Source organism: Ornithinibacillus caprae, assembly GCF_009728145.1.
GTDB lineage: Bacteria > Bacillota > Bacilli > Bacillales > Amphibacillaceae > Ornithinibacillus > Ornithinibacillus caprae.
The window spans coordinates 288,357-346,027 of record NZ_WOCA01000001.1 but is presented as its reverse complement, the minus strand read 5'-3'; the positions used below and the strand labels follow the sequence as shown (position 1 = coordinate 346,027).

55 protein-coding genes, 6 tRNA genes and 1 other annotated feature (2 of these 62 cut by a window edge) are annotated in these 57,671 nt (G+C 34.9%); of the genes, 5 read left to right on the top strand and 56 right to left on the bottom strand.

Annotated elements, in window-relative coordinates:
* Window positions 1-73 carry the end of a hypothetical protein gene (locus GMD78_RS01750; RefSeq protein ID WP_155666523.1) on the top strand. 494 nt of this gene lie to the left of the window's left edge, so 73 of the gene's 567 nt are visible here — the last part of the coding sequence; the start codon falls outside the window, past its left edge; its stop codon occupies window positions 71-73.
* Between the two features lie 52 nt (window positions 74-125).
* On the opposite strand, the gene phoU is transcribed toward GMD78_RS01750, so the two are convergent.
* The 12 genes from phoU to GMD78_RS01690 form a co-directional block, all read right to left on the bottom strand.
* Complete coding sequence (gene phoU, locus GMD78_RS01745) at window positions 126-785, bottom strand: phosphate signaling complex protein PhoU (RefSeq protein WP_155666521.1); 660 nt, start codon at window positions 783-785, stop codon at window positions 126-128.
* Window positions 786-906: 121 nt separating this feature from the next.
* Window positions 907-3,072: a peptidoglycan D,D-transpeptidase FtsI family protein gene (locus GMD78_RS01740; protein WP_155666519.1), complete on the bottom strand. Its 2,166-nt coding sequence runs from the start codon at window positions 3,070-3,072 to the stop codon at window positions 907-909.
* Between the two features lie 73 nt (window positions 3,073-3,145).
* Window positions 3,146-4,414, bottom strand: coding sequence for an MFS transporter (locus GMD78_RS01735; protein ID WP_155666517.1), 1,269 nt, complete (start codon window positions 4,412-4,414; stop codon window positions 3,146-3,148).
* Window positions 4,415-4,524: 110 nt separating this feature from the next.
* The gene (locus tag GMD78_RS01730; RefSeq protein WP_155666515.1) at window positions 4,525-5,136 is read right to left on the bottom strand and encodes a superoxide dismutase; all 612 of its coding nucleotides are present in this window, start codon (window positions 5,134-5,136) and stop codon (window positions 4,525-4,527) included.
* A 180-nt stretch (window positions 5,137-5,316) separates the two neighbouring features.
* Window positions 5,317-5,392 (bottom strand) — tRNA-Phe (locus GMD78_RS01725).
* A 160-nt stretch (window positions 5,393-5,552) separates the two neighbouring features.
* Window positions 5,553-5,645, bottom strand: a tRNA-Ser gene (locus tag GMD78_RS01720).
* A gap of 10 nt (window positions 5,646-5,655) precedes the next feature.
* A tRNA-Ile gene (locus GMD78_RS01715) sits at window positions 5,656-5,732 on the bottom strand.
* Between the two features lie 14 nt (window positions 5,733-5,746).
* Window positions 5,747-5,822 (bottom strand) — tRNA-His (locus GMD78_RS01710).
* Between the two features lie 20 nt (window positions 5,823-5,842).
* Window positions 5,843-5,919: transfer RNA gene (locus GMD78_RS01705), tRNA-Met, on the bottom strand.
* Between the two features lie 3 nt (window positions 5,920-5,922).
* Window positions 5,923-5,997, bottom strand: a tRNA-Asn gene (locus GMD78_RS01700).
* Window positions 5,998-6,799: 802 nt separating this feature from the next.
* Entirely contained in the window at window positions 6,800-8,428 is a 1,629-nt protein-coding gene (locus tag GMD78_RS01695; RefSeq protein ID WP_155666513.1) for a Na/Pi cotransporter family protein, read from the bottom strand.
* A 249-nt stretch (window positions 8,429-8,677) separates the two neighbouring features.
* Window positions 8,678-9,307: an NfeD family protein gene (locus GMD78_RS01690; RefSeq protein ID WP_155666512.1), complete on the bottom strand. Its 630-nt coding sequence runs from the start codon at window positions 9,305-9,307 to the stop codon at window positions 8,678-8,680.
* 128 nt (window positions 9,308-9,435) lie between these two features.
* Here GMD78_RS01690 and GMD78_RS01685 point away from each other — a divergent pair, with 128 nt between their 5' ends.
* Window positions 9,436-9,759 (top strand): hypothetical protein, encoded by a 324-nt coding sequence (locus tag GMD78_RS01685; protein WP_155666510.1) that lies wholly within the window; start codon window positions 9,436-9,438, stop codon window positions 9,757-9,759.
* Window positions 9,760-9,800: 41 nt separating this feature from the next.
* On the opposite strand, the gene GMD78_RS01680 is transcribed toward GMD78_RS01685, so the two are convergent.
* On the bottom strand, window positions 9,801-10,211 hold the full coding sequence (locus GMD78_RS01680) for a hypothetical protein (protein WP_155666508.1): 411 nt from the start codon (window positions 10,209-10,211) through the stop codon (window positions 9,801-9,803).
* A 186-nt stretch (window positions 10,212-10,397) separates the two neighbouring features.
* Between GMD78_RS01680 and GMD78_RS01675 the strand changes: the two genes are divergently transcribed.
* Window positions 10,398-10,682: a DUF2624 domain-containing protein gene (locus GMD78_RS01675; protein WP_155666506.1), complete on the top strand. Its 285-nt coding sequence runs from the start codon at window positions 10,398-10,400 to the stop codon at window positions 10,680-10,682.
* 106 nt (window positions 10,683-10,788) lie between these two features.
* On the opposite strand, the gene GMD78_RS01670 is transcribed toward GMD78_RS01675, so the two are convergent.
* From GMD78_RS01670 to gpr, 38 genes are all read right to left on the bottom strand, one after another.
* A complete protein-coding gene (locus GMD78_RS01670; RefSeq protein ID WP_155666504.1) occupies window positions 10,789-11,682 on the bottom strand; it encodes a deoxyribonuclease IV in 894 nt (297 codons plus the stop codon).
* A 24-nt stretch (window positions 11,683-11,706) separates the two neighbouring features.
* Window positions 11,707-13,017 carry a DEAD/DEAH box helicase gene (locus tag GMD78_RS01665; protein WP_155666488.1) on the bottom strand — a complete coding sequence of 437 codons (1,311 nt, stop codon included), beginning with the start codon at window positions 13,015-13,017 and terminating at the stop codon, window positions 11,707-11,709.
* 72 nt (window positions 13,018-13,089) lie between these two features.
* Complete coding sequence (locus GMD78_RS01660; RefSeq protein ID WP_155666486.1) at window positions 13,090-14,199, bottom strand: Nif3-like dinuclear metal center hexameric protein; 1,110 nt, start codon at window positions 14,197-14,199, stop codon at window positions 13,090-13,092.
* The gene (locus tag GMD78_RS01655; protein WP_155666484.1) at window positions 14,180-14,893 is read right to left on the bottom strand and encodes a tRNA (adenine(22)-N(1))-methyltransferase; all 714 of its coding nucleotides are present in this window, start codon (window positions 14,891-14,893) and stop codon (window positions 14,180-14,182) included. The genes GMD78_RS01660 and GMD78_RS01655 overlap by 20 nt, the downstream gene beginning before the upstream one ends.
* 151 nt (window positions 14,894-15,044) lie before the next feature.
* Window positions 15,045-15,416 carry a cytochrome c550 gene (gene cccA, locus GMD78_RS01650; protein ID WP_155666482.1) on the bottom strand — a complete coding sequence of 124 codons (372 nt, stop codon included), beginning with the start codon at window positions 15,414-15,416 and terminating at the stop codon, window positions 15,045-15,047.
* A 381-nt stretch (window positions 15,417-15,797) separates the two neighbouring features.
* Window positions 15,798-16,919 (bottom strand): RNA polymerase sigma factor RpoD, encoded by a 1,122-nt coding sequence (gene rpoD / locus GMD78_RS01645; RefSeq protein WP_155666480.1) that lies wholly within the window; start codon window positions 16,917-16,919, stop codon window positions 15,798-15,800.
* Window positions 16,920-16,954: 35 nt separating this feature from the next.
* Window positions 16,955-18,766, bottom strand: a complete 1,812-nt coding sequence (gene dnaG, locus GMD78_RS01640) for a DNA primase (RefSeq protein WP_343042058.1) — start codon at window positions 18,764-18,766, stop codon at window positions 16,955-16,957.
* A gap of 621 nt (window positions 18,767-19,387) precedes the next feature.
* Window positions 19,388-20,191 carry a pyruvate, water dikinase regulatory protein gene (locus GMD78_RS01635; protein WP_155666478.1) on the bottom strand — a complete coding sequence of 268 codons (804 nt, stop codon included), beginning with the start codon at window positions 20,189-20,191 and terminating at the stop codon, window positions 19,388-19,390.
* Window positions 20,192-20,229: 38 nt separating this feature from the next.
* The gene (gene ccpN / locus GMD78_RS01630; protein ID WP_155666476.1) at window positions 20,230-20,886 is read right to left on the bottom strand and encodes a transcriptional regulator CcpN; all 657 of its coding nucleotides are present in this window, start codon (window positions 20,884-20,886) and stop codon (window positions 20,230-20,232) included.
* Between the two features lie 109 nt (window positions 20,887-20,995).
* A complete protein-coding gene (glyS, locus tag GMD78_RS01625) occupies window positions 20,996-23,080 on the bottom strand; it encodes a glycine--tRNA ligase subunit beta (protein WP_155666474.1) in 2,085 nt (694 codons plus the stop codon).
* The gene (gene glyQ, locus GMD78_RS01620; RefSeq protein ID WP_155666933.1) at window positions 23,073-23,963 is read right to left on the bottom strand and encodes a glycine--tRNA ligase subunit alpha; all 891 of its coding nucleotides are present in this window, start codon (window positions 23,961-23,963) and stop codon (window positions 23,073-23,075) included. Before glyQ ends, glyS begins: the two co-directional genes overlap by 8 nt.
* A gap of 64 nt (window positions 23,964-24,027) precedes the next feature.
* Window positions 24,028-24,203: a binding site (T-box leader), on the bottom strand.
* A gap of 65 nt (window positions 24,204-24,268) precedes the next feature.
* Window positions 24,269-25,012 (bottom strand): DNA repair protein RecO, encoded by a 744-nt coding sequence (gene recO, locus GMD78_RS01615; RefSeq protein WP_343042057.1) that lies wholly within the window; start codon window positions 25,010-25,012, stop codon window positions 24,269-24,271.
* Between the two features lie 31 nt (window positions 25,013-25,043).
* Window positions 25,044-25,190, bottom strand: coding sequence for a YqzL family protein (locus tag GMD78_RS01610; protein ID WP_343042056.1), 147 nt, complete (start codon window positions 25,188-25,190; stop codon window positions 25,044-25,046).
* Between the two features lie 173 nt (window positions 25,191-25,363).
* On the bottom strand, window positions 25,364-26,266 hold the full coding sequence (gene era, locus GMD78_RS01605) for a GTPase Era (RefSeq protein ID WP_155666472.1): 903 nt from the start codon (window positions 26,264-26,266) through the stop codon (window positions 25,364-25,366).
* A gap of 315 nt (window positions 26,267-26,581) precedes the next feature.
* Entirely contained in the window at window positions 26,582-26,941 is a 360-nt protein-coding gene (locus GMD78_RS01600) for a diacylglycerol kinase family protein (protein ID WP_155666470.1), read from the bottom strand.
* Complete coding sequence (ybeY, locus tag GMD78_RS01595; RefSeq protein WP_155666469.1) at window positions 26,931-27,395, bottom strand: rRNA maturation RNase YbeY; 465 nt, start codon at window positions 27,393-27,395, stop codon at window positions 26,931-26,933. The genes GMD78_RS01600 and ybeY overlap by 11 nt, the downstream gene beginning before the upstream one ends.
* Window positions 27,395-29,536 (bottom strand): HD family phosphohydrolase, encoded by a 2,142-nt coding sequence (locus GMD78_RS01590; protein WP_343042055.1) that lies wholly within the window; start codon window positions 29,534-29,536, stop codon window positions 27,395-27,397. The genes ybeY and GMD78_RS01590 overlap by 1 nt, the downstream gene beginning before the upstream one ends.
* Before the next feature lie 76 nt (window positions 29,537-29,612).
* Window positions 29,613-30,572, bottom strand: a complete 960-nt coding sequence (locus GMD78_RS01585) for a PhoH family protein (protein WP_155666465.1) — start codon at window positions 30,570-30,572, stop codon at window positions 29,613-29,615.
* Window positions 30,573-30,574: 2 nt separating this feature from the next.
* Entirely contained in the window at window positions 30,575-31,801 is a 1,227-nt protein-coding gene (gene yqfD, locus GMD78_RS01580) for a sporulation protein YqfD (protein ID WP_155666463.1), read from the bottom strand.
* 30 nt (window positions 31,802-31,831) lie between these two features.
* Window positions 31,832-32,113, bottom strand: coding sequence for a sporulation protein YqfC (gene yqfC / locus GMD78_RS01575; RefSeq protein WP_343042054.1), 282 nt, complete (start codon window positions 32,111-32,113; stop codon window positions 31,832-31,834).
* Between the two features lie 260 nt (window positions 32,114-32,373).
* Window positions 32,374-32,889, bottom strand: a complete 516-nt coding sequence (locus GMD78_RS01570) for a hypothetical protein (protein WP_155666461.1) — start codon at window positions 32,887-32,889, stop codon at window positions 32,374-32,376.
* Window positions 32,890-32,921: 32 nt separating this feature from the next.
* Window positions 32,922-33,914 (bottom strand): flotillin-like protein FloA, encoded by a 993-nt coding sequence (floA, locus tag GMD78_RS01565; protein ID WP_155666459.1) that lies wholly within the window; start codon window positions 33,912-33,914, stop codon window positions 32,922-32,924.
* 57 nt (window positions 33,915-33,971) lie between these two features.
* Window positions 33,972-35,297: an NfeD family protein gene (locus GMD78_RS01560; protein WP_246187536.1), complete on the bottom strand. Its 1,326-nt coding sequence runs from the start codon at window positions 35,295-35,297 to the stop codon at window positions 33,972-33,974.
* A gap of 339 nt (window positions 35,298-35,636) precedes the next feature.
* Window positions 35,637-36,083: a GatB/YqeY domain-containing protein gene (locus tag GMD78_RS01555; protein WP_155666457.1), complete on the bottom strand. Its 447-nt coding sequence runs from the start codon at window positions 36,081-36,083 to the stop codon at window positions 35,637-35,639.
* A 14-nt stretch (window positions 36,084-36,097) separates the two neighbouring features.
* Complete coding sequence (rpsU, locus tag GMD78_RS01550; RefSeq protein ID WP_072887896.1) at window positions 36,098-36,274, bottom strand: 30S ribosomal protein S21; 177 nt, start codon at window positions 36,272-36,274, stop codon at window positions 36,098-36,100.
* 135 nt (window positions 36,275-36,409) lie between these two features.
* Window positions 36,410-37,081, bottom strand: coding sequence for a deoxyribose-phosphate aldolase (deoC, locus tag GMD78_RS01545; RefSeq protein WP_155666455.1), 672 nt, complete (start codon window positions 37,079-37,081; stop codon window positions 36,410-36,412).
* Window positions 37,082-37,415: 334 nt separating this feature from the next.
* Window positions 37,416-38,771 (bottom strand): tRNA (N(6)-L-threonylcarbamoyladenosine(37)-C(2))-methylthiotransferase MtaB, encoded by a 1,356-nt coding sequence (mtaB, locus tag GMD78_RS01540; protein ID WP_155666453.1) that lies wholly within the window; start codon window positions 38,769-38,771, stop codon window positions 37,416-37,418.
* Between the two features lie 2 nt (window positions 38,772-38,773).
* Window positions 38,774-39,529 carry a 16S rRNA (uracil(1498)-N(3))-methyltransferase gene (locus GMD78_RS01535; protein ID WP_155666451.1) on the bottom strand — a complete coding sequence of 252 codons (756 nt, stop codon included), beginning with the start codon at window positions 39,527-39,529 and terminating at the stop codon, window positions 38,774-38,776.
* An 8-nt stretch (window positions 39,530-39,537) separates the two neighbouring features.
* On the bottom strand, window positions 39,538-40,476 hold the full coding sequence (gene prmA, locus GMD78_RS01530; protein WP_155666449.1) for a 50S ribosomal protein L11 methyltransferase: 939 nt from the start codon (window positions 40,474-40,476) through the stop codon (window positions 39,538-39,540).
* Between the two features lie 228 nt (window positions 40,477-40,704).
* The gene (gene dnaJ, locus GMD78_RS01525; RefSeq protein ID WP_343042053.1) at window positions 40,705-41,832 is read right to left on the bottom strand and encodes a molecular chaperone DnaJ; all 1,128 of its coding nucleotides are present in this window, start codon (window positions 41,830-41,832) and stop codon (window positions 40,705-40,707) included.
* A 185-nt stretch (window positions 41,833-42,017) separates the two neighbouring features.
* Window positions 42,018-43,850 carry a molecular chaperone DnaK gene (dnaK, locus tag GMD78_RS01520; RefSeq protein WP_155666447.1) on the bottom strand — a complete coding sequence of 611 codons (1,833 nt, stop codon included), beginning with the start codon at window positions 43,848-43,850 and terminating at the stop codon, window positions 42,018-42,020.
* A gap of 29 nt (window positions 43,851-43,879) precedes the next feature.
* A complete protein-coding gene (grpE, locus tag GMD78_RS01515) occupies window positions 43,880-44,455 on the bottom strand; it encodes a nucleotide exchange factor GrpE (RefSeq protein WP_155666445.1) in 576 nt (191 codons plus the stop codon).
* A 38-nt stretch (window positions 44,456-44,493) separates the two neighbouring features.
* Window positions 44,494-45,525: a heat-inducible transcriptional repressor HrcA gene (hrcA, locus tag GMD78_RS01510; protein ID WP_155666443.1), complete on the bottom strand. Its 1,032-nt coding sequence runs from the start codon at window positions 45,523-45,525 to the stop codon at window positions 44,494-44,496.
* A gap of 76 nt (window positions 45,526-45,601) precedes the next feature.
* Window positions 45,602-46,759, bottom strand: a complete 1,158-nt coding sequence (gene hemW / locus GMD78_RS01505; protein ID WP_155666441.1) for a radical SAM family heme chaperone HemW — start codon at window positions 46,757-46,759, stop codon at window positions 45,602-45,604.
* A 101-nt stretch (window positions 46,760-46,860) separates the two neighbouring features.
* Window positions 46,861-48,669, bottom strand: coding sequence for a translation elongation factor 4 (lepA, locus tag GMD78_RS01500; RefSeq protein ID WP_155666439.1), 1,809 nt, complete (start codon window positions 48,667-48,669; stop codon window positions 46,861-46,863).
* Between the two features lie 196 nt (window positions 48,670-48,865).
* Window positions 48,866-49,198: a hypothetical protein gene (locus tag GMD78_RS01495; protein WP_155666437.1), complete on the bottom strand. Its 333-nt coding sequence runs from the start codon at window positions 49,196-49,198 to the stop codon at window positions 48,866-48,868.
* Window positions 49,199-49,210: 12 nt separating this feature from the next.
* The gene (gene spoIIP, locus GMD78_RS01490) at window positions 49,211-50,374 is read right to left on the bottom strand and encodes a stage II sporulation protein P (RefSeq protein WP_155666435.1); all 1,164 of its coding nucleotides are present in this window, start codon (window positions 50,372-50,374) and stop codon (window positions 49,211-49,213) included.
* 112 nt (window positions 50,375-50,486) lie between these two features.
* Window positions 50,487-51,599 (bottom strand): GPR endopeptidase, encoded by a 1,113-nt coding sequence (gpr, locus tag GMD78_RS01485; protein ID WP_155666433.1) that lies wholly within the window; start codon window positions 51,597-51,599, stop codon window positions 50,487-50,489.
* Window positions 51,600-51,777: 178 nt separating this feature from the next.
* Here gpr and rpsT point away from each other — a divergent pair, with 178 nt between their 5' ends.
* Complete coding sequence (gene rpsT / locus GMD78_RS01480) at window positions 51,778-52,044, top strand: 30S ribosomal protein S20 (RefSeq protein ID WP_155666432.1); 267 nt, start codon at window positions 51,778-51,780, stop codon at window positions 52,042-52,044.
* An 89-nt stretch (window positions 52,045-52,133) separates the two neighbouring features.
* Here the strand turns inward: rpsT and holA are convergent, their stop codons facing one another.
* Window positions 52,134-53,144 (bottom strand): DNA polymerase III subunit delta, encoded by a 1,011-nt coding sequence (gene holA, locus GMD78_RS01475; RefSeq protein WP_155666430.1) that lies wholly within the window; start codon window positions 53,142-53,144, stop codon window positions 52,134-52,136.
* Between the two features lie 307 nt (window positions 53,145-53,451).
* Here holA and GMD78_RS01470 point away from each other — a divergent pair, with 307 nt between their 5' ends.
* On the top strand, window positions 53,452-53,586 hold the full coding sequence (locus tag GMD78_RS01470; protein WP_155666428.1) for a YqzM family protein: 135 nt from the start codon (window positions 53,452-53,454) through the stop codon (window positions 53,584-53,586).
* Window positions 53,587-53,707: 121 nt separating this feature from the next.
* Here the strand turns inward: GMD78_RS01470 and GMD78_RS01465 are convergent, their stop codons facing one another.
* The 4 genes from GMD78_RS01465 to GMD78_RS01450 all read right to left on the bottom strand — a co-directional run.
* Window positions 53,708-56,002, bottom strand: coding sequence for a DNA internalization-related competence protein ComEC/Rec2 (locus GMD78_RS01465; protein ID WP_155666426.1), 2,295 nt, complete (start codon window positions 56,000-56,002; stop codon window positions 53,708-53,710).
* Between the two features lie 19 nt (window positions 56,003-56,021).
* Window positions 56,022-56,585, bottom strand: a complete 564-nt coding sequence (locus GMD78_RS01460; RefSeq protein WP_155666424.1) for a ComE operon protein 2 — start codon at window positions 56,583-56,585, stop codon at window positions 56,022-56,024.
* A gap of 68 nt (window positions 56,586-56,653) precedes the next feature.
* A complete protein-coding gene (locus GMD78_RS01455; RefSeq protein ID WP_343042052.1) occupies window positions 56,654-57,250 on the bottom strand; it encodes a helix-hairpin-helix domain-containing protein in 597 nt (198 codons plus the stop codon).
* Window positions 57,251-57,358: 108 nt separating this feature from the next.
* On the bottom strand, window positions 57,359-57,671 hold the 3' portion of the coding sequence (locus GMD78_RS01450) for a class I SAM-dependent DNA methyltransferase (protein WP_155666422.1). 443 nt of this gene lie beyond the right edge of the window; only the last 313 of its 756 coding nucleotides appear in the window; its start codon lies off the right edge, out of view; its stop codon occupies window positions 57,359-57,361.

Here is a 57,671-nt window from a genome sequence, read left to right as displayed (position 1 = left end):
AGTTCAATTAGGTGAGTTTACCTTTACTAGTGATATGAGTTTTTATGAAATTGCAGAAAAATTAACAAGGTAGCCAAAAAGGAAGCAAAATTAGTTATTAAACTAACTTTACTTCCTTTTTCATTTTAATAATTTAAATTATAATTTTCACCTTTCACTAAAAACAAGATGCTCTCACCAATATTTGTAATATGATCTGCAAATCTCTCGATATATCTTGCACTAAAAGCAATTTGCATAATGTATTGGATTTGATCTGGGTTGGTTGCCGTATTATTTAGTAAATCCGTGACTACTTTTTTATATATTTTATCAACTTTATCATCCATGTCAGAAAGTTTTTGAGCTACAGAAATATCATCATATTGGAATGCTCGTAATGACGTTTGAAGCATATCCAAGGTAATATCTCGCATTACTTTTATTTCATTAGGTACCGTAGCCTTATAATCTTTTCCTAAATGAATAGTTGCCTTTGCAATATTTTTGGCATTATCTCCCATTCTTTCTATATCTGTGACAACCCGTAAAGCGATAATTAATCTACGTAAATCGGTAGCTACAGGCTGTTGTTTCGCAATCATTATAATAGCTGTATCATTAATTTCCATTTCTGCTCGGTCTATTTTTTTATCATTTTCAAGTACCTGATCTGCCAATTCAACATCCTGATTATACAACGCATCGACCGAACTCTTTAATGCATTTTCCGTTAGCTTAGCCATATTTATAATAGCTTTATTCAAATCTTCTAATTGCTTTTGAAACTGCTCTCTAACCACCATTATAATGCCCCCATTTCATATTATGCCCTAACTTTAACAAAGCACTTTAAAGTAGGTATAAAGTCAATGTAAATTTAATGTAAAAAGCCTAAGATTCCCTGTAGGAAATCTTAGGTCTTATTTATTCATCCGCTTCTTCTGTTTTATCTTGACCCTCTTCAACATCCTTGGCAGAAGTGTCTCCGTTTGCTCGCTCTTCCTGTAGTTCAAAATAGGAATCCATTATTCCTTCTGTGATTAATCTATTGATTGGATGGTTATTATTCAACCCAAGGTTAGGAACCACTACAGCAACAGCTATTTCGGGATTCTCAGAAGGGGCATAGGCAACCATTGTAAGGTTAATTGTTTCATATCTTTTTCCATCTTTATACAGGTCATTCTCTGCTGTACCTGTTTTACCAACAGGGTCATAATCTTTATTTCCAAATGTTGAATAAGCTGTTCCACCCTGTTCTTGAAATACCTGTCTGAAACCTTCTTGAACACGGTCGATATATGCTTCACTCATATCAATTCGATTTAGAACTTCCGTATTAACACTGCGATATACAGGTCCTAATTGCTCATCAGAAGCTTCTGGCATACGAATTTCTTTTAGGAAATGCGGTCGTACACGGTAGCCGTCATTAGCAATAGTTGCTACATATTGAGCTAATTGAATTGTTGTATAGGTGTCATACTGACCAATAGCATAGTCAAGTAATTGACCAGCTCTTGACTCACCCACATAACCTGTCGCTTCGTATGGAAAATCAATACCAGTCTTTACTCCAAGACCGAGTTGATAAAAATAATTTCTCATTCGTTGGAAGTAATCCCCTTGGAACACTAAAGGATCACCATTCTTAAAATTAAATTGTCCACCAATTCGCATAGCGGTATGGAACATGTAGACGTTTGATGAATATTTTAAAGCACCTCTATCATCTACTGTACCAATATTTTTATTTAGAGATGACTTAGGTGAGCTTCCCTTAATAACGACAGGGCTATCATAAATCGTGTACCCTGGTGAGATTGCACCAGATTCAAAACCAGCTAAGATCGTTGCTCCTTTTATGGTAGAACCTGGACGATGAGCATCATATAAAGTTCTAAAGGAAACATCCTGAAACTCTCTTTCATCGCGGTCATAACGTTGACCAGAAATGGCTAGTATTTCACCTGTTTGTGGGTCTAACACTACCGCAAGAGCATCTTCTAAATGCTGATTTTGTGAAGGTTGCTCTGAGATTGCTGTATTCAATTCCTTTCGAAGAATATCATCAACCCGTTGTTGAAATTCCATGTCTACGGTTAGAACCAGATCTTTCCCTCTCTCCCCTTGAACAACTGTTTCAACTCCTAAAACACTACCATTTTTACTAGTGGTATATTTAATTTGTTCTTTTCTACCTCTTAAGACCTCTTCATATTGTTCTTCTAGGCCACTTTGACCAACACGGTCATTTCTGCTATATCCTCTAGTTAGATAATATTGCTCTTTATCAGCTAGAATCCCTGTGTCTTGTGTTGTGATACTTCCGAGAATATTTTTAAACGTAACATCATATGGATATTCTCTATTCCAATCTGTTGAAGCATTGATTCCCGGTAGTTCATCTAGATGTTCTGCTACTTGAGCATATTCCTCAGGTGTTACATTTTCATTTTTTACAATTTGAGGTGTTAGAGAATAAGCTTTATCTAATTCCTTTTTAATTAAAATTACCTCTAGTTCCTCTTCTGTAAAATTACTAATTTCATCCTCTGTAATACGTTTTAATGTTTCATTATACGCATCTGAATTACTCATTTCTGCAGCTTCTTCCAGGGATAATCGACTATCTGCTTCTTCCTGATTTTTCAAATACCAATACTCTTTTTTATTTCGCTCGGTAATTGATTTTAGTTGTTTATCTCGGTTATATTCACAAGCCTCTAATTCAGAACTATCCTCTATCCCTTCACAATTATCTAACATAGAAATATATTGAGATAACTTTTCGGCAACATCAAGCTTATCTTTTGCTTGAACACCCTTTGGAGGGGTATAAGTAATTGCATAGAGCGGTTTATTATCAACGATAACATTTCCAAAACGATCATACATTTTCCCGCGAGGAACCGGTATCTTTGTTGTATCCTGTATCGTGCGATCGATCTCTTCTTGAAAGCTTTCCCCATTCAAAATTTGAACAACACCTAGCTGAAGGATCAATACGGAGAACAATAAAAATACAATAAAAAATAATATATTTAAACGAAAAGGTAACTGCGCTCGCTTCTTTTTAGTTTTCTTCATCCTTCTCCCCCATTAAAAACCATTCTAAACCTAACCTTTATTATAACATCATTTCCATGATATTCTAAGCTAATTAACGATTTTTTTCATCCGATATTTGATCCTTTATTAATACCTCTTTTTGGGGACTAGTTAAATAAATTTTTCTAAGCGAAATGTAGATGAACAAGTGTAGAGCACCAAATACAACTAACAGGATTGGAATAACTGTTTCAGGATCTACAAGTGAGACTGCTATTAAAAAGGTAATAATTGATGCAACCCGCCCAATATTTAAAAAGAACTCACGAACAACAATATATTCAATTCTTAATTCTTTAGCTTCCCTCGCTTTACCAATTACATCATAGGTTAATGATGCATATGGCACATTTATAATCGGATATGCAATACCAATCAAAATACCATAAATAATAAGCGTAACAAAGCTAGCATGAATTAAAATTATAAATAAGGAGGAATAAAGTAACAAACTACCAAAAAGAATTGCTTGCTTTCGCTTTGACTGCTTTATAAATTTAGTTGTTAAAAAGTAAAAAACAAAAGAAAAACCCGAGAAAAATAAATTAAACATTCCAAGTGACAATTCACTTTCAGTTACAATATAAATCCAAATAGAAATTACGAACATGAAAATGCCTTCGCGTAAGCCTTGAAATACATGTGCATTCAAGATACGTTTCCAATTCTTATTATGCTTCCGTTCTTGGATAATCTTTCTAAAATAAAAATTCCCCTCAGCAGATCGTCGCTTCAGAAACAAACTACTTACAACCGCTAGAATAAATAATATGAATGAGATTGTAAAAATTACAGTATATCCTACATTCTCTGTCATTCTAGAAATGATAAAACCTGCAGAAATTGGCGCAACCATTCCTCCAAAGGACTGAAGAACACCTAAAAATCCATTGAAAAAATCTCTTGTCTCTGGTTCGGTTATTTCAAATGTTAATACATTAAATGCCAACCAATAAAATCCATATCCGACGCCTAATAGACTCCCTAATAAGAAATTAAATGTCGCAGCATTTTCACCAATAAATAAAACACATAAAAAAAATAGGGATAAAAATATTACACCTAATCTTAATACAATAATTCGATCAACTTTTTTTGCAATCTTACCTGCAATTATAAATGTTACAGGTTGAAAAATAAAGATAGCTAAATTATAGACAGCAATCGTAATATAGTCTCCAGCCTGTTTCCATAAGTATATATTCACAAATGTATTCGAAAGGTAAATACCTAAAGAATATAGTCCACCTATTACTAGTAGTAAAATTAAGTCTCTATTAATTTCTGTTTTTCCGATAAGATGTTGGTATGTTCTATGCATAATAAATTGCCCCTTTTCCTTTCATCTATAGTTTGAGCAATTCATTATTGGATATTCACTTGCTTTTAAAAGCATAAAAAAACACGAGGGTTACCTCGTGTTTTTTAAAATTATTTTGCCTCGTTATAGTTTTTAGCAACTTCGTCCCAATTAACTACATTCCAGAATGCTTTAGCATAGTCTGGACGTTTGTTTTGATATTTTAAGTAATATGCATGTTCCCAAACATCAAGTCCTAATAATGGAGTTTTACCCTCCATTAATGGAGAATCTTGGTTAGGAGTGCTTGTTACTTCAAGTTCACCATTATTAAGTACTAACCAAGCCCAACCAGAACCGAAGCGAGTGGCAGCTGCATTTTCAAATTCCTCTTTAAATTTATCTAAGCTACCAAATTTTGCATTGATTTTTTCAGCAAGTTCTCCAGTAGGCTCTCCTCCACCGTTTGGTGACAGAACTTTCCAGAAAAGACTATGGTTTGCATGTCCACCACCATTGTTACGTACTGCAGTACGAATACTTTCAGGAACTGCATCTAGGTTACTTACAAGATCTTCAATAGATTTTTCTTGAAGTTCAGCGTGTCCCTCAAGTGCACCATTTAACTTAGTAACATACGTGTTATGATGCTTTGTATGATGGATGTTCATTGTTTCTTTGTCAATTGTTGGCTCTAATGCATCATATGCATAAGGCAATTCTGGTAATTCGAATTTTGCCATTGTAAAACTCCTCCTTTTAATTTAATCAAATGAAAGGAATGATTATCCTTTACTTGAAAGATTATCAGAGGTAACCATTTGTTGCAAATTATATGCACAGTTAACACTATACAGATAGTATAAATATTTCAAATATATAAAAAAACAAGCATCAAAGCTTGTTGGAGTAGTTTTATGAAATGGTGGCTCGGGACGGAATCGAACCGCCGACACAAGGATTTTCAGTCCTTTGCTCTACCGACTGAGCTACCGAGCCATGTATTGAACTTTTACTGAGTCTATTGCCCCTAATTATTGTTTGGCTAATGTGTCCCTGCATCTGCTAGCTATATTCAGAGAAGCTTTGTGCTTCGGGACAGTGCATATAGTTGATTATTCGAGATGTGTGCGGTCAGCTACCGAGCTAACAATATGTATGGAGGAGGTAGAGGGATTCGAACCCCCGCGCGGTTTGACCCGCCTGTCGGTTTTCAAGACCGATCCCTTCAGCCAGACTTGGGTATACCTCCGAATAATTAATGGTGGACCCTGCAGGACTCGAACCTGCGACCGATCGGTTATGAGCCGATAGCTCTAACCAACTGAGCTAAGGGTCCTTGATTAAAATATATGGGGCGACCGGTGGGAATCGAACCCACGAATGCCGGAGCCACAATCCGGTGCGTTAACCACTTCGCCACGACCGCCATAGATAAATATATTTATTTGGTGGCGGCGGAGGGGATCGAACCCCCGACCTCACGGGTATGAACCGTACGCTCTCGCCAGCTGAGCTACGCCGCCAAATGGCTCCACAGGTAGGATTCGAACCTACGACCGATCGGTTAACAGCCGATAGCTCTACCACTGAGCTACTGTGGAATAATTTTAAAAAGTTGCCTTCATTATGTTTTTGTTAGCTTAACCAATGAAGCTGGACCCCTACATCTTCTCGTTTATTCACCGATGTATGGTGCTTCGGGGTTATTCGTAGCTTTTTCGGTAGATGCTTTGCTCATCTCTACCACTGAGCTACTGTGGAATAATTTTAAAAAGTTGCCTTCATTATATTTTTGTTAGCTTAACCAATGAAGCTGGACCCCTACATCTTCTCGTTTATTCACGGGTGTATGGTGCTTCGGGGTTATTCGTAGCTTTTTCGGTAGATGCTTTGCTCATCTCTACCACTGAGCTACTGTGGAATAATTTTAAAAAGTTGTCTTCATTATAATTTTGTTAGCATAACCAATGAAGCTGGACCCCTACATCTTCTCGTTTATTCACCGATGTATGGTGCTTGCAGCACAACAGCTTGTTTCAATTTTTTTAAGGAACGAAATATAATTTATCATGATAATGCAAATATGTCAATATATATTTCTAATTCTTATAATGTCGATTAATATGTATGGTTGAGACGACAAGAATTAATATACCATCTTCTTGGTTAGATTTCAATAAAAGTTATACATATATTTAAAAAAATGTAGTATTTAGTCGTTCTTATTAGTTAACCAGCTATTCCTTAATAACGTATACATTAAAGGAATGAAAATCCGATACGAATAAAATGAATCCTCATTCCGTTATTCCCAAAACTTGAATTTATGTAACCTACAACAACAAAAATCACACAGTAAATTCAATAAATCGAATTACTGTGTGATTCAGTCTGTGATAAAAACTACTTTTCACCTAAAACAGCTTCAGCAATATTTACTGCGTGATCTCCAATACGTTCTAGGTTACTGATGATATCAACAAATACAATTCCTGCAGATGCACTACATAGCCCTTCATTCATTCGAATGATATGCTTTTTACGGAAAGCACGCTCCATCTTATCTATTTGATCTTCTTTCTGTACTACTGCAAGAGCTTCCTCTCGATTCGATTCGTCAAGAGATTTAATAGCTTGTTTTACTGTTAATATCGTTAAATCAAACATATTGTTAAGATCTTCAATAGCTTGATCTGTTAATTGAACTTTATTTGATATTTTATAGTCAATTAATTCGATAATATTTTCAAAATGGTCTCCCATTCGTTCAATATCACGTACAGAATCCATTAATGCAGTGTGTTTTGCACTTTCTAATTCGGACATCGATTCTCCAGACAATTCTATTAGATAATCAGTGATTTTCCTGTCTAGATTATTTAAAGCACCTTCAATCTGCATTGCCATTTCAGAGTGCTTTTGATGGTGGTTTGTTAAATACAAGTTTGTCTCTTCTAATCCCTTAGAAGCATACTCACCCATGCGAACAACTTCGGCCTTTGCTTGATCTAATGCTAATGTTGATGACTGTTGGATGAATATAGGATCCAGATGCTGTGGTTTGTATTCCACGATAACATCTTTACCTGGGACAATTCTTGTTACAATCCATGCAAGTGCACCGATAAATGGTAATTGAATGAGTGTGTTAACTACGTTAAAACTACCATGTGCAAATGCAATTGTCATTTCTTCATTTAAATTAAATTGTTCCTGTAATAACAATACATAATTAGTAAACGGAACTAATAATATAAGAACAATAGTAGTACCAATCAAGTTAAAAATAACATGTGTTAATGCCGCTCTTCTAGCTGCTACACTTGCTCCAATAGAAGCTAAGATTGCAGTAATTGTTGTTCCAATATTATCTCCAAATAATACAGGAAGTGCTGCCTGTAAGTGTATCGCACCTTCAGAAAATAATGATTGTAATATCCCAATTGTTGCACTGGAACTTTGAACAATTACTGTAAACACTGTACCAATTACTACACCCAATACTGGATGTGTACTCATCTCTACTGTCAGTTCTTGGAAGACATCTAATGTACGAAGGGGTTTTAAACCTCCACTCATCAATTCTAGACCAAAAAACAGTGCACCAAAGCCGAAAATAGTCTGTCCAATATTGTTGACTTTTGTATTTTTAAAGAAAAATAGTAGGAAACAGCCAATTGCAATTATCGGAAGTGCATATTCTCCAATATCTAGTCCAATAACAAACGCTGTGACTGTAGTACCGATGTTAGCACCCATAATAACACCGATAGCTTGTCTTAGAGTCATGAATCCTGCATTTACTAAACCAATAGTTAATACGGTTGTTCCTGAACTACTTTGAATAAGAATAGTAACGATAATTCCGGCTAAAACACCTAGTAATGGGTTGCTTGTAAAACGATCCAAAATATCACGTAATCGGTCACCCGCGGACTTTTGAAGCCCTTCCCCCATATACTTAATACCTAGTAGGAAAATCCCTAATCCTCCTATAAATTCAAACAGGAGTGTCTGTATATCGATATCCAATGAAATTCCTTCCCTTCAAAAAATCTTGTTGTTAGTAGACATGCCTTAATCATTATTGAAGATGACAAGCGTTTTGTAAAGTATGTTAAGTAAAAATTAACATTAAATTTACAAAACTAATTTCAATCTTTTACTTGTACCCCTATTATTTTCGTATAAAGGTTAATTATTCGGTTCTAAAATTAAGTTATCAAAAGATAAAAAAGCTCTCATCGAAATGCGTCTACATTATTCGATAAGAGCTTTTTATTAATTTGTTTTTTCAACTAGAATTTTCGTACCATCAACATTTACTACACAAACAGTACTATTTTTTGGGATCCATTGACCATTTGAAACCGCACTATAATCCTTATTATCAATTCGAATTGTCCCTACTGGTCGAAGATCATTTAGTGTAATTCCTTCTTGATTTACTAGTGCTTCATAGTCTTTATTCATTGAACTATAACCAGCCTCTTTTGTTAACCGATCTTTTAGAGCAATTTTTGTCCACATTTCTCTACGTTTAAATACCTTTAAGAAGAAAAATGAAGACCCTACACCAATTAGTACTCCAAGAACTGCATACAATCCAGCACCAAATGAGGGAGCAGGTAAAGCAACTGCCGTTAACATACTTGCAACACCTATTGTTGCTAATGTGCCATCATTTAATAATTTTCCATCTATTACGATTAGTAATAAACCAACAAAATAAATAATAAGCATAATGATAAGGGAGCTTGTTTCTAAGTAAACAGAAAAATATACTGTTATAAATCCAATTCCTAATAATGCAAAAAAACCACGCATATTAACAAGAATTTCTCCAATTAAAAATAAAGTAGCGAACCCAGTAATCACCATACCTATCCAATCATATGTGAATATTTCCAATACTTCCCCCTCCTTTTCTTTTAATTCATTATACGAATATACGTAGTGGAAAGTTTCATTAGAAAGTTTGGCTATAGTCATACTTTCATACAAAAACCCTTACCTGCTAAAAAAGGAGCTATTCGAAAATGAAAAAATTTCTGCTCTACTTACTCATTATACTATTTTTAATAAGTGTTTATAAAGACATTACCATCGGTACCGAGGTAAAAAGTAATGAGCAAGAAAAAAAGGTAGTGGTTGATACTGAACACAATATGTACCAAGCAGTAAAAGTAAAAGTATCACACGGAGAGACAGTTTTATCAGTGGTTGAGAGGTTAAACAATTTTGAATCAGCACAATTAGATGTTAATCGAATCTTAAGTGATTTTAAACAATTAAACCCCCACGTCGACCCATATAATATAAAATCAAATTCATTTTATTACTTTCCGATGTATAACGAGTGAGACTATACGAAAAGAGGCTGACCAAAAGTCAGCCTCTTCATTTAAAGAAATGGTCCTATAAAGAGCGCGAATACAATGGAAATTGCCCCTGCAACAATAGCAATATTACCTAACGTATCAGCGTTACGAGCTCTTGCCATAAAACCAACAATTACACCAGCGGCACCCAAGATAATTGGTAACCAGAAGAAGGATACAATAGATAATGCGATAGCTATCCACCCCATCGCAGTGTTAGCCTCTACACCTTCTTCTTCATCAACTCTAACAGGTTGGCGTTCATAATCATCTGCAGTCAACTCTGCAGCGGTTTCTTCATCACGATCACTATACGTAGCGATTGTTTCTGGTTTTTCAAAATTCCCAGGAGCTATTGGTCCTTCGTTAGTCGGGCCACCGTGATTTGGAGCATCTTCAATATTGTCATTGTCTCGACGATTGAATTCATCCATTAGTTAGACCTCCTTTTTAAGTTGAGGTGCATCTATAGTTTATGATTTGTTCGTCATAATATAATGTTACTTTATGGGAAAAGAAACAATTGCTTCTATAAAAAGCAAAATACTCGGAGACAAGTTGAGTTCACTCGCTCTTGTGCATATAGTAAAATAACAGTTAAATTTTAAAGGAGATTACGTATGTCCACATTTATTAAAGAACTAATCATTAATAAAATGAAACAACTTACACCTAATGAAATTCGTAATTATGCAAAAGAATACGGCTTTCATATTTCAAAAAATGAAGCAGAAGAAATAGCGAAATATATCAAAACGAAAAAAATAGACCCTTTCAATAAAAAGGATCATAAAAAAATGCTTCAAGAGCTTGCACGAATAACAGATACGGAAACAGCTAAAAAAGCTAATAAATTGTTCAATGAGATGGTTAAAGCTTATGGTCTTGAATCTTTATTTAAATAACTAAAGGTTGGACTAAAGAAATTCCCATTAGTTAGGGGTTTTACTGACCATTATATGCGAAATAAAAAAGGAATCTTGATCATACAACAAGATTCCTTTTTACTCATTACTGATTCATTATCATTTCTTTTAAATCAGGTACAAAATTTCCGTCCTTAATCATATTGATTTCAAATTTGTAAGGAGGTTTTTTATTCTTTTTATCTTCACCAACATATGGTGTTTCCAAGATTTTCGGTAAATCCTCTAGTTGAGGATGATGAATGACATAGTTTAATGCTTCAAAGCCAATATGACCAAAACCGATATTTTCATGTCTATCCTTATGCGCACCACGTTCATTTTTGCTATCGTTGACATGAACTACTTTTATACGATCAATACCGATAATCTTATCGAAGTCATTTAGTACTCCATCAAAGTCATTGACAATATCATAACCAGCATCATGAATATGACAGGTATCTAAGCATACAGATAGCTTCTCATTGTGTGTTACACCATCAATAATTTTAGCTATTTCATCAAACGTTCGACCTACCTCTGAGCCCTTACCAGCCATTGTTTCAAGTGCTATTTGTACATCCTTTTCCTTTTCTAAAACTTCATTTAGACCTTCTATAATTTTTTCTATACCCTTTTCGGCACCTGCACCTACATGCGCTCCAGGATGTAAAACAATTTGTTTAGCACCAAGCGCTTGAGTTCTCTCGATTTCACTTCGTAAAAAATTTACCCCTAATTCGAATGTTTCTGGTTTAGTTGTATTTCCAATATTAATAATATATGGTGCATGAACAACAATATTTGAAATGCCATTTGCTTCCATATGTTCTAGACCTTTTTCAATATTTAATTCTTCAATTGCTTTTCTTCTCGTATTTTGTGGTGCTCCTGTATAAATCATAAATGTATTTGCACCATAAGAAACTGCTTCTTCACTCGAAGCTAGAAGCATTTTTTTACCACTCATTGATACATGTGAACCTATTTTCAACAATGTGTACACCTCTCCCTATTACACTTACTTTTTATATTTTGTTCTTTTGGTTATCTGCTTTTTAATCGATTCTTGTTGCTTTTTCATTTTCTTTTTATAGCCTGGTTTAACTTTCTTTGGTTTACGTACCTTTTTCCAAGCTTCTTTTTCTACATTTGTTGTTACTTTCGTCCGAAGATTTCGCTCATTCCATGGCTTTGCTTCCATCCACTGGCCATTTTTAACATCAGTAAAAACAAAGTCCAATCCTTTTTGTTCTAATTTCTGGATAAGTTGTAAATCTTCCTCATGGTATAAACTTATTGCAGTTCCTTCCATCCCTGCTCTTGCTGTACGTCCTACTCGATGAATATAAAATTCTTCTTCTTTTGGTATTTGGGCATTGATCACATGGCTGACACCCTTTATATCGATTCCCCTAGCTGCTAAGTCTGTCGCTACGATATATTGATAACGTAAGTTTTGGATATCCTTTAGTACGCGTTTTCTTTCACGTGGTGTTAAACCACCGTGAATTAACCCAACATCTAATCCTCTGTCTAACAATTCATCAGCCAACTCATTAGCCTTATCCTTACCATTGGTAAAAATAATAGCTAAATAAGGGTGAATAGCTTTAGATATCTCATAAATAACATCTGCTTCCTTACGATGCTTGAGAGCAACTAAACGATGCTCCATCGTTTCAGGAGATAATTCGTTAGCAATTTTAACATGTAATGGATTCTCCAAATATTTTTTTAAGAAGTGCTCTAAACGTTGCGGTATAGTCGCAGAGTAAACTAGAAGTTGAATATCTGGATTGCTCCGAACGAGTAATTGATCAACTTCATTAATAAAGCCTAAATCCAACATTAAATCTGCTTCATCAATAACAAATGATTTTGCAGAATAAAGAGAGATTGCCTCTTCTTTAACCAAGTCTAAAATTCTACCCGGTGTACCTACAACAATATGTGGGGGTTCTTTTAGTTTTTCAACCATTTTCTGTTTATCCGTACCACCAACCAGTAATTTTGCAATCCATTTCTGTTCTTTATCGGCATACTTAATCATTTTTTTAACTTCATCAAATATTTGCATTGCTAACTCTCTAGTTGGTGCTGTAATTACAAACTGAATCTCTCTTTTGGTTGTATCCATTTGATTAAACAAAGGGATGAGGTAGGCATGTGTTTTACCAGATCCAGTGTGGGATTGCCCTATCACACTTTTCCCATTAAGGATAGCCGGTATCACCTTTTCTTGAATCTCTGTTGGTTGCTTAAAGCCTAATTGGTTTATTACATCCAACATAATTGGTTGTAATGAAAAATCATTAAATTTTTTTTCCATAATAATACTCCTTTTGATGATCACTATCATCTTAACACCATATCATTAATATGGTATACATATTCTTCACTATTAAACAAATTTAAAAGGATCGGTATCTACTGTAGAGGTAATAATCTCTATTTCCTTCAGTTTGTTTTCCAGATGTTTTTTTGTTCCAGTTTTCATGATGGATTCAATATAGTGACCAGCATCAACAACAGCAAGTCCCATTTGCCATGCTTCCTGAGCCATATGAAAGGTCATATCTCCAGTAACATAAACATCTGCACCTTTTCTTTTAGCCATATGAATATACTTTTCACCACTACCACCAAGAACAGCAACTTTTTTTACCTTTTTAGATAGATCTCCAGTCGCTCTTACATGAGAAACACCCATAGATCTCTTAAGACGTCCACAAAAAGCCTCTAGGTTCATGTGCTCTTTTAGCTCACCAATACGACCTATACCAAATGATTTGCCTTCGTTTTGTAATGGATAAATATCATAGGCAGGTTCTTCGTATGGGTGACTAGTAATCATTGCACGGACTACATCATGTAATTTACTTTCTTCAACTATCGTCTCAATTTTAACTTCATGTACATTTTCTATTTCATCTTCGCTACCAATATAAGGGGTAGAACCTTCAAGTGGTTTAAAAGTACCAGTGCCTTCTGTTTGAAATGAACAATGACTATAATTACCTATATGTCCTGCCCCTTGATTACTTAGTGCTTCAAGCACATCAGCTTTATGGGAAACAGGAACATAAATCGCAATTTTATAAAGGGATTCGTGATACGTATCAGCTAATACTTCCCTTTGTGTCAAATTCAATTGGTCACTTAACATGTCGTTTACACCGCCAACTGCAGCATCTAAGTTAGTATGTGAAGCATAAACGGTAATTTCATTCTCAATTAATTTTTTAACGATCCTGCCATGCGGACTATCCGTATTAACTTGATGTAACGGTTTAAATAGTAATGGGTGATGAGCAATAATAAGATCTACGTTTTGTTGGATTGCCTCATCAACTACTTCTTCCATAACATCAAGCGTGATCATTATTTTTTTAACGGTTTTATTATGAGAACCAACTTGAAGTCCAACATTATCCCAATCATAGGCTAACGATTTTGGTGCCCATTCTTCCATGACCTTAAAGACATCCGAATTAGTCAATGGTTTTTTCATCCATTAAAACCTCCTCGATCATTTTTAACTCATGTTCAAATTGATAAATCTTCTCTTTTGGCGGAATTTTTGCCTGATTTAATTGCTCAATTACCCGTAACCGTTTCTCTCGCTCCAACTTCCATTTCTGATAAAATTCACTAGGTTTACTTTTTAATAGTTCTGGTCCAAAAAGAATTTCCATTTCCGTTAATTGCTTCCCATTTTTGTAACGATCAGCAACAATAATCTCATAAATATGACCATTTTCTTCTGTTATTGCCTCATGTGAAATAACATAGTCATTCGTTGTGAGCCATGTACGAACATTTTTTTCGTCTACATTTGGTTGGGCAATGATTCTTTTGGCATTCTTTAAGTTATCAACACCTTCCTCTAAAATACTTTTTATTAATGCGCCTCCCATACCAGCAATTACCACTTGTTCTACTTCTCCTGGTGTTACAACTTCTAACCCATTACCTAAGCGAACATCTACTACATCATTTAATTGATAGTAATTAACTGTTTCTTTTGCACTCTCATATGGTCCTACATTAACTTCGCCAGCAATTGCACGCGCTTCATTATCATTCGAACATACAAAGCACGGGAGATAGGCGTGATCTGAGCCTATATCAGCAAATACTGCTCCTGACGGTAGATAAGATGCAACAATGGATAACCTCTTGGAAAGCTTGATTGATTCTTCCATAAGTACCTCCAATATGTAAATTAAATCTTCTTCTAGTAATGGATAATGTGAATCCTTCAATCAACAGGGATCTTACCGCCTGTTATATCGGGGATAAAAGAAAAGCTTTCTGTTTTTTCGCAGAAAGCTTCTTTCGTCAAGATTCAATTTGCTATTGCTTTTCACTTAACCATTCAACAAGAGATGATACTTCACCTTCTGAAAGATGTCCCTGAGCAGGCATATCACCTTGACCATTTACAATAATGTTAGAGATTTCATCAGCAGACAATTCCGCACCAACTTGAGTTAAGTCCGGACCCATTCCTCCAGTTAAATCTCCTCCGTGACACATCGCACAATTTGTTTCATATATTGCTTCTGGATCTGTAGTGGTTTCGCCCTCTTCATTTTGAGTAGCTTCTCCGTGTTCACCTTCAGCTAACTGATCACGTTGATTTACACCAATAAATGATAAAACAATTACAGTAAGTATTCCGATTACAGCTATCATTGCATATGGAATCACTGGGTTTTTTCTCATTGTATTTCCTCCTTATGTATCCCCATTATCTACTTTATTGTACAAAGCTATATTTATTTTACTCGAAAACTAGAATAGTTTAAAGAAAAAAGATGTGAAAAATTAAAGAACAATTTAAAATTAACCTTGAACAAAGTTTTCTCAAAGGACTTTAATGAAAAAAGAATCAAAAATACCTAGTTGCAAAAAGAGTTTAAATTGAGTAAAATAAATAACAAGAAATGAAAACGGTATCATGTTGTAAGAAGAAATACTTGGTCCAAGTATTTCTTCAACACTAAGAAAGAGGGAAACCTTTCTTTTTAATTCGAGTAATATTACAATAAAAAATAGCGTAGTCATTGTTCATAAGTAAAATGCACATGACCAATGACTAACTACTTAATCCATAAAATCTTTTAATCGTTTACTACGACTAGGATGTCTTAACTTACGGAGAGCCTTTGCTTCTATTTGGCGAATTCTTTCACGTGTTACTCCGAACACCTTCCCTACTTCTTCAAGTGTTCTAGTACGTCCATCATCCAGTCCGAAGCGTAAACGAAGAACATTTTCTTCTCGGTCAGTTAACGTATCCAACACATCTTCTAATTGCTCTTTTAACAGTTCGTATGCAGCATGGTCAGACGGTGACACAGCTTCGTGGTCTTCAATAAAATCTCCCAAGTGAGAATCATCTTCCTCACCTATTGGTGTCTCTAAAGATACAGGCTCCTGGGCAATTTTTAAGATATCACGTACTTTGTCTGGTGAAAGTTCCATTTCTTCTCCAATTTCTTCTGGAGTAGGTTCACGACCAAGATCTTGTAACAATTGTCTTTGTACACGAATTAATTTATTTATTGTTTCTACCATATGAACCGGTATCCTGATAGTACGAGCTTGGTCTGCAATTGCACGTGTAATTGCCTGGCGAATCCACCAAGTGGCATAGGTGCTAAACTTAAATCCTTTTCGATAATCAAACTTTTCAACTGCTTTAATTAACCCCATATTTCCTTCTTGGATCAAATCTAAGAATAGCATTCCTCGCCCAACATAACGCTTTGCGATACTTACTACCAAGCGCAGGTTCGCTTCCGCTAAGCGTCTTTTTGCCTCTTCTTCACCTTGCTCAATTCGAGTTGCAAGTTCAATCTCTTCTTCAGCAGATAATAAATCAACTCTGCCAATTTCTTTGAGGTACATCCTAACTGGGTCGTTAATTTTAATCCCAAGAGGTACGCTTAGATCGTTTAAATCAAATTCTTCTTCCTTTTCAATTTCTTTCATATTAGGATCATCTTCAGAATCACCTATAATCTCAACACCTTGTTCTCCTAAGAACTCATAAAATTCGTCCATTTGATCAGGTTCGATTACGAAATTAGATAAGCGATCTGCTATTTCTTCATATGCAAGTACTCCTCGCTTCTTACCAATTTCCAATAACTGATCTTTGGCTTGTTCAAGTGTTAACTCTGGCTCGTTTTCTTTTGTTTGTGAAGGTTTATTGTCGGCCATGAGTCCCCCTCCTTCTTAGACTACTTCAATCTTTTTTATTCATGCTTTACTTGCTTCTTTATGTTAAGGATTTGCATAGCGATCTGAGCTGCTTTAACTGGATCTTGTTGTTGTTCAGCTAAGCGTTGCTCATCCTTTAGTTGTTTTATATTAGCCATATCATTCGATTGTGTACGAATGATCCTAATATAATCATTAATTTCAGCTTCACTAATTTCTTCATATAATGGAAGCATTGCTAATTCAATTGTTAGTTGCTTCAATCGATCTTCTTGCAATCGTTCAACGAACAAACTGACATCTACTGGATTGTCTTCCTCATAGTAGGCATATAAATGGGTTGCTATAATTTTATGCTCATCTATATTAAAGGAAGCACCAATTTCCTCCTGTACTTTTTCAGTTATCGTTCTGTCTTGCAGCATATAAGCGATTAACTTTCGCTCTGCATTATGAAATGCAGGAAGTAACTTTCTTTTTTGATACGGTTTTTGTACCTTATTAGTATATCTGTCTTTTTCGCTCTTATCCTTAGGAGTATCTGATTTTTGCCGATATACTTGAATTTCTTCTAATAATGTATCCATCATTAAATCATATTCACTACTTAGCTCTTTTACATAAAATTCTCGTTCAATCGGACTATCAATTTTAGCAAGTTCTTTCAATACATTTTCTATATATTGAAGTCGATCTCCTTCTAGACTCAAGTTATAATCTTTTTTCAGATAGTTCATGTAAAAAGTCATGAACGTATCGCTTGCTTCAATTACCTCTGTCTTAAACGCTTCAGCACCAATCTCCTGAATAAAATTATCAGGATCCATACCATCCTTCATTTTAGCGATCTTAACTTGACAACCAACACTTTGAAGTAATGTTGCTGCTTTATAGCTAGCTTCTATACCAGCATTATCAGCATCGTAGCAAATTATAACATTATCCACATAGCGTCGTAATAATTTTGCTTGCATTTCTGTTAACGCAGTTCCCATCGTAGCTACAACATTTTTCACTCCAGCTTGATATGCAGAAATAACATCCATTTGCCCTTCAAATAATATTACTTCACTTTTCTTACGAATATGTTTTTTGGCTAGGTCAAAATTATAAAGAATTTTCCCTTTATGAAAAAGATCACTCTCTGAACTGTTTAAATACTTTGGTCCTTGGTCGGTTATTGTTCGCCCACCAAATGCTACCGTTTTGCCCAGATGATTTCGGATTGGATAAATAACTCTTCCTCTAAAGCGATCTGTAACTGTATCATCACTTTGTAAAGTTAGAATCCCCGCTTTTACAAGAAGTTGCTTATGAAATCCTTTTTTCTCTAGAAAAGTAGCTGTAAAGTCTTTAATGTTCGGTGCAAAACCAAGTTGGAATTCGTCAATGGTTTCATCGCTAATTCCTCTATCTCTGAAATACCGATATCCATCTTTTCCATCTTTTGTATACCTTAAAAGGTGGTGATATAATTTTGTTAACCATTCATACGCAGAAATAATATTTTGATTTTCTACGGAAAGAGAGTTTTCTCGATCAATAGCAGTTTCAGGTAATTTCACGCCACTTCTATTGGCCAAATGTTTAACTGCTTCAAAAAAAGAATAACTTTCTATTTCCATTATGAATGTAACTACGTTTCCGCCTTTTCCACAGCCAAAGCAATGAAAAATTTGTTTTTCCTGTGTAACAGAAAAGGAAGGAGTCTTTTCACCATGAAATGGACAAAGGCCAAAATAATTTCTTCCCTGTTTCTTTAGTTGTACATATTCACCAATAACATCAACAATATCATTGGACTTACGAATGTCTTCAATGACTTCTTCAGGTATTTGATTAGACACTTATACCACCATGCTTTACTTACTTATTCAAAAAGATCTTACTATCTTCTGAATCACCTCGTATAATAAAATTCGATACTGATTCATAAAACCCTTCATTTTTCGACATTTTTTTCATTATGTCGAAAAAAAGTTCCTTCTAGTTTTCGCAATTTCTCTTAGAAGGACTTGATTAATTTATTCTTGCTGTTACCATTTCACATTTTGCATAAAGAACAACCATTTGGTTTATCCTAATACTATAATTCTACATAAGGACTTAAGAATCCTTCTTAATTTCGAATGTTTTATTTTTCAGAAAATGTGAGTATACGTAGCAAATTGATTGTATATGTATACTATTTTTACACAAATATTAATTATAATACATTTTTAACGAAATTACTATACTAAATTTGAATTTTTTTATAAAAATTTGAGTAGCTGGAAGAATAATGAATTAGAAACAATCGGAACATTTCAAGCTACTTGAAATTCTATATCAAATATGTAACAAGATATTAAAAAATCCAAAAGAAAAATCCGAACTAATTGGAATTCTGTGGAAGAATTTTGATCATTGTTCGAATTTTTCTTAAGTGAATCATTTAGTTCATAGCTTCACATCTGTATATGATTCAATCATTTCTGTGCTAAACGGAGAATGCTATTAGCTGTTTCCTCTACAGCTTTGTTGGACACATCGACAACTGCACATCCAATTCTGTCAACAACTTTCTTAAAATAATCAAGCTCTTGGTGAATTCGCTCTATATTAGCATATGTCGCTTGATCACCTAAGCCTAAAGCTTTTAGTCTCTCTTTTCGAATATCATTTAGCTTTTCTGGACTTATACTTAATCCAATGCATTTTTCTGAATCGACCTCAAATAATTCCTCCGGTGGATCCACCTCAGGTACAATCGGAACATTTGCTACCTTTAATCTTTTTAATGCTAGGTATTGTGACAAAGGTGTCTTAGAAGTTCGAGAGACTCCAATTAGTACAATATCCGCACGTGAGATTCCTCTTGGATCGCGTCCATCATCATATTTAACAGCAAATTCTATTGCCTCAACTTTTTTAAAATAATCTTCATCCAGTTTATGAACTAGTCCTGGCTCAAGCCTTGGAGTTTTTTGAAAAACACGCTCCATTGCAGATAACATTGGTCCCATAATATCGATTGCTTCAATATTCATCTTAGTAGCTTCTGCATTTAAATATTTTCTTAATTCTGGATCAACTAAAGTAAACCCAATAATACCTTCTTCTTCTTTTGCTAATAATAAAGATTCATCTATTGTTTTTTTATCTTCAACATAAGGAATTCGATGTATTTTATATTCTCCATTATTGAATTGGCTTAACCCAGCTTTAATTACTAACTCAGCGGTTTCTCCAACAGAATCAGATAACACGTAAACAAGTGTTTTTCTACCCATGACTACAAACTCCTCTCACTATGTATTTTCCCTTGATCTTACACATGATCGTCTGTGATTAACTCTACAAATGCCTTGGTAATGGTAGTTTTCGTAACTCTCCCAATAACTTCCAAGCCTTTCTCTGTATCTTTAATAACTGGTATGCCATCTATTTGTTTGCTTATGAGCTGATTAGCAATATCTATTAACAAATCATCTTTTCTACATACAGTTATATTCGGCATTCTAGTCATAATAATATGAACAGGAACCGCATTTAAATCCTGTTTACCAATACTCGCTCGTAATAAATCCTTACGTGATAGTATTCCAGTTAAACATGATTTATCGTCTACTACAAATAATGTGCCAACATCCTCTAAAAACATCGTTGATATTGCATCGTAAACGGAAACACTCTCATGAACCACAATTGGAATAGATTGATAATCCTGAACTTTAAAATTTTTGACCTTTTCCGTTAACAACTCTGAGCCAGTTTTACCCGTATAAAAATATCCAACTCTTGGTCTTGCATCTAAAAATCCAGCCATGGTCAGAATCGCTAAATCTGGTCGGAGGGTAGCTCTAGTTAGATTTAATTTTTCTGCAATATTTTCTCCAGTAATCGGTCCGTTCTCTTTTACAATTTCAATTATCTTTTCCTGTCTGCTTGATAATTCCACTATTTCACCACCTAGCCAATATGACATACTACTAATAAAATATTATATCCTATATATAGTGGAAAGGAAATTATGAAAAACATAACTTCCAAACATGCTTTGCTATACTAACTAGCAAAGCATGTTGTTCTTACCATTAAAATTGTTGTTTCCATTCAATTGCGGTTAAATTAGCATATTCACTAATAAGATTTGCAATACTCTTTACTAAAGCAAGCCTATTTAATCGAAGTTGATCGTCCTTAGCCATAACCATGTTATTATCAAAGAATTCATGTATAGGTTGTGCTAGTTTACTTAATATATTTAAAGCGGACTCAGCATTACCATTTCTCTCTTCTTCGTAGAACTTATCTTTTACTTCATGATAAGCCTCATATAAATTTGCTTCAGAAGGTGTCTCAAAAATAGTTTTATTTATTTCTGTTCCCTCTGCCTTATCTGACAAGTTTAGTATACGTACTAAGGCTTCCTGTACAACTTTAAATGCTGGATCATTACGTTTTTCTGATAATATTTTAGCTTTCTCTACAGAATAAGTTAATACACCAACATTACGTTGCAGTACTGCTTCAATTACGTCCGTTTCTATATCTAACTCTTTTAGTAAGAATACAGCACGTTGTTTCATGAAATCCATAACTTCTATCTCGATTTGTTGTTCACCAATTTGTTCGATATCTAGTGATTCGTATAAATTAATAGGTATTTCTAATAAACTTTTTACGGATATATTCCATTTCACATTCTGTAGAATTCGTAAAATTCCAATTGCCTGTCGACGAAGTCCATATGGATCTTGTGAACCAGTAGGCTTTAATCCAACGTAGATACTACCAACAATTGTGTCAAGTTTATCAGCAATACTAACCATAGCCCCCTCAACTGATTCAGGTAGTTTACCATTCGCAGCATTTGGTAAATATTGTTCTCGAACTGCTTGAGCAACTCTACTATCTTCACCAAATTTCATTGCATATTTTTCTCCAATAACACCTTGAAGTTCTGTAAATTCATTCACCATATTCGTCATTAAATCGAACTTGCTTATTTCAGAAGCACGAATCGAATGTTCTTTTGTAGTTTGGTCTACTTTTATAAGATTTGCAATAGCTTTGGTAATGTGTACTACACGATCAACCTTCTCACTAATTGTTCCTAGCTTTTCTTGGAACACTACATTTTCTAATTTACGTTGGTAATATTCAATTGGCTGCTTTAAATCTTCCTCATAAAAGAACTGAGCATCCGATAATCTAGCCCGAAGAACTTTTTCATTACCTTTTGTTACCGTATCAATTGCCTCTGAATTTCCGTTTCGAACTCCTACAAAATAAGGCAATAATTCTCCATTAGCTGATTTTACTGGAAAATATCGTTGATGCTCTTTCATAGAGGTAATTAACACTTCTGAAGGAAGATTTAAAAATTCCTTCTCATAGGATCCTACAAAGACAGTTGGAAATTCCACTAAATTTCGTACCTCATTTAATAATCCTTCATCAACCGGAATCTCAAAGCCCTCTTTTCGCTCAATTTCTTGGATCCCTTGTTTAATTAATTCTTCTCGTTTTGAAGCTTCTACCATTACAAAGTTTTTAGTTAATTCATCTTTATAAGACATTGGATTTTCTAAGACAATTTCCTTCCCTAGAAAACGATGTCCAAACGTAATATTATTCGTTTTTACTCCTGCTACTTCAAATGGAATCACTTCTTCACCATAAAGTGCAACTAACCATCGTATTGGTCTTGCATATCGCAGAGTTTGTTTACCCCAGCGCATATTCTTACCAAACTGAATTGACTCAATTATTTCTTTAAATGAAGGTAATAATTCCTTACTAGACTTTCCTTCGATATGCTTTTTCACAAATATATAAGAGGTGCCTTTAATTTCTTTTTCATAAATATCATCAGTAGTTTTACCTTGACCTTTTGTAAAGCCAATTGCAGCCTTCGTCCAATTACCATCCTCGTCTTTGGCAATTTTTACAGATGGGCCTTTAGCTTCTTCTTCTACTGTTGTTTGTTCCTCGGCCATATTTTGGATTAATACTGCCAATCTTCTTGGTGTTGAATAACCTGTAACAGAATCGAAGGAAATTCTTAAATCCTGTAACCATTTTGTTGTTTTTGCAATTACTTGTTTTTCTGCATCATCAATAAATCGTGCGGGAAGCTCTTCTAACCCTATTTCAAATAGCACATGTTTAGTCATTTTTTTCATCCTCCTCTTCTTCTAGCATTGGAAATCCTAACCGTTCTCTTTCTGCAACATATGCCTTCGCAATACTCCTTGCTAAATTTCTAATTCTAGATATATACCCTGTTCTTTCTGTAACAGATATCACTCCCCGTGCATCAAGTAAATTGAATGTATGGGAGCATTTTAAAACATAATCATATGCAGGAAATACAAGACCTTTTTCCATCGTAACTTTCGCTTCTTTTTCGTACATGGTAAACAGTTGGAATAACATCTCTGTATTGGATTCTTCGAATGTATATTTAGAATGCTCGAATTCAGGTTGTAAGAAAATGTCCTTTACTGTTACTCCATTTGTCCATTCTAAATCAAATACATTCTCCTTATCTTGAATATAAGATGCTAACCGCTCAATTCCGTAAGTTAACTCAACGGTCACTGGGTTAGCCTCTAATCCACCAATCTGTTGAAAATAAGTGAATTGGGTAATTTCCATTCCATCTAACCATACTTCCCAACCTAAACCAGCTGCACCTAGTGTAGGATTTTCCCAGTTATCTTCTACAAATCGAATATCATGCTTTAGTGGATCAATCCCTAATGCTTTTAATGATTCCAGGTATAACTCCTGAACATTTTCAGGAGAAGGTTTCATGATTACCTGGAATTGATGATGTTGATATAAACGATTTGGATTCTTTCCATAACGTCCATCAGCTGGTCTTCTTGAGGGCTCAACATAAGCTACATTCCAAGGCTCTGGACCTAAACTACGTAGTAAGGTCATAGGAGACATTGTACCTGCTCCTTTTTCCACATCGTAAGCCTGCATCAATATGCAATTTTGGTTTGACCAATATTTCTGAAGTGTTAATATCATTTCTTGGATATTCATCATAAACAATCCTCCGTAAATTAAATTATTAAAATATAAAAAAACCGCCTCTATGTCTCAAGGACATAGGGACGGTTTTAATCCGCGGTTCCACCCTACTTGCTCTACAGTAACAGAGCCACTTTATATCTAACTTGCTCAAGAGTGCCATTCCTTATGAACTATTTATCCAGCTCCCACCAACCTGGACTCGCTTAAAATAGTCTATCCATAAGTACTATTCTCCTTCAGCGCAATCACATGTTATAAATATGTAAAAATCATACTTTATTTTTTATCAACTTGTCAACTAAACAACTTAAATACTATTTTAGTTGATCTAATTGGTTTAAGAATCGCTTTGATTTTAAATAATAGCCACCATATTGATCATAGTAGGAGTCCAATAGTCTTCGTAACAATTGTTTGTTCTCTGGTTTAACAGAAATCTTCCCAACTTGTTCTAGTCCAATTTTAGCAAATATATGCATTAATTTCACAAGTGACTCACTTAGAGGAATAGCTTCCGTATCCTTATATAAACAACTTTTGCAAAGCAATCCACCTTCGTTAATAGAAAATGCTGCTAGAGATTCTCTCCTGTTACAATTGATGCACCGATCGACAACCGGAGCGAATCCACCTTTCGCATATAATTTTAATTCATACATCATGATAGGGATATCTACATCTTCATGCTCTGCTATCCATTCTACGGTTTGATGAAGCTGATCGTATAGATATCCATCTGGACTATGGTCTTCTACTAGTTTTTCTGTTAATTCGGTTATGTATGCAGTATATGCAGTTTTAATAATATCTTCCCTAATTGCACGATATGACTGAATAATTTCACCTTGCTGAATGGTACTTAGTCCTTTATTTACATAGACTAAAAATTCTCCATAAACGAATGGCTGCGTCACTGCAGCCATTCTACTTTTTGGCTTTTTAGCCCCTTTTGCTAAAGCGGAGAACTTGCCGATTTTTTTACTAAATATCGTAATAATTTTATGTGTTTCACCATAATCGATCGTCTTAATTACCATACCTTCAATTTTTTCTAGCACACACCTTCACCTATTTTCCTATATCTGTATGCTACATTTTTGTATCTATTGGCAACTCACTTGGTTCTATAGAATTATCACTTTCTGGTTGATTAGGATCATTTTCTAACTCTTTCAATAATAAATAGGTTTCAATATTTCCTGTTTGACTAAATAATTTCCAAGCAAAGTCGATCACAAGAAACCACACCTTTCTTTAAATACTTGTTCAAGTATATGTTTTAAGTTAGAACATCAAATGTAGCCCAATAAACAACAACGACTAATTTTATAACTTAAGGACTCGTTCGAACCCTATACTAATAGGATTACCACAGATAAAGAATCAATTAGTTTTAAAATTTTCCATGTCTAATATTCATCATTACGGAAACCAAACTCTTGCAACTGACTTTGCTTATTACGCCAATCTTTTTGGACTTTTACCCATAATTCAAGAAAAACCTTTGTTCCTAGTAATGCTTCAATATCCTTCCGAGCACCTTTACCTATATTTTTCAACATACTACCTTGTTTGCCAATCAAAATTCCTTTTTGTGTTTTTCTTTCCGTAACAATTGTTGCTTGAATAAACACGGCATCAGAATCTCTTTTCTCTATATTCTCAATCACTACTGCTATAGAGTGAGGAATTTCTTCTCTTGTTAACTGCAATACTTTTTCTCTAATTAATTCACTCATGATAAATCTTTCTGGATGATCGGTAACTTGGTCTGCTGGATAATATTGTGGTCCCTCTGGTAAGTGTTTTTTTAATATATCCAACAAATGATTGACATTATTCCCTTGCAATGCAGAAATTGGAATAATCTCTTCAAAATCGCATTTATCCTTATATAATTCAATAATTGGAAATAATTCATCTGGATGAATTAAATCAATTTTATTAATGATCAGGAATACGGGGTTTTTTACCTTTTGCAAAAGATCTAAAATATATTGATCCCCTTTTCCATAACCTTCTTCTGCATTAATCATAAATAAAATAGCATCCACTTCATTAAGTGTATTTTCGGCTAATTTTACCATGAAATCTCCTAAACGATGCTTTGGTTTATGGATGCCGGGTGTATCAATAAAAACATATTGTGCATCATCTTGCGTTAATACTCCTTGAATCTTGTTTCTAGTTGTTTGTGGCTTATCACTCATGATAGCAATCTTTTGCCCAATCACTCGGTTTAAAAATGTTGACTTCCCAACATTCGGTCTACCAATAATCGTAATAAAACCTGATTTGAAGTTATTTTCCATGATGTTTCCTCCGATAATTTTTTCACTATCTACTGTTTGTTAATTAATATAATACTACAAATAAAATCTAGTTTCATGTAATCGACAAAACCTTTAAAAACTTTATCAGTTTCGTCGTAATTAGACGAAAGGATCTTTTAGTCTGCTTAGAAAACTTTACTTTTGTGAATGGGATTCTTCAAAAGAGCTCTTCGTGTTTTAGAAGCCCTTATATGATACTCTTGAGTGCAAGTCTATATGGCGAAATCCTTCGCTTCACTGATACAGAAAAAAGCTTTCCTATCTGCCAAAAAAGGACCCTACTTTAGAGCCCCTTTAGAAATAATTTGAAATCTTAGGTAAAAATATAATTGTCCCTATTATAGCTGCTGTTATTGCCGCTATTAACACGGCACCAGCAGAAATATCTTTTATTACCTTTGCAGTAGGATGTATTTCGGGTTTAATATAATCCATTGCTTTTTCAATCGCACTATTTAATAATTCGGCCACTAAAACGATCCCAATACAAAAGAATATGAATGCCCACTCGATTGGTGATAATTGAAATAAAAGCCCAGCACTAATAACAATGATCGTTGAAATAATATGTAAGCGGAAATTAATTTCTGATTTAAACACTTCTTTTATCCCGTTACAGGCATAAGAAAAGCCAATTCTATGTTTACCTTTCAAGGTTAAATTCCCCTAAAATATTATCCTGTTTCTGAAACATTTCTTTTTCATCTTCTTCGTTCATATGATCATATCCTAATAGATGTAAAAAACCATGTACTGCTAGAAAACCTAATTCTCGTTCCAATGTATGGCCATAGTCATCAGCTTGTTCTTTCGCACGGTCAACAGAGATAACGATATCCCCAAGAACTAAAGGCAGATCCTCATCTATCACATCTAATTCACCTTCTACTGATTCTTGTAAAGCAAAGGAAATGACATCCGTTGGTTTATCAATCTGTCTATAGTTACGGTTTAGCTCTTGGATCTCCCTATTACTTACAAAACTTATAGATACCTCTGCTTGATCTGAAACCCCCTCTTTTTGAGCTGTGAATCGCACTAACCGGTGGATTAAATCGATATAATCAGAGTTTACCGAGTTTGTATTGTCATGGAAATCGATATGCATTATTTTGCCTCCTTTATTGGATATTGAATGCGTGAATGGAATATTCCTTTTAATGTTTCACAGATTATTTGATGAATGATTTTTACTTCTTTCAATGTTAGTGGGCATTCATCCAATTGCCCATCCATAAGTCTATCATTAACGATAGAGGATACAATTTCTTCAATTTTTTCTTCGGTAGGCTCTTTTAATGACCGTACAGCTGCTTCAACTGAATCACAGATACAGATAATTGCCGCTTCTTTCGTTTTCGGTTTTGGACCCGGATAACGATAATCCTCTTCTTTTACATTTTTATTTGTTTCCTTTTCTTTATAATAAAAATACTTTAAAAGTGTTGTTCCATGATGTTGCATTGCTATATCAATAATTTCCTTTGGTAATTTATGCTTCTTTAATAATTCTGCCCCATCATAAGGATGATTTATTATAATTTCTGCACTTTGTCTAGGAGACATTACATCATGAGGGTTCTTAATAGCTAATTGGTTCTCAATAAAGTAGTGTGGTCTAATCGTCTTTCCAATATCATGATAATATGCTCCTACTCGTGCTAACAAACCATTTGCACCAATTGCTTCACAAGCTGTTTCACTTAAGTTTGCAACCATTATTGAATGATGATATGTTCCTGGCGCTTCTGTTAAGATCTTTTTTAACAATGGTTGATTAGGACTCGACAATTGCAATAGCTTCACATCCGATAATATTCCTAATCCGGATTCAAAATAAGATAATAATCCAATTGTAAGTACTGCAGAAAGAAATGCAGAAGCTACACCATATCCAGAATAAATTAATAAATCAAGTAATGAATATTTTTCAAATGAAAGAAATACAAATAATAGTACGGTTAATATATTAGCTAAAGACATTCCTAAACCAGATTTTACAATAGCAAATCGATCCTTCACATTTCGAAGAAAAATAATACCAGCTATTTGAGAAAAGAAGAAATAAATCCCCGCTTCTACATTTAATGCACCAGGTATTTGACTATTGAAGATTATACTACCTATGATAGCATATAAAGTAGCCATAACAATGGCAAGACGTTCATTAATTAACAGTTTTAATAGTAATACTCCTGTTGCTACAGGAACAATAAAGAACAATTGATTTGTCTGTGTTGTGTATAAGCTAACCACTTTCATTAAGGAAACAACGATCATACTAACTAGTAGAATAGATAATACCTTACCTTTATCTAATTTATTTTTTTTATGTAGTATTTTCATTTCATAAGTAATCACACTTACAATCATAAATATTAATATGGCTAAACCAACTACAGGAAAAATATTTCGCTCATTGTTTAATAAGCCTACTAATTTGAGCTTTTCATATACTTCATTCGTAATAGTCTGTCCTTCACGTACAATGATTTCCCCAGCATTTATCAAGACTGGATCTACACTGTTGCCAGCCTCTTTTCGTGCCTCCATTGTTTTTTCAGCGTCATAAAAAGAATTTTCAACGATAGCGAATTCACTTAATTCTTCTAATGCATTAATTAGCTCCTGGTCAAGTGTCGTATACTTTACACTTTCTTTAACCACATTAATTCTGCTATTTTTATTTTCCGTACGAACACCGTTTTCTAATACATCAGTCATGGAAGCCAAAAAGACTTTTTTTCCTTCTTCTCTTTCTTCTACAGGGATTTCCATCAGTTTAAGAAATAAAGAATCATTAACATTCTCTACTATTTCTTGTGATAATATCTCTTTTAAGCGAATTAAATTATCCTGATTAGTTAAAGCAACAGGAGCTCCATCATTACTTGTTTCATCCGGATCAACTAATTCATTTTCTAATTTTTCTATTGCATCAAATATTTCTTCCACGTACCCTACTTGTTCATGTGTCACTTCTTCAGAAATGAGATACCGGTCCTCTACAGCTTGAACCGTTTCTCTAGTTTTACGCTCTGTTTCTTGTTCATTCTCAATCGTAATCGGTGAACGAATCGTTTGTTTTGCATTAGTAAAGCGTTCTATATCATATGTTTCAGTAAATACATTATTTAAGGTAATGCCAAAAAAGAATATGCCTAAAATAAGTGCTGGTAAAAAAATAGCAATCCATATTGTTCTAATCTTGAAAATTGCATCTAATAATTTTTGGAAATTAAGTTTCACTTGTATCCCCCCCAATTTTCAACATAAATATAGAAAATAAGACCCTCTTTATGGGGTCTTACTATTCATCTATAACTTACTTATTCTGTTCATATGCATTAATAATGCGTTGTACTAAAGGGTGCCTCACCACATCTGTTTGTGTTAGGTGGATAAAGGAAATTCCCTTTATATCAGAAAGCAATTCACTCGCCGCACGTAATCCTGAGCTTACTCCCTTTGGCAAGTCAACTTGCGTAATATCTCCTGTAATTACCATTTTTGAACCAAAGCCCAAACGTGTTAAAAACATTTTCATTTGTTCTGGAGTCGTATTTTGCGCCTCATCGAGAATGACAAACGCATCATCTAAAGTTCTCCCTCTCATGTATGCAAGTGGTGCAACTTCAATTGTTTCTCTTTCAATCAATCGTAATGTATGTTCAGCACCAAGAACATCATGAAGTGCATCATATAATGGTCTTAAATATGGATCTACCTTTTCTTTTAAATCACCAGGTAAAAACCCTAGGCTTTCTCCAGCCTCAACTGCTGGGCGGGTTAAAATAATTCGTTTCACTGCTCCATTTTTCAAGGCATGTACAGCCATCACAACTGCCAAATAAGTTTTACCGGTACCAGCTGGTCCAATTCCAAATACAAGATCATTTGATTTGATAGCTTGAATATAACTTTTTTGACCGAGTGTTTTAACTCGAATTGATTTACCTTTTACATTTTTAGTAATTTCATCTTCAAACAATGTCTCAAATTGGTCAATCTTACCTTGTTTTGCTAAATCAATAGCATAAACAATATCCCGTTCCGAAATCGTTAATCCTTTACGTACAACAGTTAGTAATGTTAATAGTATATCTTGAACCATTTTTATATCTTCATCACTACCAGAGACGCCTACTTTTTCGCCTCTAGAAACGATGGAAACATTTAAATTTTCTTCAATATGTTTTAAAAATTTATCATTGGTACCAAAGAGCTCTAGTGCCTCATTTGGACTAGATAGATGTAGATCAATCATATTTAGGTTTTCAGACATAATCAATCTCCTTGATTTATTGGTTGTGCTTTTGCAATATCTTCTTCTACTGTGAGATATAAGCTTAATTTTACTTTACCACTCTCTTCAGATTCATGCAAAACTTTTTCTGATGTTATAACAGCGTCTGGTCCTAATTGTAATTGTAATTCTTGTTTAGCTTGTTCGATACCTGCTTGAATAGCTTGCTCCTTCGTCCGTTCAATCTTATTATACGTTTTTTCACTCAATGTAGTTTCAATAAAACTAATTGGTAATTTCCACTTAAAGAAGTATAAGGAATTCTTGGTATCTTCGCGATGTATATCCTCATATTCTGGAGAACCAAATCCCCATATTGGTAGATGAAAGTCTCCAAACCCAATAAAGTATTTTTTTTCATGTTTTCCGGTAAGCAATTCATAATTTGCTTGAAGTGGAATGGTAACATTGGTTTCATACCAAGTATTAGCTATGATTTCACCTTCTGAAGCCACCAAGATTCTTTTTTCTTTTTCGTTAATCTCTTCCTCATCTTCTCCCTGCTCTTCCACTTCATTTAACGTACCAGATACTAATACATCTCCAGGTTCAACATAGTCGTTTATTTCTACTTTAGGGAGTCCTTTAGAAACATACATGTTCTTAATGACACCTTTTTTCGATGCGACTAAGTCCCGAGGTCCTTCAACTTCACCCTCTTCCACTATCGTTTTTTCAACACCCTCTAAGAAAAAGGTTGTCCCCTTTTTATGCACACCAACCCATAAAAGCTCTGGTACGTCTTCGGTTAAGTTTCTCTGAATTTCCCCAGGCTTGTCTAATGTAAAAGACCAAGCTCCCGGATGGACACCATAATCTCTTAGTTGCTTATCTATTTTTTCTTCAATATCTTTTGGTACACCTGTTATTTCGACCTTCCAGATAATATTCGATAAGAAGAAAATGAGAAGAATACTCAATGCCATTCCAATTACAATTTCTTTTCTTCTAAAAAACCGGGAAAGTATAAAAGGGTATCCTTTTTTGCGAGTAAAAGATACCTTATAATTTTTCCCTCTTCTCAAGGATTTTATTTTTCCGATATCTTTTAATTTTACATTCCCACTACAAGCGTTTGGGGCCTCCCTTTTTATTTCCCATACAGTAATACCGTTATTTATACAATCCTGAAAAAATAATTCGGGCATATTACCTTCTACCAAAACAGTTACATATCCAGTGATATACGATCCTTGTATTTGCTTCATGTTTGCCCCCCAAAAAAATCACTTATTATTCTAATTAGAGATAAACTTCACATCTGAAATTTTCCCCTCTAATAATATTTCTTCTGGCAACATCATCTTTAATACAAAAGATGAGCCTTTTATTTGTATGTACCCTTTTGTTGTTTTTAATTTTAGTTCATTATCAGTAAAGACTGCTAAACCTTTATGATTTTCAATATATACATGTAGTTGACCAATAATGGTAATTCTAGGTAGTTCTAGAATTACATCGGAAGGAAGTGCAAATTTTTTTATTAACCAAGGTCGAATTCGTTGATGCATTTTTTTCACAAATGCAGCCTCCTCTCATAAACATATTTATGTAAAAATATAGAGGATCAGAACTATAAAGTGAAACTTCAATCAGAGGGAATTTTTCTTCCTTCAGCGCTGATTATTCGTATCACAATGACTGGAACAAATTGGACATTTACTGAATGTTGCTCTCTACCTTTCTTCATTGTTATAACCAGCTATAGGAGGGATAAAGTGAACCTACATAAAAAAGCTATATGAGAGTAACTTATGCTACTCTCATATAGCTTTTGCTTTTACTTATTACGTTCGGATATAACACTACGATATGGCTTTCGTGCACGAGGTGCTCCCAATACTTCAGCCATAATCACACTGTTTACCAGCCCATCACGAGATAAGTTACCTTTTATTCGTTTTCGATAATCTTCTTCCTTAAGTGAGGTTGCTTCTTTTTTAGGTCGCTTAAGGGTCTCACCTAGGTCAGTCGTATTCGTTGAAAGATCTTCTATAGACTGCTCCATTTTCGTATTCATTCTACCTGCTAACTTTTCGAGTTGCTGCTTTTGTTGCTCCTCTACCGAGATAGACTGACTAGCCGTTGTATTCGTTTTTACGTCCCTTTGCGTATTCGCGCGTGAAGGGGATGTGGATGGTCTAGGATTCGTTTGTTGTCTTGGTCTGTTTTGTTGTGTTTTTCTTTGCTCTTCTTTATTTTGATTGGAATTTCCACTAAATAGCCTCAAAAGAGCTCCAATAACAATCACTAAGAAAAAAATATTACCAAGAAAAAAATCAATTAACTCTCCCAACCTAACCCCTCCTTCCAAATATAAGTTGATAATTATTTATCATTTTCATCATGATCATCTTTTGTTAACTTACCAATTGAATCACGCATATCTGTGTCAGCATCAATATTTTGGTAATTCATATAATCCATAACACCCATCTTACCTGAACGTAATGCTTCAGCAAGTGCCTGTGGTACTTCTGCTTCTGCCTCCACAACTTTAGCACGCATTTCTTGAACACGAGCAACCATTTCTTGTTCTTGGGCAACCGCCATTGCACGACGTTCTTCTGCTTTCGCTTGAGCAATGTTTTTATCTGCTTCAGCTTGGTCGGTTTGTAGAATAGCTCCAATGTTTTTGCCGATATCAACGTCAGCAATATCAATCGATAGGATTTCAAAAGCTGTACCTGCATCTAACCCTTTGCTGAGTACATTATGTGAAATAGAATCAGGATTTTCTAGTACTTGAGCATGAGTTTCTGAACTACCAATTGTACTTACAACACCTTCACCAACACGTGCGATAACCGTATCTTCTCCTGCACCCCCAACGAGTCGATCAATGTTGGCACGCACAGTAATTCTCGCCTTCGCTTTTACTTCAATACCATCCATAGCAATACCAGCAATAAATGGTGTTTCAATTACCTTTGGATTAACACTCATTTGCACAGCTTCTAATACGTCACGACCAGCTAAATCAATCGCTGCAGCACGTTCGAAGCTTAAATCTATATTTGCTCGGTGAGCTGCAATTAATGCATTGACAACTCGGTCTACATTACCACCTGCTAAATAGTGGCTTTCCAATTGTGGTGTAGATACATCTAATCCCGCTTTATGTGCCTTAATAAGTGGATTAATCACTCGGTTAGGCACAACTCGTCTTAAACGCATACCAATTAGTTGTAAAATACCAACTCGAACACCAGCAGCTAAAGCACTAATCCATAGTGCAACTGGTATAAATGTAAATAATATTGCAACTGCAATTAAGATCACCGCAATTAAAATTAACGGCATTAAATCTCCAAATTCCATCATACATTCCTCCTAATTTTTTCTATATATATCGGTGTTCTAATAGAACTCCGTATATTATAATTCTCGAACAACAACGCGAACTCCTTCTACTTTTACTACTTTTATCGGTTTATTCGCTGCAATAAAACTACCCTCAGAGACAACGTCTAGTCTTTCATCATCTAATATTGCTGTACCAGATGGTCTTAATGGGGTAACAGTAACTCCTTCTAGACCAATTAAATCTAATCGATTCTCCTTGGATACGTAGCCAAGTTCAGTAGTCGTACGATCTCTTAGAATGACGTGTCGGAACACACCTTTATCCAATCCAATACGTCTAAATAAAATAACAGAAGCAATAATTGCAACTAAAAATGCGATGGCAATACTCATCGACATATGTCCAAAATCTGCACCTGCCATGAATAAGGATCCAATAATAGAACCTATTCCAATCAAACCTAAAATCCCACCGGGAACAAAAAATTCTGCAATAATTAACCCAATACCTAATAGTAACAGGATAATTGCTTCCATTCCAGCTAAACCTGCAACAAAATGACCGTAGAAAAATAAGACTAATGCAACTAGACCCATTGTACCAGGAACACCAAATCCAGGCGAGTATAATTCCACAATTAATCCTAAACTTGCCAAAGATAAGAGAATTGGTACAACAACAGGATTAGTTAGGAACCTCGCTACACCTTCGGCAAAAGTTGGCTCAGATTCCACCACGTTTGCATTAGATAATCCTAATTCATAAAGCAACTCCGTTCGATGGGAAACAATTCCCTGTGCATATTCTACTTCAACTGCTTCTTGAGGAGTTAGAGTTAAGAATGATCCTTCAGGAGCATCGTATTCCGGTAGATCTATCGTTTCATCGGCCATTGCAGCAGCATATAACGGATCTCTACCTTTTGACTCTGCAGCACTTGTCATCGCTTTTAACCATGCAGATTGAGCTTTTTTATCTGCAGCATTACCATCTTGCGTAATTACTCCACTTGCTCCCATTGTTGCTTGTGGATTCATATAGATATTATCCGTATTTAAAGCAATATACGAACCAGCAGATAGTGCTCTTGAGGTTATATATGAAGTAGTTTCTATATTTAAATCTTGTAGGATTTTAGCAATATTTTCAGCTGCATCTACACGACCACCTGGTGTATCTATTTCAAAGATAATATGATCTGCACCTTCTTCTATAGCTTCAGTAGTCATCCTTGACATAAACGCCTCTAATCCACGTTCAACATCATCCTCTACCGGAATAACATAAACTAATTTACCAGCCCCATCTTCTGCCTTTAACATGGTTTCTTCACTAATAAAAAAACTAACCAATATGATAGCTGTGATTATGTATGTGACCACCCTTTTCCATTGCAAATGAAGTCACCTCCCTTTTGTCTATAGTATATACGATCTTAGCACTATTTACGTTTCATTTTTTTACAATTAAATTTTACCATAACAGCTGATTGGAAGATATTTTAAACTTGTCCCACTCCTTAGGACTAGTAATAAAGTAAATCTTCAATCAGTGGGTTAGATAAACGAATCGGACATCTACGGGCAGTTGATCCACGCTTAATCTCCTTGGTTTCTCCTCATAGGTTTGAAGTGGGGGTCTTACTGCTCGTTATATGCGGGATAAACGAAAAATTCACCTATATAAAAAATCCTTGTCAATTAGACAAGGATTTTTAGACCTTTATTGGGTAATTATTAGTTCAGATGCTTTAAAACTAGTTTGTTCACTGTAGCGCCTTCAGCTTTACCTTTTACTTTTGGCATAATTGCGCTCATCACTTTACCCATATCTGATTTTGAAGATGCACCAATTTCCTGAATCGTTTCCTGAACAATTGCCTCCAACTTTTCATCAGAAAGTTGCTTAGGCATATATTCTTGTAAAACATTGATTTCCGTTTCAAGTTTCTCAACGAGATCATCGCGTCCAGCTGATTTAAATTCTTGGAGGGAATCTTTTCTTTGTTTTAATTCTCTTGATAAAACCGTCAATTCTTCGTCTTCAGAAAGATCACTTTTACCAAGTTTAATCGATTCATTCTGTAATGAAGCTTTCACCATGCGAATAACACTAAGGGTATCTTTGTCTTTATTCTTCATTGCTTGCTTCATATCATTATTGAGTTGTGTTAATAGTGACATTTACAGCACCTTCTTTAGTATTTACGCTTTCTAGCAGCTTCAGATTTCTTTTTACGACGAACGCTAGGTTTTTCATAGTGTTCACGCTTGCGATATTCTTGTAGTGTACCACTTTTTGACACACTACGCTTAAAGCGACGAAGAGCATCCTCAAGAGACTCGTTTTTACGAACGCGAGTTGTATTTGACATGCTAATTTCCCTCCCTCCGAAGCATAAAACAGTTTGTAAAGGCATATGTATCATTCACATGCCTTTATTTATTATAATATATCCACAATTAATGTCAACTGATTATTTTTAATACATGACTTTTTATGGAAAATATTAATAATCAGATGTTCCTTTATTTCCGTGTACAATATCTACTCCAGCACTTGCTCCAATACGAGTTGCACCTGCATCAATCATAGCTTTTGTAGTCTCTAAATCACGTACACCACCTGATGCCTTGACACCTATGTCAGGACCTACCGTTTTTCGCATTAATGCAATATCCTCAACAGTTGCCCCACCACCGGAGAAACCAGTAGAAGTTTTAACAAAATCAGCACCTGCTTCTTTTGCTAATTTACATGCACGGACTTTTTCGTCTTCTGTTAATAATGAAGTTTCAATAATTACTTTCGTTAATGCTTTGCCTTTTGCTGCATCAACTACTGCTTTTATGTCTTCTTTAACAAAATCATCATTAGCAGATTTCAATTCGCCAACATTAATAACCATATCTACTTCAGTAGCACCGTTATCAATTGCATCTTTTGTTTCAAAAACTTTAGTTGCAGTAGTCGTTGCACCTAATGGGAAGCCGATAACCGTACAAACTTTTACATTTGTATCTTTCAAGCGATCATAACAATAGGAAACCCAATGTGGGTTGACACAAACGGAAGCAAATTCATACTCGATTGCTTCATCTACTATTTGTGAAATTTTGTCTTGTTTTGTTTCTGGTTTTAATTGTGTGTGGTCTATATATTTCGCTAGATCCTTACTCATGGATAACTCCCTTTCTCCTAGTTGTACGTACCTCATGCATATAATAGCATGTATAGTATAAAAAATCTAATTTAATAATAAAGGTTCTTTATAGTGCGATGTTTTTTAGAGTTCAGCGGAATGAGGATCCGCAACTCTGATTTCGATAAATTCTCGCTCCTTTATCTTACTTATACTACTTCTAATATTATCTCAAAAAGCAACAAATTATATTAGAAAACTTGGCATTCGCCCAGCCATTATGGTGAATGCCTTCGTTGCACTTGTAGGATAAGAAAGTTTATACTTTCCTATCTACCAAAAAAGCAATGGAAAAACCTAGTCATGTACATGACTAGGCATTCGCATTTACATAGGAATGTGTTGCATGATCCATAATACGCACAAACGTACCTTCATTAATTGGATAACCAGCTTTATTTATTTTAACTCGTACAATTTTACCAATCATATCAGGGGTTCCCTGGAATTGAACTTTTAAATAATTATCCGTATATCCAATTAGAAGATTTGGATCCTCTTGGTCTTGAACGTGCTCTTCAGGAATTACTTCAAGCACCTCGTTTTCATATTTAGAGGCATATTCCTTTGCCTGTTGATTCGATAACTCTATCAAACGATGAACACGGTCATTCTTCACATCATCCTCTACTTGATGATCCATACGTGCTGCAGGGGTACCAGTCCTTTTTGAGAATGGGAAAACGTGAAGTTCAGAATATCCAACTTTTTTAACAAAGTTATATGTTTCCATAAACTCTTCTTCTGTCTCACCAGGAAAACCAACAATAACGTCAGATGTTATTGCTAAGTCTGGTAATGCTTTTTTAATTTTTTCTACCTTTTCAAAATAAAAATCAGAAGAGTACTTTCTTCGCATTCTTTCTAATACCGTATCGGAACCAGATTGTAACGGAATATGCAAATGGCGTACAATTTTTTCTGATTGATCCAACACTTCTATTACTTCATCTGTAATTTGACTTGCTTCAATAGAAGAGATACGAATACGCATCAACCCGTCGACTTTAGATTCCAAGTCTTTTAAAAGCCTAGCAAAATTATAATCATTCATGTCTTCTCCATATCCAGCTGTATGGATTCCAGTTAAGACGATTTCTTTGTATCCCGCATCTACTAGTTTTTGTGCTTGATTGATAACACTTTCTGGATCTCTTGAACGTAATAATCCACGAGACCATGGAATAATACAGAATGTACAGAAGTTATTACATCCTTCTTGAATTTTTAATGATGCGCGCGTACGATCTGTAAATTCAGGAACATCCATTTCTTCAAACACACGATTTTTCATGATATTTGCTACACCATTAATAGGTTCACGTGTTTTTTGATGTTCTTCAATGTACTCAATCATTTTTTTTCGGTTTTGCGTACCAACAACGATATCTACTCCAGGTATTTCCATAATTTCACCCGGAGATGTTTGTGCGTAACATCCCGTTACACAAACTACCGCTTCAGGATTTTTTCGGATAGCACGTCGAATAACTTGTCTACTCTTTTTATCTCCTGTGTTGGTAACTGTACAAGTATTAATTACATAAATATCAGAATGATGTTCAAAATCTACTCTTTCATAACCTTGAGCTTTAAACATATTCCAAATACCTTCTGTTTCATAATGATTAACCTTACATCCTAATGTATGAAATGCAACTGTTGGCATTATCAGCACCCCAATTCTTCTGTATGATATGAAATACTTGCAAGTACGTATAGAGGAGCCGTTTCCGTACGTAAGATTCTAGGTCCTAAACGTACTGCCATAAAACCATGCGTTTTGAGCTTTTCAACTTCATCTAATGAAAACCCACCTTCAGGTCCAATACAAACTAACACTCGATCCTTTTTACTCAACTGGCTAACTATTTTACTAAAAGAGAGGTATTCAGAAACTTTAGCTTCTTCTTCATATGCGAATATCTTGACACTATAATGAGCGCTTTCTTCAATGAGCTCGGTAAGATTCATTGGGTTATAGACCACTGGAATTCTGTTCCGATGACTTTGTTCACTAGCTTCCTTAACTATCTTTGTAAACCTCTCCTGCTTCTTTTTTTCTTTCTTGTTATCCCATTTCACAACCGATCGATCTGCTTTAAAGGGTATAAAACCATATGCTCCTAACTCAGTTCCTTTTTGTAAAACTAAATCGAGTTTATCTCCTTTAGGTAATCCTTGAGCAATAGTTACTTGAACAGGTAACTCAACATTTTCATCCAACCACTTTTCAATGACTAAGTAGACTACACCATCTTCAATTTCAGTGATCCTGCATATTGCCGCGTTCGTGTCTGGATGATTACATATAATCTGATCATCTTTTTGATATCGCATTACACGAATAATATGATGAGCATCATCGCCACTAATAGTGACATACTGGTCCTGCCAGCCCTCAGCAGGAATAAAATATCTCTGCATATACGCACCTACTTTTTCTTAGCAATAATAGATACCCAATCCTCTTGTTCATTGATTTGCACAATTTCAAAACCTTGTTTCTCTATAGCTTCCATTACCATTTGTTTTTTTGTCTGTATAATACCTGAGGTAATAAAGAGACCATCTTGTTTTAAGTTATTCCAAGCATCTTCAATAAACCGTACAATAATCTCAGCTAAAATATTTGAAACGATAATATCGGCTTCTATATTAACATGGTTTAATAGATTGTTTTGTTTAATTTCTATTTTGTCGTCGACTTTATTAACTTTTGCATTTATTTTAGTACTTTTTACAGCAACCTCATCAAGATCATAAGCATATACTTTATCTGCACCTAATAATACAGAAGCAATACTTAAGACACCTGAGCCACACCCTACATCGATCACGGTATCTTTTTCATTAGTATAGGTCTCTAATGCTTGGATACTTAATATGGTTGTTGGATGTGTTCCAGTTCCAAAGGCCATTCCTGGGTCAAGTTCTATTACTAATTCATCTTCACTCTTTGGAGAATAGTCTTCCCATGTAGGAGTTATCGTAATCCGATCAGATATTTTAACAGGCTTATAATACTTTTTCCAAGCTGTAGCCCAGTCTTCCTCATGTACCTCACTTAATGTTATTTGATTATGACCTAGATCAATATCAAATGTGATTAGATGATTAATTGCTTGCTTAATTTCTTCGACCGTTTCTGCAAGAAAACTAGTTACTGGCATATAAGCTTTAATAAATACACCTTCGTCAGGATAATCCTCAGAACTAAGCTCAAACACTTCGCCGAAGCTATCATCTCGATCTACAATTAAATCTAAAGGGTCCTCAATTACAACACCACTAGCTCCGGTTTCATGGAGGATATTAGAGATTGGCTCAACTGCTTCATTTGTCGTATGAATACAGATTTCCGTCCATTTCAAATTAATCCACTCATTTCATTGAATTTAGAAACTTAGCAGTCACTAAGCCCTAGGAGACTGCCCTTGTCACATTTGTATTAATAAGAAGTTTACTAACTCGTATCTGTTAGAAAACTAAGGATTTTGCCAAGCCTTTAAGCAAAAGCCAGTTGCACTTATGCAGGATAGGAAAGTTTATACTTCCTTTCTGCTTAAAATATGTATACGGTGTTTTCAGAGAAAACACCGTTACTCACCCTTAAAGGCTTTTTTAAATCGTTGAAAAATAGAATTTTCTTGTTCATCAGTTGCTCCATTGCCACTAATTTCATTAAATTCTCGTAATAGTTCTTTTTGACGGTCAGTTAACTTAGTAGGGGTCATCACACGAACCTTAATATGCTGGTCTCCATAGCCATACCCGCGAACATTTGGAACGCCTTTCCCTTTTAATCGGAACGTTTTTCCATTCTGTGTTCCTGCTGGAATTTTGAGTTTCACCTTCCCATGGACAGTTGGAACTTCTACTTCATCTCCTAAGGCAGCTTGAACAAATGTTAAAGGTAGTTCACAGTAGATATGATCTCCTTCACGCTCGAAGAAGTCATGTTCCCGGATTTGGATTACGACATATAGGTCCCCTGCAGGTCCACCATTTACCCCTGGCTCACCTTTACCAGATACTCGAATTTGTTGCCCCTCATCAATACCCGCTGGAATAGAGATATGAATTTTCTTGTTCTTTTTCACTTTCCCAGATCCACCACAAGTGTTACATTTTTCAGGAATTATTTTTCCTGAACCGTTACAATGATGACAAACTCTTCTATTTACTACCCTACCAAATGGAGTATTTTGCTCCGTATTCAATTGTCCAGAGCCATTACAACGGGAACATGTATTTGTTTTTGTACCTGGTTTAGCTCCAGAACCATGGCATGTATCACAATTTTCTTCCTTGGGAATAGAAATGTCGGCTTCTTTTCCGAAGATCGCTTCTTCAAAATCCAATACCATCGTATATTGAAGATCTGCACCTTGTCTTGGAGCATTTGGATCTTGTCTTCGGCCACCACCGCCAAAGAACATATCAAAGATATCGCCAAAACCACCAAAGTCTTGTGCTCCACCTCCGAAGCCACCAAAACCTTGACCATCCATGCCAGCATGACCAAACTGATCATATTGTGCACGTTTTTGATCGTCGCTTAGAGTTTCATATGCTTCTTTTACTTCTTTAAATTTATCCGCAGCATCTGCTTCTTTATTTACATCTGGATGATATTTTCTCGCTAATTTTCTATAAGCTTTTTTTAGCTCATCTTTAGAAGCACCTTTTTCAACGCCAAGTACTTCATAATAGTCACGCTTACTCACTTGTAAATCACTCTCCCGCTACACTATTGCATAAGTTTTATCTTACCATCTTTCCTCTACTACTGGCAAATAAACGACAATTCTATTTAGAAACCGGCATACATCAAGCCTTTTTACGAATGCTACCAAGAAAAAAGTCAAAGCCAAGAAGGTCCTGACTTTGACTTTTTTATATAATCTTACTATTATTTTTTATTCTCTTCGTCATCAACTTCTTGGTAATCAGCATCTACAACATCATCATCTTGTTTTTGCCCCTCTTGACCTTGTGCAGCTTGTTGCTCTGCAGCCATTTGTTCGTAAAGCTTAACAGATAATTGTTGTACTTGTTCTTCCAACGCTTCTTTTTTAGCTTTGATTTCTTCTAGATCGTTAGACTCAAGCGCTTTTTTCAATTCTTCTTTTGCTGCTTCTGCTTTTTGTTTTTCATCATCAGAAACTTTGTCACCTAAGTCTTTGATAGTTTTATCGGTTGTAAAGACTAATTGATCCGCTTCATTACGAAGGTCTACTTCTTCACGACGCTTCTTATCAGCTTCAGCATTTTCCTCAGCTTCTTGAACCATTTTTTCTACTTCTTCATCTGAAAGGCCTGAAGAAGATTTAATCGTGATAGATTGCTCTTTATTTGTACCCATATCTTTCGCACGCACATTTACGATACCATTTGCATCAATATCAAATGATACTTCAATTTGTGGAACACCTCTTGGTGCTGGTGGAATATCAGTCAATTGGAAACGGCCAAGTGTTTTGTTGTCTTGAGCCATTTCTCTTTCACCTTGTAGAACATGAATATCTACAGCAGTTTGGTTATCAGCGGCAGTAGAGAATACCTGAGAATGACTAGTTGGAATCGTAGTATTACGTTCGATTAATTTAGTAAATACGCCACCCATTGTTTCAATACCTAATGAAAGAGGTGTAACATCTAGTAGTAATACATCTTTTACATCCCCTTGTAAAACTCCACCTTGAATTGCAGCACCTAGAGCAACTACTTCATCAGGGTTTACACCTTTAGAAGGGTCTTTTCCAGTTTCACGCTTAATTGCTTCTTGTACTGCTGGAATACGAGTTGAACCACCAACTAGAATAACTTTATGAATATCATTTGCACTTAAACCAGCATCAGATAATGCCTTACGAGTTGGAACCATTGTACGTTCTACAAGATCTGATGATAGTTCATCAAATTTAGCGCGAGTTAAGTTCATTTCTAAGTGTAATGGTCCAGCTTCACCTGCTGTAATAAATGGTAGAGAGATTTGTGTTTGAGTAACACCTGATAGATCTTTTTTAGCTTTTTCTGCAGCATCTTTAAGGCGTTGCATTGCCATTTTATCTTTTGATAAATCAATACCATTTTCTTTTTTAAATTCAGCAACCATGTGGTCAATTATCACTTGGTCAAAGTCATCTCCACCAAGACGGTTATCACCAGCAGTAGAAACAACTTCAAACGTACCATCACCAATATCTAAGATAGATACATCAAACGTACCTCCACCTAGGTCATATACTAAAATTGTTTGATCTTGGTCATCTTTATCAATTCCATAAGCTAATGCTGCAGCTGTAGGTTCGTTGATAATACGTTCTACTTCTAAGCCAGCGATTTTACCAGCATCTTTAGTAGCTTGACGCTCTGCATCATTGAAATAAGCCGGAACAGTAATTACTGCTTTTTCTACTTTTTCACCAATATAGTCTTCAGCATATGATTTGATGTATTGTAAAATAATCGCTGAAACCTCTTGTGGAGTATATTCTTTATCTTCAATTTTCACTTTATAATCTGTACCCATATGACGTTTAATAGATTGGATTGTGTTTGGGTTTGTGATAGCCTGACGTTTTGCAACTTCTCCAACCTGTCTTTCTCCATTTTTAAACGCTACAACAGATGGTGTTGTACGGTTTCCTTCTGGATTAGGAATAACAACCGCTTCGCCACCTTCCATAACTGATACACATGAGTTAGTTGTACCTAAGTCAATTCCAATTATTTTACTCATAATCTATTTCCTCCTACTACAAATTCCATTTATTTATTTACTTTAACCATTGCTGGTCGAATAACACGGTCTTTAAGGACGTATCCTTTTTGTAATTCTTCTACCACTGTATTTGGTTCATGGTTCTCATCTTCCACCTGCATAACTGCATGATGATAGGTTGGATCAAACTCTTTTCCAACCGTTTCAATTACTTCTACCCCCTGAGAGGTTAAAGCATCGATTAACTGTTTATAAACCATAGTAATTCCTTCAACAAATCCTTTGTTTTCCTCTGTCGTTTCAATTTGCAATGCTCTTTCAAAATTATCCAATGCAGGCAGTAATTCATTGACTAAATCCTGAGATTTGTATTTACGGTCAGCTTCTTTTTCTTTCTGGGTCCGTTTCTTAAAATTATCGAATTCAGCCTGATTTCGAAGCATGCGATTATAAATTTCATCTTTCTCTTTTTGCAAACGGTCAAGTTCTTTTTTAAGATCTTCTACCTCTTCGGTAGATGCATCGGTTTCCGTTGTTTCTACCGCTTCTTCTTCTTCAGAAGAATTTTGTTCAGTTTCAGTGTTTAATTCTTCCTCTGGGACTGTTTCTTTGTTTTCTTCCATAACTGCAACCTCCAATTAAATCATCGTACCAACATTTATTACCCGTTGTTTTTATACCATAAATACAAAGCTTCTGTCATTTCATTTGATAAAGCGTTGAGCAATGTAATTACTTTCCGGTATTCCATCCTAGTTGGTCCTAGTAAAGCGATTGTCCCCATTTGGTCATCACCTAAATGGTAAGAAGCAGTAATTAAACTAAAATCTTTAATTGCTTCTAATTTATTTTCATGACCAATCGTCACTTGTATACCATTTTGAGGATTTCTTAATAGATTTACGACTTCATTTTCGTTTTCCATCATGGAGTAGAAAGAACGAATTTTATCTACATCTTTAAATTCTGGTTGCATTAAAATATTTGTTTTGCCACCAATATATAATTTACTTGGCTGTTCATTAAAGAATGCAGATTTTAAGTAATCATATGCTTTTTCGAAGTCGTTCACATAAATCTTCATTAATGAAAGCACTTCTGAATTTAACACTTCTGGCAATCGTACCAACGAAACACCTTGTAATCTTTCATTTAAAATGTTCACCATCTTTTCCAAATCTGATGCATGTAATTCAGCTGGAATAGAAAATGATCGATGTTCAACATGACCTGTATCAGTAATTAATATCGCTACAGCAGTATGTTGGGATAATGGTACGATTTGTAATTGCTTAAGCTTCGTATCATATATCTCAGGACCCAGAATAATGGAGGTGTAACTTGTTAAGTCTGATAGCACTTCAGCAGACTTTTGAACAAGCTTTTCTAACTCCATAAACTCATCCTGTATAAGATGTTTCATTATATTTATTTTGCCGTTTTTTATAGTCGGGCCAATTACATGATCGACATAATAACGATAACCTTTTTCAGAAGGTACTCTTCCAGAAGAAGAATGTGTTTTTTCTAAGTATCCCATATCTTCTAAATCTGCCATGACATTCCGTATGGTTGCAGCACTATAGGAAATATCTTCCCTTTTGGATATAGCACGTGAACCAACTGGATGAGCAGATTCGATGAAATCATCAATAATGACTTGTAATACTAACAATTGCCTATTTGATAACATGATGATCACCTCTGTTAGCACTCTTGATACTTGAGTGCTAATACTATTAATAAATTATCAAATCCTATTTTTTTTGTCAACGAACATGTTCTAATTCGCCATCTTCTAAAAGAAAATATTCAAAAACATTATTTCCTAATAATACACCTTCATCGGTAAGCCTTAGGTAATCTCCTTCTTCTTGTATCCATCCCTTATGACATAAAAGGTCGATTTGTTGTCGATAAAGCTTGTCATATGAAAAACCATATTTCTGTTTAAACTTTGATCTACTTACACCTTCTAATTTACGTAATCCTAAAAACAGTTCCTCTTCCACCTGTTCTTTTAAGGATATGTCATCTACATGCAGTACTGGCTTACCAGTAGTCAGCGCTTCTTTCACATAGGCAGGAAGTGGTCGGATATTAATCGTACGTTGACCAGGTAAATAACCACTTGCTCCAGCACCAAAACCATAATAATAGTCGTTATTCCAATAGGTTAAATTATGCTTACTTTCATAACCTTTCTGAGCAAAGTTACTAATTTCGTATTGATTTAAGCCACTCTTTTTCATCGAATTCTTTAAAACCTCATACATTTGTACCTCCTCTTCTTGAGCAGGTCGGTGAAGTTTTCCCTTTTTAAATCGATTGTAAAAAATGGTCTTCTTCTCAATTTGTAATGAATACGATGAATAATGAGGTAATTGAAAGGTTAACGCTTCATCAACGGTTTTCTGAAAATGTTCTACTGTTTGATTAGGGAGGGAATATATTAAATCAATACTAATATTTTCAAACCCATGCTGTTTTAATAAGTCTATTGTTTGATAAACATCTTTTACTTTGTGTAATCTTCCTAACTCTTCTAACATATGATCATCAAATACCTGGACACCTAAAGAAACACGATTTACCCCATAACTCTTCAATAGCTTGATCTTGTCTTCATCAAAGTCTCCCGGATTTGCTTCAATGGTATATTCTTCACAATTAGCAACATCAAACTTTTCTTGAACCGTTTCAAGCAGCGTGCGTAACTGTTGCATATTTAATGCTGTAGGTGTACCTCCTCCAATAAAGATGGTACGTACTTTATTATGTTTGCCACTTACATTTGTATTTATTTCATTCTTTAAACCTTCCATGTACTCATTAGCTAATTGTTCATTATAGAAAAACTTCGTAAAGTCACAGTAATGGCATATTTGCTGACAAAACGGTATATGGATGTATACAGATTGAATCATTTTATTTCCTCCCTACTTAAGTAAAAGCTTTTTGAGTAACTGTGTGCCAAGTAAAAAGAAAAGGAAAAACTTTGAACCCAAAGTTCTCCCATTCTCATGAATTAATCGTCATTCATTTGTAGTACAGCCATGAATGCTTCTTGTGGTACTTCAACCGAACCAACCATCTTCATTCGTTTTTTACCTTCTTTTTGTTTTTCTAGAAGTTTTCGTTTACGGGATATGTCTCCTCCATAACATTTTGCCAAGACATTTTTACGCATTGCTTTAATCGTTGAACGTGCCACAATTTTATTTCCAATTGCAGCCTGCACAGGAACCTCGAATTGTTGTCTAGGAATCAATTCTTTTAGCTTATCAACAATTTGTTTTCCACGTTCATACGCAAAATCGCGATGCACAATAAATGACAGTGCATCAATTGTCTCTCCATTGAGTAAAATATCCATTTTCGTAAGCTTGGATTCTCGATAACCAATTAAATCATAATCAAAGGAAGCATACCCTTTTGTTTGTGATTTTAATTGATCGAAAAAGTCATAAACTATTTCAGATAATGGAATATGATAGATGACATTTACTCGAATATCATCCAAATACTCCATATCTATAAATTGACCACGTTTTTTCTGAGCAATTTCCATTACCGCTCCAACATAGTCATTAGGTACCATAATTGTCGCTTTAACAAATGGTTCACGAATTTCCTGAATTTGCTGTGGATCTGGCATAAAGGATGGATTATCAATATTAATAACTTCCCCATCCGTCTGTTCCACCTCATAAATTACACTTGGAGCAGTTGTAATAAGGTCAATATTAAATTCACGTTCGATTCGTTCTTGGATAATTTCCATATGGAGCAATCCTAAAAATCCGCAACGGAATCCAAAACCTAATGCTTGTGATGTCTCTGCTTCATATTGCAACGAGGAATCATTCAATTCTAATCTCTCTAACGCTTCGCGTAAATCATTATATTTGTTTGCATCTACTGGATAAAGTCCACAGAATACCATTGGATTAAGTCGTTTATAACCAGGTAATGCAGATTCTGCTTGATTATTTGCTAGGGTAATCGTATCCCCTACACGGGTATCACCTACATTTTTAATTGATGCTGTTAAATAACCAACATCCCCAACAGTAAGCTCATTCTTACTTACAGGTTTCGGATTAAACACACCAACTTCATTTACTTCAAATTCTTTACCCGTTGCCATCATTTTTATTTTGTCGCCAACCTTAACAGATCCTTCTTTTATACAAACATAAGCGATAACCCCACGGTATGGATCATATAAGGAATCAAATATAAGTGCTTTTAATGGTTCTTCTGGATCTCCAACTGGTGCAGGAATTGCTTCAGTAATTCGTTCTAAAATTTCTTCAATTCCGATATTCGCTTTAGCAGATGCCAAGATAACATCATCTGGATCTATTCCAATAACTTCTTCTAATTCTTTTTTTACTCTATCTGGATCCGCACTAGGTAAATCAATTTTATTAATTACTGGAATGATTTCTAAATCATTATCCAAAGCTAAATAAACATTAGCAAGTGTTTGTGCTTCAATCCCTTGAGCTGCATCTACAACAAGAATTGCCCCTTCACAAGCAGCGAGACTTCTCGATACTTCATATGTAAAATCAACATGTCCTGGTGTATCTATTAAATGGAATGTATAATCTTCACCACTATTACTTGTATATTGTAACTGAACAGCATTTAATTTGATGGTGATCCCACGTTCTCGTTCTAAATCCATCGCATCCAAAAATTGCTCTTTCATTTCTCGTTGTGTTAATGCCTTTGTTTGCTCTAATATTCGATCAGCTAATGTTGATTTACCATGATCAATATGAGCAATAATTGAAAAGTTACGTACATTTTCTTGTCTTCTAGTCATACGTAATGCCAACTCCTACACGTCTTTTACCGTACGATGATAAAAGGATAAATTTTCTCTTTATATATGTTACTTTTTAGGTCGATAACTAGGATGATTATAGCAATAGAAAGCAATACTTTCAAGAAGCATCATTTAACTAGAGAATTAAATGAAAAATCCCTTAGCTCAATCAGCCAAGGGATTGTATAATTATTTAATAAAAAAGTTGTGAGATTTGATATAAAATGTGTACAACCGCATCATAAAATACTTTTACACCGGCTTCCAAAAAAGATGCTGTTTTTTGGGTGAAATTAACTGGTTCTTCCATATTCATTACATATGTTGTATCCACCTCTTCAACAACATTTTCAACTAATTCTTCAGGCTTCTGTTCCTCTGGTTCATCCCCTACTTCTACCTCAATAGATTGAACCTGTTCATCCTTATCACTTCCAATTAGAGCCAAATCTCCACGATTGATTCCGAACAACGTGCCAGCTAAAAAGAAAACGACTAATAACAACAGAACTACAATACTTCTCATTTTCACACCCTCCTATTCCGCATTCACTGGCTCTGCTTGCTCCCAGTAGAATTCACTAAACACTTCGGCTAATGCATCTGCTGAACGATATAATTCATCGAGATTATTATGAACCCCACCTATTTCTAATAAGATTGCATTTTCATGTAAATCTTGGTTATATACCCCATTATTACCTGCTCCACCTTGTGGCTTTACACCTCTACTTAAGCCTGGATATTTTTCCTCCATTAAGTTATGAAGTTGATTAGCAAGTGTAAGATTCTTCTCATTAGATTCATAATTTGTGCCAACTAAAAAATAGATTCGAGCATAAGGTTCTCCGTTAATTTCTTTTGTGGTTATACTTCTATCGAGCGCATCACGATGGATATCAAAAACATATTGTATTCCCTTATTAGCAGCAAATGCTTCTTGAACTATATCTCTTGATGACTGATAGGATTGCCAATATTCCCAGCCCTTTTTATCAAGCAATTTCATATTATCTGTTTTATCTACATAGGTTCCTATACCATAGCTCTGTAATGATTGTGCCAACCGATCACTTACTTTCGTGATATTTACCTCGTTATGATGGGCAGAATCTGGATCTGTTACATCAGGTAAATGTGGCAAAAATGATTCGTAGTTATGTGTATTATAAAGAAAAACAACATCTTCCTCCGTCACTTGAGAAGGCTCTTCTCCTTCTGGTTTGTCATCCTCATCCTCTTCATCTATTATTGCATGTCGGTCCTCTAATACATCCTCCAGTGGTGGGGAAGATTCAACAGGCATATTGGTATAATCTGATCCTTCTCCAGCTATCAATATTTTTGTATCGAAAATCGAAAACCCCGGTAATTCATTCCCTAATAAACTTCTTGGATCCTGAGGCTTTATACTGGTAGCTACCTGCAATAAAGTGGAAGAAATATTTGGCATACTATAATCATCCGGGTAACTTTCCGTAAAAGCTCTATTTTCCATACCTAGTAAATATAAAAAGGTAGAACTATCTATCTCACTTGTCCATCTAGCCAACGTATCTGAAGAAAAACGATACGCTGGTGATAACGTTGTTAATATCCCGATAGAGACAAATAATATAACGATACTTAATAGGTACATCCCACTTTTTTTTAACATTGGATGAAATCTATTTTTAGTGTAACCATTATTTCCTGAAAACATTATTCCACCCTCTCTGAAGTCCTGTTTATATTAAACTCTATGACAGAACATAGTAAGGTAGAACATAATCTTTTAATTTCAAAAAAATAATAGAGGAAAAAATATTCCTCTATTATGATGACCTAGTATAAGATGCGAAATTATCTACATTAACCGCACCATGTAAAGCAGCATTAATTCCATTTGCAATAACATGTGACATATCGACCATAAATCCATCAACTTCTTTTGGGGTTACCATTAAATTATGACCGATAGGGGTTAGAACTTCCTTAATCAAGGATCGCTTTTCCTCCTCCGATAATCCACCTACAATTCCGAGAAATGTTTTACGTTTTTCTTCATCCGGTAAGTCCTCTTCGGTTAACTCCTTACCACCAAAAGTCATCCCAGCTGGAGCCAATGATTTAGAAGGGCGGTCCTTTTCTTTAAACTCTCTTCCGAAATGCTTTAATAGAAAATCAATCGTATCACTAGTAATAGTAACTGCATCTACCACGGTAGGTACACCAATTGCGATGACTGGAACTCCGAGCGTTTCCTGACTTAATTCCTTTCGCTTGTTTCCAACTCCTGAACCAGGGTGAATACCGGAATCTGATAATTGGATCGTTTCATTTACTCGTTCAATAGACCGGGATGCTAATGCATCAATTGCAATAATAAAGTCCGGTTGGAATTTTTCTACAATACCAAAAATGATGTTACTTGTTTCAATACCTGTAACCCCCATCACTCCTGGCGTCACCGAAGCAACTGGACGGTATCCTTCTGATACAGATTCATGTTCTAATTGGAACAAATGACTGGTAACTAATACTTTTTCAGCAGTCATTGGCCCTAATGCATCTGGCGTAACATTCCAGTTTCCTAGCCCTACAATTAATCCAGTCCCATTATCTGGAATTTTGTTTTTCTTTAATAATTGCTCCAACTCACGTGCCAATATTTTTGCAGCATTTTCTTGTCGTGTAGTATCCTGACGCTTTACTCCATCCGCATAAATAGTTACATACGAGCCTGGTTTTTTCCCTAATAATTCTGCTCCTTGCGCATCAATATCTACATAGTTTATTTTAATATCATTTTCATGTTGTTCTTTTACATTAACACCTTGTATCTGTTCTTCCTTTTGCTCCTCTTTCTCTACGTACATGTCCTTGGCTTCGACTGCCAGATCCGTGCGAACTTCATATAGTTGTTCAGTCTGTTCGTTATTTTCCATGAAAAAATACCCTCCTAAATAAGATAAGTTGGCTATTATAATAGGATTCACATTTTCACCAAAAACATACAAATTATGAAGGTAGCTAATATTTTTATTGAAAACATGTACAACCTCTGATAAAATGACTCTTGTCCATATAAGGGAGAAAGAACCCTTTTAGGAGGTGAAACAAACTATGGCTAACATTAAATCAGCAATTAAACGTGTAGATGTGAATAATAAAAAACGCGCACAAAACCAAGCAACTAAATCTGATATGCGTTCACAAATAAAGCAAGTAGAAAAATTTGTTGAAGCAAAAGACGTTGACAATGCAAAATCTGCATTACGTGCAACAACACAAAAAATTGACAAAGCGGTACAAAAAGGTCTTATCCATAAAAACGCTGGTAATCGTCAAAAAGCTCGTCTAACAAAGAAGGTTAACGGATTAGGCGCGTAAATCACACGATGTATCTTCTCTATAAGGAAAGATACACAAAAAACGATCCCTATTACATATGGATCGTTTTTTTATGCTCATTTTTATGATTAAGCTGCCTGAATTAAATCATATAACAACAACTCAAATGCAAGTTCTTTTTCCATTTTCCCCTGTTTCATGACCGCATCTGCAGTTGCTAATCGATCAATGATAAATTGTAGTTTTTCCGTTGTAAATTTCGCTTCTCTACTCAGTGCGACTTTAATTACATAGGGATGTGCTCCAATTTGCTTCTGCATTTGGAATTGAGTATATCCCTTTTGTTTTAATAATTTGACCCGAAAAATGGTACGAAACTGAAATGCTAATAAACCAATCATCGCAATCGGTTCTTCCTTCATCTTCTCTAAATCTTTATAAATAGATATCGCTTTTTGTAAATTACCCTCAATAACTGTATCCACTAACCTTAATGAAGAACTAGTGACGGTGTGTGAAATCATTTCCTCGGCAATTTCTTTCGTTACTGTTCCTTGCTCCCCAACATATAATGCCAATTTTTCTATTTCATTTTCTAATAAGTTCAGATTAGTTGAAAGCTCGGACTCAATAGTCTCAAATGCATCCTCAGCGATTACAATATGATATTGATCAGCTATATTTTTAATCCATTTGGATAACTCAAATTCCTTTACAGGATTACATTCCGCTACTAATCCATTCTTTTTCAATGTTTTCGTGACTTTTTTCCGTTCATCGATTTTCTCATAAGGGGCTATAAAAACAATTACCGAATAATCGACTGGTGTTTCCAAATATTGCTGTAATACATCTATATCATGTTCAAAGGTTAATTTATCTGGCTTAGCCTTTAAAAAAACAGGATTGTTCGCAATAATAATCTTCTTTTCTCCAAAAAAAGGGTATGTTTCCGCATCCCCTACTACCTCTTGAATAGGAATTTCACTTAGATCATATGTAGATATATTATCTTCATCAAAGTTTTTTAACACCATATCTTTTATTTTTTGGATAAAATATACTTCTGTTCCGTATAATAATAAAATATTAGGTAAAGGCTTCTTTTTAAGTAGCCCCATTGCTTCTAGATAACTCATGCTATTCACTCCATTACTGTATATATATAATGGTAATCCGATCCCTTAGGAATAGCAAGAAATATCTTGAGAGGGAAACTGTGGTGGAATTTCCCTCTCTAATCTATGTGAACGTTTAAAACCCAGCCCTAGGAACTGACTTTTAAACGATGTTTTTCTGTATTTATAGCCTTTCCGATATAAGTAAAAGTATAGTTAGTAACTCTTTCTAATTATGGTGACTTTTAAATTTCTGTGTCTTTTTAAGATCTCTGTGGATTTTTTTAGGCAATTGATTTATACTATAGTTGATATAGGAGGGGTAGAAATGAACGAATTCGAAAAAAACGTACAATCAAAAAACAATGATGTAGTGGATTCCATTAAAGGTTTTGCATTCTCATTTATTTTCTTTGTTCTTATTTTTACAATCGGTGTAGTAATTAGCGTAATTGGGTCATAATTTACATAGGAATACAAAAGTATAGACGATAATAAAGAGACTGATTTTATAACAGTCTCTTTTTTATATGTGCAAGCAAAAGGCCTACCTGTAGTTCTTCTACAGACTCTCCGATATTTCCTTATCTACTTGTATCATATGGTACGTATTTATAAAATGTTCCACGAACATGGTTAAAATGAAAAAATACTGCTCCATCTTGATCCGTACGTAAAATGGTCACACCTGCCTCTTCTAAGGTTTGAATAACTTCCTGTTTGGGATGGCCATAAAGATTGTTTCTCCCAACTGAAATTAATCCGAAAGAGGCATTAATATGCTCCACAAAATCTCTAGCTGTTGATGTATTACTCCCATGATGAGCAATTTTTAATACATCAATCGTTAATTCGGGAAATGATGAAATGATCTCTCTTTCCGTTTCTATACCAATATCCCCTGTGAAAAGCCAATTCAAATTACCAAATTCTGAAAGAATAACCAGTGAGTTTTCATTCGTTGAGTTCATATTTTTTAAAGGACTCATGATATAGAAAGAGTGATCTCCTATCACGATTTCTTCATTACTGCGAACTTTGCTTATTTTTACATTATGATTTTTCCATTCATTCATAAGCTCTGAATTTAAATGAAAGTATTCGCTTATAATAATATTTTTCACTTTAAATTCATCTATAATGTACGGAACACTCCCGGTGTGATCAATATCTTCGTGTGTAAGAAAAATAGCATCCAACTTTACAATCCCTTTTGAATGTAGGAAGGGTTTAATAATTTGCGTATATATCTTTTCCCCCGCTTCTGTTTCATCAAACATAAAATTAGCTCCTGCATCAATTAAAATTACTCCCTCTCGATACGGAAGCTCAATAACAAAAGCATCTCCTTGCCCTATATCCAACATCGTTATTGATCCATATGGTGAAACATAAGGTTTTAATAAGACTAAAATAAGTAATACGGTAATTGCTACTCCACTTTGAAATGCATAAAGCAATTTTTTCTCCTGAATGTATTTCATTACAAGCATAAGTATTCCATAATATACGACTGCTAATATCACCGGAAAATCCCCTGTTATCCATGGAAAATACATATACTCATCTATCCATTCAAGGATTGGGATGAAGGCACGATCATGCATGAGGACGAATAAATTATCAAACACATCACGAATCATGGGAAGGAGGGAAAAGAATACGAGAATAAACATAAGCGGAATGACAATCAAGGAAAAATAAGGAACAACGATCACATTCAATAAAACAGATAGTGGCTGTACATTATAGAAATATACAAACTGTAGTGGGATAATCATCAACTGCGATACAAAACTTATACTTAGCACTTGAAAAAACATAGAATTACTTTCCGATAACCACTTTCTGGATAAAATAATTCCAATGGTAACTATAAATGATAATTGAAATCCTATTTGATAAACAATATATTTATCAAATAACATCAAGATTATAAATACCATGCTTAATATATCAGTGGGGTTAGTGGCAAGTTTAAATTTTGATAATAATAGGACCAATAAAACCATTGAACTCGCCCGTAAAACAGAGGGTTCACCTCCTGCCAGTAGCGCATACAACGGTAAAAAACAAAGCATAATCCATTGCGCTTTCTCCTTGGTAACTATATTACATTGAATGAGGAAAAAATAGATGAATGCTACTATGAGTCCAATATGTAGGCCCGAAATAGCTAGTAAATGAGATAAGCTCCACCTCTGAAACATATGTATGGTTTCGTCAGATAAATCCTCATCACTCCCTAACACAAGCGCACTAATCCATGCATACGTATCCCTACTGTAAACACGTTTCAAATGACCTTTAAGGTCTTCCTTCCACTTTAATACCTTGCTCACAAGGAAAGAAGAGCCTTCACAATCTAAATCATCTAATGATTCGATAACCATTTGATAGGTTATCCCTTGCTTTGCTAAATAATTTCTATAATTAAACTCACCTGGATTGGTATTCCTTTTAGGAAGTTGCAAGGTTCCTTGTATCGTACAGGTTGCTCCATGATTTATATCATACAATCTAAGAGTTGGAATTGCATGATTAGGAAAGTAAACTATTTGAATGGTTTCTCTAGTGGAGATTTCTTGGATCGTAAAGCTCATATAATTATCTGAATGAAGAACGGAACTATTTATTTTACCCTTTTTTTCTATCGTGGTTGGAATTATTTCAGGGGGGGTATGATCTATTTGAGGAATAAAGAAGATGAAGAACAGAGAGAAGGTTAAGGAAATAAGGATTGGTAATTTCCCTAACCGTCTAACATAATAGAGGTATAATAACCAAATAAAAATACCGATAAAAAACAACATATGGAATTGAACCGCTACTAAACTAATGGAAATGCACAGTGCTACAATATACCATTTACCTTTCATGAATGGTCACCTAACATGATTAAATTTTAAATAATTCTTCTGCTTTATGAATAAGTGATTTTACTTCTTTATGATCATCAGATAAGTCCTGAATTTTGTCTAATAAATCTTTTACGTACATTTCTTTTTCCTTGTAATTCGTATCCACTGCTAAATAATTTAATTCTACTTTCTTCGTCTGTACCCCAGCTTCTTTAAATAATTGAATTGCATATGGATGATTTTTATAATCCTCTGCATAGTAGACTGTTCTAATCCCACTTTGTATCAGCTGTTTACTACATTGCAAGCACGGAAAATGGGTAACATATATATCTGCATTTTCAGTTGGTACCCCGAACTTAGCACATTGTAATAATGCATTTGCTTCTGCATGAACCGTACGAACGCAATGCCCATCTATGACATAGCAACCTTCGTCCACACAGTGTACACTTCCAGATACACTACCATTATATCCGCCAGCGATTATTCGCTTATCCCTTACGATCGTAGCCCCAACCATAAGTCGTGTACATGTACTTCTTAATGACAACAAATGACTTTGCGCCATAAAATATTGATCCCAAGATATTCGTTGCATGGATAAAACTCCTTTTACGTATGTAATAATATATAGTTTACAGCTATACCTTTATAATCGTCAATGAACTACGGAACTTGTATATCATCACGAATATTTTCTAATGTCTTCTCTCCTATTCCAGAAACGTTTAATAAGTCTTCTACATGATTAAAAAAACCATGCTCTTCCCGATATGCAATGATAGCATTCGCCTTTGATGGACCAATTCCATTTAACATTTGAATTTCTTCTACCGTTGCATAGTTTATTCTTACTTTCGCTTGATGTGCCTCATTAGAAGATAGAACTGCCGCTTCGTTCACACTAGGTACAACAATAATCATTTCATCATGAACTTTTTGCGCAAGATTGATCACCGTTTGATCAGCTTCATTCGTAAAACCACCAGCTTGTTTAACCACATCTTCTATGCGGGAATCATTGGACATTTCGTATACTCCTGGAGTAATAATTTCCCCTTTTATATCTACTAATATTGGATAATTTTGATCATGCTGTTCTATAGGGGAGTTTGTTTCAGGTGATAGGTCAGTTGAAATTGGAATAAATTCATTATCAGCTGTCTGAGAAGAGCGATTTGTGAGGAAAAGAATAATAACCATCATCAAAACTATGGCAATTAAAAAAGAGGACTTTTTTATATACTCAACCAATGTGGCCACACCCTTTACAAGAGGATAAAAATAGAGGATCGTTCCCACATAAATTATATATGCTTTTGCACAAGTTGTCTAATTGCTCTGAATAATTAAAGATCGAGAAAATTAAAATTATCTCGATCTTTTTTCTGCAGTTATAAAAATTCGCTCTGTAGCTTCATGTAAATCTTTATTTTCTAAAGTAAAATCACCATAAAAATTAATGTTAATAAAACCTGATTTTTCTAGAAGTTCTTCATATACTGGTATAGGATAAGACCTTTGATGATGGGTTTCGTCAAAGCGACTATATTTATTATCATGATCCAATGCAAAAAAAGTTAGATCATGATACATCTCTCCAGGATGATCGCCTTCTGAACAATACCAAATATAAGAGCTTTCATCCGTGACATCAGCAAATGTATGATTAATTAAATGTTGC

Coding starts and splice junctions, on each gene's coding strand:
- phoU (WP_155666521.1), bottom strand. CDS start 785: ATGGTGGTTAGAGAGCAGTTTCAAAAGCAATTAGAAGATTTGAATAAA.
- GMD78_RS01740 (WP_155666519.1), bottom strand. CDS start 3,072: ATGAAGAAAACTAAAAAGAAGCGAGCGCAGTTACCTTTTCGTTTAAAT.
- GMD78_RS01735 (WP_155666517.1), bottom strand. CDS start 4,414: ATGCATAGAACATACCAACATCTTATCGGAAAAACAGAAATTAATAGA.
- GMD78_RS01730 (WP_155666515.1), bottom strand. CDS start 5,136: ATGGCAAAATTCGAATTACCAGAATTGCCTTATGCATATGATGCATTA.
- GMD78_RS01685 (WP_155666510.1), top strand. CDS start 9,436: ATGAAAAAATTTCTGCTCTACTTACTCATTATACTATTTTTAATAAGT.
- GMD78_RS01680 (WP_155666508.1), bottom strand. CDS start 10,211: ATGGATGAATTCAATCGTCGAGACAATGACAATATTGAAGATGCTCCA.
- GMD78_RS01675 (WP_155666506.1), top strand. CDS start 10,398: ATGTCCACATTTATTAAAGAACTAATCATTAATAAAATGAAACAACTT.
- GMD78_RS01665 (WP_155666488.1), bottom strand. CDS start 13,017: ATGGAAAAAAAATTTAATGATTTTTCATTACAACCAATTATGTTGGAT.
- GMD78_RS01660 (WP_155666486.1), bottom strand. CDS start 14,199: ATGAAAAAACCATTGACTAATTCGGATGTCTTTAAGGTCATGGAAGAA.
- GMD78_RS01655 (WP_155666484.1), bottom strand. CDS start 14,893: ATGGAAGAATCAATCAAGCTTTCCAAGAGGTTATCCATTGTTGCATCT.
- cccA (WP_155666482.1), bottom strand. CDS start 15,416: ATGAGAAAAAACCCAGTGATTCCATATGCAATGATAGCTGTAATCGGA.
- rpoD (WP_155666480.1), bottom strand. CDS start 16,919: ATGGCCGACAATAAACCTTCACAAACAAAAGAAAACGAGCCAGAGTTA.
- GMD78_RS01635 (WP_155666478.1), bottom strand. CDS start 20,191: ATGGGTAGAAAAACACTTGTTTACGTGTTATCTGATTCTGTTGGAGAA.
- ccpN (WP_155666476.1), bottom strand. CDS start 20,886: ATGTCATATTGGCTAGGTGGTGAAATAGTGGAATTATCAAGCAGACAG.
- glyS (WP_155666474.1), bottom strand. CDS start 23,080: ATGACTAAACATGTGCTATTTGAAATAGGGTTAGAAGAGCTTCCCGCA.
- glyQ (WP_155666933.1), bottom strand. CDS start 23,963: ATGAATATCCAAGAAATGATATTAACACTTCAGAAATATTGGTCAAAC.
- era (WP_155666472.1), bottom strand. CDS start 26,266: ATGGAAAATAACTTCAAATCAGGTTTTATTACGATTATTGGTAGACCG.
- ybeY (WP_155666469.1), bottom strand. CDS start 27,395: ATGCATATCGATTTCCATGACAATACAAACTCGGTAAACTCTGATTAT.
- GMD78_RS01585 (WP_155666465.1), bottom strand. CDS start 30,572: ATGTCTGAAAACCTAAATATGATTGATCTACATCTATCTAGTCCAAAT.
- yqfD (WP_155666463.1), bottom strand. CDS start 31,801: ATGAAGCAAATACAAGGATCGTATATCACTGGATATGTAACTGTTTTG.
- floA (WP_155666459.1), bottom strand. CDS start 33,914: ATGGAATTTGGAGATTTAATGCCGTTAATTTTAATTGCGGTGATCTTA.
- GMD78_RS01555 (WP_155666457.1), bottom strand. CDS start 36,083: ATGTCACTATTAACACAACTCAATAATGATATGAAGCAAGCAATGAAG.
- rpsU (WP_072887896.1), bottom strand. CDS start 36,274: ATGTCAAATACAACTCGCGTTCGTAAAAACGAGTCTCTTGAGGATGCT.
- deoC (WP_155666455.1), bottom strand. CDS start 37,081: ATGAGTAAGGATCTAGCGAAATATATAGACCACACACAATTAAAACCA.
- mtaB (WP_155666453.1), bottom strand. CDS start 38,771: ATGCCAACAGTTGCATTTCATACATTAGGATGTAAGGTTAATCATTAT.
- GMD78_RS01535 (WP_155666451.1), bottom strand. CDS start 39,529: ATGCAGAGATATTTTATTCCTGCTGAGGGCTGGCAGGACCAGTATGTC.
- dnaK (WP_155666447.1), bottom strand. CDS start 43,850: ATGAGTAAAATAATTGGAATTGACTTAGGTACAACTAACTCATGTGTA.
- grpE (WP_155666445.1), bottom strand. CDS start 44,455: ATGGAAGAAAACAAAGAAACAGTCCCAGAGGAAGAATTAAACACTGAA.
- hrcA (WP_155666443.1), bottom strand. CDS start 45,525: ATGTTATCAAATAGGCAATTGTTAGTATTACAAGTCATTATTGATGAT.
- hemW (WP_155666441.1), bottom strand. CDS start 46,759: ATGATTCAATCTGTATACATCCATATACCGTTTTGTCAGCAAATATGC.
- lepA (WP_155666439.1), bottom strand. CDS start 48,669: ATGACTAGAAGACAAGAAAATGTACGTAACTTTTCAATTATTGCTCAT.
- GMD78_RS01495 (WP_155666437.1), bottom strand. CDS start 49,198: ATGAGAAGTATTGTAGTTCTGTTGTTATTAGTCGTTTTCTTTTTAGCT.
- spoIIP (WP_155666435.1), bottom strand. CDS start 50,374: ATGTTTTCAGGAAATAATGGTTACACTAAAAATAGATTTCATCCAATG.
- gpr (WP_155666433.1), bottom strand. CDS start 51,599: ATGGAAAATAACGAACAGACTGAACAACTATATGAAGTTCGCACGGAT.
- rpsT (WP_155666432.1), top strand. CDS start 51,778: ATGGCTAACATTAAATCAGCAATTAAACGTGTAGATGTGAATAATAAA.
- holA (WP_155666430.1), bottom strand. CDS start 53,144: ATGAGTTATCTAGAAGCAATGGGGCTACTTAAAAAGAAGCCTTTACCT.
- GMD78_RS01470 (WP_155666428.1), top strand. CDS start 53,452: ATGAACGAATTCGAAAAAAACGTACAATCAAAAAACAATGATGTAGTG.
- GMD78_RS01465 (WP_155666426.1), bottom strand. CDS start 56,002: ATGAAAGGTAAATGGTATATTGTAGCACTGTGCATTTCCATTAGTTTA.
- GMD78_RS01460 (WP_155666424.1), bottom strand. CDS start 56,585: ATGCAACGAATATCTTGGGATCAATATTTTATGGCGCAAAGTCATTTG.